The organism is Sphingomonas sp. YR710 (assembly GCF_900101455.1).
GTDB lineage: Bacteria > Pseudomonadota > Alphaproteobacteria > Sphingomonadales > Sphingomonadaceae > Rhizorhabdus.
Map to the genome: position 1 here is coordinate 1 of NZ_FMZJ01000011.1, position 57,127 is coordinate 57,127.

The 57,127-nt window shown below is 64.7% G+C and carries 54 protein-coding genes (1 of these 54 cut by a window edge); 20 read left to right on the forward strand and 34 right to left on the reverse strand.

Annotated elements, in window-relative coordinates:
- Positions 1-108 precede the first annotated feature (108 nt).
- From BLS13_RS13550 to BLS13_RS13565, 4 genes are all read left to right on the forward strand, one after another.
- Complete coding sequence (locus BLS13_RS13550; protein WP_093452860.1) at positions 109-1,332, forward strand: MFS transporter; 1,224 nt, start codon at positions 109-111, stop codon at positions 1,330-1,332.
- Positions 1,333-1,401: 69 nt separating this feature from the next.
- A complete protein-coding gene (locus tag BLS13_RS13555) occupies positions 1,402-2,022 on the forward strand; it encodes an RNA polymerase sigma factor (protein ID WP_143011953.1) in 621 nt (206 codons plus the stop codon).
- Complete coding sequence (locus BLS13_RS13560; protein WP_093452863.1) at positions 2,019-3,098, forward strand: FecR family protein; 1,080 nt, start codon at positions 2,019-2,021, stop codon at positions 3,096-3,098. The genes BLS13_RS13555 and BLS13_RS13560 overlap by 4 nt, the downstream gene beginning before the upstream one ends.
- Before the next feature lie 261 nt (positions 3,099-3,359).
- On the forward strand, positions 3,360-4,787 hold the full coding sequence (locus tag BLS13_RS13565) for an aldehyde dehydrogenase family protein (RefSeq protein ID WP_093452865.1): 1,428 nt from the start codon (positions 3,360-3,362) through the stop codon (positions 4,785-4,787).
- A gap of 29 nt (positions 4,788-4,816) precedes the next feature.
- On the opposite strand, the gene BLS13_RS13570 is transcribed toward BLS13_RS13565, so the two are convergent.
- Genes BLS13_RS13570 through BLS13_RS13595 form a run of 6 tightly spaced genes read right to left on the reverse strand, consistent with a single transcriptional unit; the run spans position 4,817 to position 9,513 of the window.
- Complete coding sequence (locus BLS13_RS13570) at positions 4,817-5,530, reverse strand: PepSY domain-containing protein (RefSeq protein WP_256325874.1); 714 nt, start codon at positions 5,528-5,530, stop codon at positions 4,817-4,819.
- Entirely contained in the window at positions 5,527-6,441 is a 915-nt protein-coding gene (locus BLS13_RS13575; protein ID WP_093452868.1) for a copper resistance protein B, read from the reverse strand. Before BLS13_RS13575 ends, BLS13_RS13570 begins: the two co-directional genes overlap by 4 nt.
- Positions 6,438-8,186, reverse strand: a complete 1,749-nt coding sequence (locus tag BLS13_RS13580; RefSeq protein WP_093452869.1) for a copper resistance system multicopper oxidase — start codon at positions 8,184-8,186, stop codon at positions 6,438-6,440. Before BLS13_RS13580 ends, BLS13_RS13575 begins: the two co-directional genes overlap by 4 nt.
- A gap of 51 nt (positions 8,187-8,237) precedes the next feature.
- The gene (locus BLS13_RS13585; protein WP_093452871.1) at positions 8,238-8,801 is read right to left on the reverse strand and encodes an RNA polymerase sigma factor; all 564 of its coding nucleotides are present in this window, start codon (positions 8,799-8,801) and stop codon (positions 8,238-8,240) included.
- The gene (locus tag BLS13_RS13590) at positions 8,798-9,235 is read right to left on the reverse strand and encodes a periplasmic heavy metal sensor (RefSeq protein WP_093452872.1); all 438 of its coding nucleotides are present in this window, start codon (positions 9,233-9,235) and stop codon (positions 8,798-8,800) included. The genes BLS13_RS13585 and BLS13_RS13590 overlap by 4 nt, the downstream gene beginning before the upstream one ends.
- A complete protein-coding gene (locus BLS13_RS13595; protein ID WP_143011954.1) occupies positions 9,232-9,513 on the reverse strand; it encodes a hypothetical protein in 282 nt (93 codons plus the stop codon). Before BLS13_RS13595 ends, BLS13_RS13590 begins: the two co-directional genes overlap by 4 nt.
- A 134-nt stretch (positions 9,514-9,647) precedes the next feature.
- Here BLS13_RS13595 and copC point away from each other — a divergent pair, with 134 nt between their 5' ends.
- Entirely contained in the window at positions 9,648-10,034 is a 387-nt protein-coding gene (copC, locus tag BLS13_RS13600; RefSeq protein ID WP_093452875.1) for a copper homeostasis periplasmic binding protein CopC, read from the forward strand.
- Between the two features lie 3 nt (positions 10,035-10,037).
- Positions 10,038-10,961, forward strand: coding sequence for a copper homeostasis membrane protein CopD (gene copD, locus BLS13_RS13605; RefSeq protein WP_093452877.1), 924 nt, complete (start codon positions 10,038-10,040; stop codon positions 10,959-10,961).
- On the opposite strand, the gene BLS13_RS13610 is transcribed toward copD, so the two are convergent.
- From BLS13_RS13610 to BLS13_RS20375, 8 genes are all read right to left on the reverse strand, one after another.
- Positions 10,958-11,896 carry a 2-hydroxyacid dehydrogenase gene (locus BLS13_RS13610; RefSeq protein ID WP_093452879.1) on the reverse strand — a complete coding sequence of 313 codons (939 nt, stop codon included), beginning with the start codon at positions 11,894-11,896 and terminating at the stop codon, positions 10,958-10,960. The two genes, copD and BLS13_RS13610, sit on opposite strands and share 4 nt — an antisense overlap.
- A gap of 111 nt (positions 11,897-12,007) precedes the next feature.
- Positions 12,008-14,167, reverse strand: a complete 2,160-nt coding sequence (locus tag BLS13_RS13615; RefSeq protein ID WP_093452881.1) for a TonB-dependent siderophore receptor — start codon at positions 14,165-14,167, stop codon at positions 12,008-12,010.
- 237 nt (positions 14,168-14,404) lie between these two features.
- Complete coding sequence (locus BLS13_RS13620) at positions 14,405-15,574, reverse strand: M20 aminoacylase family protein (protein WP_093452882.1); 1,170 nt, start codon at positions 15,572-15,574, stop codon at positions 14,405-14,407.
- A gap of 26 nt (positions 15,575-15,600) precedes the next feature.
- Positions 15,601-16,098 (reverse strand): Lrp/AsnC family transcriptional regulator, encoded by a 498-nt coding sequence (locus BLS13_RS13625; RefSeq protein WP_037527348.1) that lies wholly within the window; start codon positions 16,096-16,098, stop codon positions 15,601-15,603.
- A 27-nt stretch (positions 16,099-16,125) separates the two neighbouring features.
- Positions 16,126-17,505 (reverse strand): aminotransferase class III-fold pyridoxal phosphate-dependent enzyme, encoded by a 1,380-nt coding sequence (locus tag BLS13_RS13630; protein ID WP_093452884.1) that lies wholly within the window; start codon positions 17,503-17,505, stop codon positions 16,126-16,128.
- 169 nt (positions 17,506-17,674) lie between these two features.
- Complete coding sequence (locus tag BLS13_RS13635) at positions 17,675-18,742, reverse strand: tartrate dehydrogenase (RefSeq protein WP_093452887.1); 1,068 nt, start codon at positions 18,740-18,742, stop codon at positions 17,675-17,677.
- Positions 18,739-20,208, reverse strand: coding sequence for an NAD-dependent succinate-semialdehyde dehydrogenase (locus BLS13_RS13640; protein WP_093453065.1), 1,470 nt, complete (start codon positions 20,206-20,208; stop codon positions 18,739-18,741). Before BLS13_RS13640 ends, BLS13_RS13635 begins: the two co-directional genes overlap by 4 nt.
- An 8-nt stretch (positions 20,209-20,216) precedes the next feature.
- The gene (locus tag BLS13_RS20375) at positions 20,217-21,074 is read right to left on the reverse strand and encodes a GNAT family N-acetyltransferase (RefSeq protein WP_143011955.1); all 858 of its coding nucleotides are present in this window, start codon (positions 21,072-21,074) and stop codon (positions 20,217-20,219) included.
- Between the two features lie 186 nt (positions 21,075-21,260).
- Here BLS13_RS20375 and BLS13_RS13645 point away from each other — a divergent pair, with 186 nt between their 5' ends.
- The 11 genes from BLS13_RS13645 (at position 21,261) to BLS13_RS13690 (ending at position 33,050) form a co-directional block, all read left to right on the forward strand.
- Entirely contained in the window at positions 21,261-22,373 is a 1,113-nt protein-coding gene (locus tag BLS13_RS13645) for an NAD(P)/FAD-dependent oxidoreductase (RefSeq protein ID WP_256325875.1), read from the forward strand.
- Positions 22,373-22,519, forward strand: coding sequence for a hypothetical protein (locus BLS13_RS20720; protein WP_176943587.1), 147 nt, complete (start codon positions 22,373-22,375; stop codon positions 22,517-22,519). Before BLS13_RS13645 ends, BLS13_RS20720 begins: the two co-directional genes overlap by 1 nt.
- A gap of 2 nt (positions 22,520-22,521) precedes the next feature.
- A complete protein-coding gene (locus BLS13_RS13650; protein ID WP_093452891.1) occupies positions 22,522-23,796 on the forward strand; it encodes an NAD(P)/FAD-dependent oxidoreductase in 1,275 nt (424 codons plus the stop codon).
- Positions 23,793-25,331 (forward strand): ABC transporter substrate-binding protein, encoded by a 1,539-nt coding sequence (locus BLS13_RS13655; protein ID WP_256325876.1) that lies wholly within the window; start codon positions 23,793-23,795, stop codon positions 25,329-25,331. Before BLS13_RS13650 ends, BLS13_RS13655 begins: the two co-directional genes overlap by 4 nt.
- Complete coding sequence (locus BLS13_RS13660) at positions 25,328-26,287, forward strand: ABC transporter permease (protein ID WP_218123290.1); 960 nt, start codon at positions 25,328-25,330, stop codon at positions 26,285-26,287. The genes BLS13_RS13655 and BLS13_RS13660 overlap by 4 nt, the downstream gene beginning before the upstream one ends.
- Positions 26,284-27,123 (forward strand): ABC transporter permease, encoded by an 840-nt coding sequence (locus tag BLS13_RS13665; protein ID WP_093452894.1) that lies wholly within the window; start codon positions 26,284-26,286, stop codon positions 27,121-27,123. Before BLS13_RS13660 ends, BLS13_RS13665 begins: the two co-directional genes overlap by 4 nt.
- A complete protein-coding gene (locus BLS13_RS13670; protein ID WP_093452896.1) occupies positions 27,120-28,931 on the forward strand; it encodes an ABC transporter ATP-binding protein in 1,812 nt (603 codons plus the stop codon). The genes BLS13_RS13665 and BLS13_RS13670 overlap by 4 nt, the downstream gene beginning before the upstream one ends.
- 141 nt (positions 28,932-29,072) lie before the next feature.
- Positions 29,073-30,266 (forward strand): acetyltransferase domain-containing protein, encoded by a 1,194-nt coding sequence (locus tag BLS13_RS13675; protein WP_371128206.1) that lies wholly within the window; start codon positions 29,073-29,075, stop codon positions 30,264-30,266.
- A complete protein-coding gene (locus BLS13_RS13680; protein ID WP_256325877.1) occupies positions 30,248-30,577 on the forward strand; it encodes a (2Fe-2S)-binding protein in 330 nt (109 codons plus the stop codon). The genes BLS13_RS13675 and BLS13_RS13680 overlap by 19 nt, the downstream gene beginning before the upstream one ends.
- Positions 30,559-31,929 carry an FAD/NAD(P)-dependent oxidoreductase gene (locus BLS13_RS13685; RefSeq protein WP_093452898.1) on the forward strand — a complete coding sequence of 457 codons (1,371 nt, stop codon included), beginning with the start codon at positions 30,559-30,561 and terminating at the stop codon, positions 31,927-31,929. Before BLS13_RS13680 ends, BLS13_RS13685 begins: the two co-directional genes overlap by 19 nt.
- Positions 31,926-33,050: an NAD(P)/FAD-dependent oxidoreductase gene (locus BLS13_RS13690; protein WP_093452899.1), complete on the forward strand. Its 1,125-nt coding sequence runs from the start codon at positions 31,926-31,928 to the stop codon at positions 33,048-33,050. The genes BLS13_RS13685 and BLS13_RS13690 overlap by 4 nt, the downstream gene beginning before the upstream one ends.
- Positions 33,051-33,232: 182 nt before the next feature.
- On the opposite strand, the gene BLS13_RS13695 is transcribed toward BLS13_RS13690, so the two are convergent.
- The 11 genes from BLS13_RS13695 to BLS13_RS13745 all read right to left on the reverse strand — a co-directional run bounded on the left by BLS13_RS13695 (position 33,233) and on the right by BLS13_RS13745 (position 44,720).
- Positions 33,233-33,949 carry a cupin domain-containing protein gene (locus BLS13_RS13695; RefSeq protein WP_093452901.1) on the reverse strand — a complete coding sequence of 239 codons (717 nt, stop codon included), beginning with the start codon at positions 33,947-33,949 and terminating at the stop codon, positions 33,233-33,235.
- A complete protein-coding gene (locus tag BLS13_RS13700) occupies positions 33,946-34,614 on the reverse strand; it encodes a haloacid dehalogenase type II (RefSeq protein ID WP_093452903.1) in 669 nt (222 codons plus the stop codon). The genes BLS13_RS13695 and BLS13_RS13700 overlap by 4 nt, the downstream gene beginning before the upstream one ends.
- A gap of 46 nt (positions 34,615-34,660) precedes the next feature.
- Positions 34,661-35,257, reverse strand: a complete 597-nt coding sequence (locus BLS13_RS13705) for a hypothetical protein (RefSeq protein ID WP_093452904.1) — start codon at positions 35,255-35,257, stop codon at positions 34,661-34,663.
- Positions 35,254-35,964, reverse strand: a complete 711-nt coding sequence (locus tag BLS13_RS13710; protein WP_093452906.1) for a HupE/UreJ family protein — start codon at positions 35,962-35,964, stop codon at positions 35,254-35,256. Before BLS13_RS13710 ends, BLS13_RS13705 begins: the two co-directional genes overlap by 4 nt.
- Positions 35,965-35,990: 26 nt before the next feature.
- Positions 35,991-36,371, reverse strand: a complete 381-nt coding sequence (locus BLS13_RS13715) for a hypothetical protein (protein ID WP_093452908.1) — start codon at positions 36,369-36,371, stop codon at positions 35,991-35,993.
- A gap of 31 nt (positions 36,372-36,402) precedes the next feature.
- Positions 36,403-37,137, reverse strand: a complete 735-nt coding sequence (locus BLS13_RS13720; RefSeq protein WP_093452910.1) for a DUF4198 domain-containing protein — start codon at positions 37,135-37,137, stop codon at positions 36,403-36,405.
- A gap of 153 nt (positions 37,138-37,290) precedes the next feature.
- Positions 37,291-40,488 (reverse strand): efflux RND transporter permease subunit, encoded by a 3,198-nt coding sequence (locus tag BLS13_RS13725; RefSeq protein ID WP_093452912.1) that lies wholly within the window; start codon positions 40,486-40,488, stop codon positions 37,291-37,293.
- Entirely contained in the window at positions 40,485-41,633 is a 1,149-nt protein-coding gene (locus BLS13_RS13730) for an efflux RND transporter periplasmic adaptor subunit (RefSeq protein ID WP_093452914.1), read from the reverse strand. Before BLS13_RS13730 ends, BLS13_RS13725 begins: the two co-directional genes overlap by 4 nt.
- The gene (locus tag BLS13_RS13735) at positions 41,630-42,898 is read right to left on the reverse strand and encodes a TolC family protein (protein WP_093452916.1); all 1,269 of its coding nucleotides are present in this window, start codon (positions 42,896-42,898) and stop codon (positions 41,630-41,632) included. Before BLS13_RS13735 ends, BLS13_RS13730 begins: the two co-directional genes overlap by 4 nt.
- A gap of 51 nt (positions 42,899-42,949) precedes the next feature.
- Positions 42,950-43,321 (reverse strand): hypothetical protein, encoded by a 372-nt coding sequence (locus BLS13_RS13740; RefSeq protein WP_143011957.1) that lies wholly within the window; start codon positions 43,319-43,321, stop codon positions 42,950-42,952.
- Between the two features lie 61 nt (positions 43,322-43,382).
- Positions 43,383-44,720: an MFS transporter gene (locus tag BLS13_RS13745; RefSeq protein ID WP_093453072.1), complete on the reverse strand. Its 1,338-nt coding sequence runs from the start codon at positions 44,718-44,720 to the stop codon at positions 43,383-43,385.
- Between the two features lie 118 nt (positions 44,721-44,838).
- On the opposite strand from BLS13_RS13745, the gene BLS13_RS13750 reads away from it, so the two are divergent.
- Complete coding sequence (locus BLS13_RS13750) at positions 44,839-45,108, forward strand: metal-sensing transcriptional repressor (protein ID WP_093453074.1); 270 nt, start codon at positions 44,839-44,841, stop codon at positions 45,106-45,108.
- 20 nt (positions 45,109-45,128) lie between these two features.
- Here BLS13_RS13750 and BLS13_RS13755 read toward each other — a convergent pair whose 3' ends face one another.
- From BLS13_RS13755 to BLS13_RS20725, 3 genes are read right to left on the reverse strand one after another with little or no spacing between them, the layout of a single operon-like run.
- Entirely contained in the window at positions 45,129-45,998 is an 870-nt protein-coding gene (locus BLS13_RS13755; protein ID WP_093452920.1) for a sigma-70 family RNA polymerase sigma factor, read from the reverse strand.
- Entirely contained in the window at positions 45,995-46,540 is a 546-nt protein-coding gene (locus BLS13_RS13760; protein WP_093452922.1) for a carboxymuconolactone decarboxylase family protein, read from the reverse strand. Before BLS13_RS13760 ends, BLS13_RS13755 begins: the two co-directional genes overlap by 4 nt.
- On the reverse strand, positions 46,537-46,704 hold the full coding sequence (locus BLS13_RS20725) for a hypothetical protein (protein ID WP_176943588.1): 168 nt from the start codon (positions 46,702-46,704) through the stop codon (positions 46,537-46,539). Before BLS13_RS20725 ends, BLS13_RS13760 begins: the two co-directional genes overlap by 4 nt.
- Before the next feature lie 247 nt (positions 46,705-46,951).
- Here BLS13_RS20725 and BLS13_RS13765 point away from each other — a divergent pair, with 247 nt between their 5' ends.
- Entirely contained in the window at positions 46,952-47,836 is an 885-nt protein-coding gene (locus BLS13_RS13765; protein WP_093452924.1) for an OmpA family protein, read from the forward strand.
- 123 nt (positions 47,837-47,959) lie between these two features.
- Here BLS13_RS13765 and BLS13_RS13770 read toward each other — a convergent pair whose 3' ends face one another.
- The 3 genes from BLS13_RS13770 to BLS13_RS13780 form a co-directional block, all read right to left on the reverse strand.
- Positions 47,960-49,186 (reverse strand): cytochrome P450, encoded by a 1,227-nt coding sequence (locus tag BLS13_RS13770; RefSeq protein WP_093452926.1) that lies wholly within the window; start codon positions 49,184-49,186, stop codon positions 47,960-47,962.
- A gap of 48 nt (positions 49,187-49,234) precedes the next feature.
- Complete coding sequence (locus tag BLS13_RS13775; RefSeq protein WP_093453076.1) at positions 49,235-50,176, reverse strand: SDR family NAD(P)-dependent oxidoreductase; 942 nt, start codon at positions 50,174-50,176, stop codon at positions 49,235-49,237.
- 78 nt (positions 50,177-50,254) lie between these two features.
- Positions 50,255-50,836: a TetR family transcriptional regulator gene (locus BLS13_RS13780; protein ID WP_176943589.1), complete on the reverse strand. Its 582-nt coding sequence runs from the start codon at positions 50,834-50,836 to the stop codon at positions 50,255-50,257.
- Between the two features lie 157 nt (positions 50,837-50,993).
- On the opposite strand from BLS13_RS13780, the gene BLS13_RS13785 reads away from it, so the two are divergent.
- Positions 50,994-51,890 (forward strand): SMP-30/gluconolactonase/LRE family protein, encoded by an 897-nt coding sequence (locus BLS13_RS13785; RefSeq protein ID WP_093452929.1) that lies wholly within the window; start codon positions 50,994-50,996, stop codon positions 51,888-51,890.
- Between the two features lie 107 nt (positions 51,891-51,997).
- On the opposite strand, the gene BLS13_RS13790 is transcribed toward BLS13_RS13785, so the two are convergent.
- From BLS13_RS13790 to BLS13_RS21175, 3 genes are all read right to left on the reverse strand, one after another.
- On the reverse strand, positions 51,998-52,699 hold the full coding sequence (locus BLS13_RS13790; RefSeq protein WP_093453078.1) for a VIT1/CCC1 transporter family protein: 702 nt from the start codon (positions 52,697-52,699) through the stop codon (positions 51,998-52,000).
- A 155-nt stretch (positions 52,700-52,854) separates the two neighbouring features.
- Entirely contained in the window at positions 52,855-53,451 is a 597-nt protein-coding gene (locus BLS13_RS13795; RefSeq protein ID WP_256325878.1) for an EF-hand domain-containing protein, read from the reverse strand.
- 143 nt (positions 53,452-53,594) lie between these two features.
- Positions 53,595-57,127, reverse strand: the 3' portion of a protein-coding gene (locus tag BLS13_RS21175; RefSeq protein ID WP_093452931.1) for a VCBS domain-containing protein. Its footprint extends 3,013 nt past the window's final position; 3,533 of the gene's 6,546 nt are visible here — the last part of the coding sequence; its start codon lies off the right edge, out of view — the gene reads right to left on this strand; it ends in the stop codon at positions 53,595-53,597.

Below are 57,127 nucleotides of genomic sequence, written 5' to 3' on the forward strand. Positions count from 1 at the left end.
GGGACTGCCATTCACCGGCGACTTCATCCCAACGACGATCAAGCGCGCGCCGCTCGTCGGCGAGCATACACAGGAAGTATTGGGCGAGTTGTGAAACAGGGGGAGGGTATGGAAGCCGCTTCGATCCGGCGAGAGTGGGCGACGGGCTGGCCATTGCTGCTCGCCGCCTTCGCCGGCATGGCGGCGCCTCTCCTCGGGCGCTACACGATCGGCCAGTTCATGGGTCCCATGGAAGCGGACCTGGGCTGGACGCGAACCCAGATAACGATGGGCCTGACGCTCTCCGCATTGGTCTCGTTCACCTTGTCGCCGATCGTCGGGCGTTACAGTGATGTGTTGAACGTCCGGATTTTTGCCATTGTCGGTCTTATCCTGACAGGATTCATGTACGCCGCCTTTTCGCTCGCCACCACCAGCGTGACATTGTGGGTGGTGCTGTGGATCCTCCACGCCATCTGCGCGGTGTTGATCGAACCGGTGATCTGGCTGTCGGTCGTCCCTACGAAATTCGTTGCAAGCCGCAGCATTGCAATCGCCGTAGTGCTTTGCGGAAACAGCCTGACCGTGGCCATCACGCCGGCGCTGGCGCAGATTTTCATCGATGAATATAGCTGGCGGATGGCCTTCCGCCTGCTTGGGCTGCTGTGGTTCGGTTCGGCCCTTTTGCTGACCCTGTTCTTCTTTTACGACCGTCGCGATCACCATGCCGGCGCGCGATCGGAAACGGGGGCGAAGGCCAGGCGTCCATCGATCCTTCCGCTGCTGAAATCGCCGAGGTTCCTGAAGTTCGCTTTGGCGATCTTTGCGATCTTCATGGCAGAATCCGCATTCCTGGTGCATCTGGCGCCGGCGCTGATCGACAAGGGTTTCACTGCCCTGAGCGCAGCCAAGCTTGTCGGTGCCTCGGGCGTCACCGCGATCGCAGGCAAGCTGATCGCGGGGTGGCTGTTCGATCATATGCCGTTCAGCATCGTCACGACATCGGTGCTGGTGCTGCTTGCGGCCGCTTGCGCGCTGTTTCCGCCTTTCGGCGCCGCGACCTTCTGGGCCACCATCGTCTGCTGTGCTTTGGGATTGACGATCGGTGCGATGTACACCGTCTCAGCCTGTGTCACGCGCCAGTTGTTCGGAGAAGAACAGTTCGGGTTCGTGTTCGGAACACTTACGAGCGTGATGGTCCTGGCCTCGGCCTCGGGGCCGCTGCTCGGAAGCTATATCCACGATCGTTTCGGCACATATGACCTGATCTATTGGGCCGGTGTTGCTATCGCCCTGGCCTCCGCCGTGCTTCTAAAGACGCTTGGTGGAGGGCGGGACGTGTTGGCCGACTAGACGCGTTCGGCATCTATTCGGCGATGGCGGTACCGTCGTGTCTCGCCTGGCGACGTTTCCGATGATCCGGTGGCCAGCCCGAGACCTCTCATTGAGGCGGTTGCGGTTGCGGTCGATTTAACTCACACTTGGCTGTGCTCGAGGACCCGCACGATGCAGAAGAGCGCGATCAGTGAGGGCGATGAGGATCAGCGAGCGCTTGAACGGTTAAGCCGCGATTTTCGCTGGCCGCTGCTGCGCTATTTTCGCCGACGCACGACGAATACTGCCGATCTGGAGGATATGGTCCAGGAAGTGTTCGTGCGGCTGATACGGCGTGGCGGCACTTCGGCGCTCGCGCGCGAAAATCTGAGCGCATATGTTTTCGAAACGGCCAGTAGCGTCCTCAAGGATCGCCTGCGCAAAGGCGTGACCCACCATGTCGAAGCGCACGAGCCATTTGACAGTGATCGACATTCCGGTGTGGATTTTTCGCCGGAGCACGTTTTGCTGAATAGAGAGAGGCTGGTGCGGGCAACCGCCGTGCTGCTCGAACTGCCAGAACGAACGCGGGTGATCTTTGTGCTGAGACGGCTGGAAGGCATGCGCTTCAACGATATCGCTTCGCGGCTGGGCATTTCCGTCAGTGCTGTCGAGAAGCATATGCAGCGGGCTATCACGCATCTCATGCGGCGGGTCGAACAGGAATGATTGCGCCAGGGCAGCGACCGTCGGTGCGCGGGCTCGCACCGGACGAGGCGGCATCATATTGGTTTGTTCGCCTTGATGCCGGGCCGCTCAGCCCGCGCGAACAGGCCGAATTCGACGCCTGGCGTGCGGAATCGGCCGTCAATGCCGCTGCATTTGATCGGGCAGCGAAGGTCTGGGACCTGTTTTCGGAGGCAGACGGCGATTCGCATTCGAACGCCTTGCGAGAATCGGCGCTGGAGGTCGGGCCGGAATCGCGCAAGGGCATGTGGCTCGGCCTGGCCGCTGGCATTGCTGCATCCTTGCTGGCCGCCACCGCTTTCAATGTCGAACCGTTTCGATCTTCCTCCAGGCAGGCGACGAATGTCGTTGCCAGACCGGTACCGGCGGCGGAAATAGCGAAGCCCAGTTATGGTGAGTTCGCGACCCGCAAGGGCGAACGCCGGACCATAGACCTGGCGGACGGAACCGCTCTCACGCTCAACACCGATAGCGCTGTCCGCGTCGCTTATGCACCGGGACGACGGTTCGTTCGCCTCTTGCGCGGCCAGGTGCTTTTCGAGGTCGCCAAGGATCGCCGCCGCCCCTTTGTCGTCGAGGCGGCCGACCGTCAGGTTACCGCGCTCGGCACAGTCTTCGAGGTCATGCTGGATCGGGACCGGATGCACGTCACCCTGGTCGAGGGTAAGGTGGTGGTGGACGCCGTCAGCGATCACCCGGTGAATGCGGCCATCATCACGCCGATGGTATTGGCGCCGGGCCAGGAGTTTGTGGCCACGATTGGTTCCGCACCGCAGCTTGTTCAGGTCGATGTCGATCAGCAGCTGCGATGGCGCGAAGGCTTTGTGGAGTTCAATGATGTCCCGTTGACCGAAGCGGTTCAGGAGATGAACCGCTATTCTAGCCGCCGGCTCCTCATTCGGGATGATGCCACCGGACATCTTCGCATCAGCGGCGTTTTCCGCACCGACAATCCCGAACGGTTCGGGGCCATCGTCGGCGAACTTCTTCCCATTCGGTCTCGCCTGTTGCCGGACAGGGGCATCGAATTGAGCATGGCCGCCGAACCGCCGCGCTGACCCGCCTGCGGCAAAGCGCGCATCCGTGAAGGAACGGCTCGGCTGCCAGCTGAAGCGCATCCGGGCCTGACCGGCATCATATCCGGCAATGTCGGTGAAACTCGGCACTAAGCGAACGTCGAGGGCCCTGAATCAGCATCCATGTCCGGCGGGACGGAAGCAATCTTCGCATAAGTTGGAAAGAGCGATTTCGCCGGCGTGACGGCGATCGAACCGTTCGTCCGGTCCGGGAAGATATGCGTCTGAAGAGGGCTTGGGTTGATGAGTGCCGAACATGCGACCCGCTTCTACATCGACGGCCGATGGCTGGATCGCGCGGACCTGCCTTTGCTCCCGGTCGTCGATCCGGCTTCGGAAATGGTCGTCGGCCATATCGCCGCAGGCGGGCCCGCCGATGTCGATCTCGCGGTGGCGGCTGCGCGCCGGGCGTTCGAGACCTACTCGCGCACGTCGATCGACGATCGGCTGGCGCTGCTCGGGCGCATCCTCGATCTGATCGAGCAGCGGGCGGAGCAATTCGCCCAGGCGCTGGTGACGGAAATGGGCGCGGCGATCGGCTTCGCGCGCATGTCGCAGGTGCCGTTCGCGGCGGAGCATGTGCGCGTCCAAATCGAGGTGCTGCGGCGTTACACGTTTCTCACGCTCGACGGCACGATCGCCACGGCGAAGGAGCCGATCGGTGTCTGTGCGCTGATCACCCCCTGGAACTGGCCGCTCTATCAGATCACCGCGAAGGTCGCGCCCGCGATCGCCGCCGGGTGCACCGTCGTGCTGAAGCCGAGCGAGCTTTCGCCTTATAGCGCATTGCTGTTTGCGCAGCTCATGCACGATGCCGGGGTGCCGGCCGGCGTGTTCAATCTGGTCAACGGCACCGGCGAGTCGGTCGGCGCCGCGCTGGCGGCCCACCCCGATGTCGATATGATCTCGATCACCGGATCGACCCGCGCCGGGGTGCTGGTCGCGCAGGCGGCGGCGGTGACGGTGAAGCGGGTCGTGCAGGAGCTTGGCGGAAAATCGCCCAACCTGTTCCTCGACGATGCCGATTTCGCGCAGGGTGTCGCAAAAGGCGTGCTCGCAGGGATGCGCAATGTCGGCCAGTCGTGCAGCGCGCCGACGCGGATGCTGGTGCCGGCCGATCGGCTGGCCGAAGTCGAGGCGCTCGCGGCCGCGGCGGCTGCCGATATCCGCGTCGGTGATCCCCGGAATCCCGAAACCACGATGGGCCCGATCGCCAACGCCGCGCAATTCGCGCGCGTGCAGACGATGATACAGGCCGGCATCGATGATGGCGCCAGGCTGATCTGCGGTGGGCTCGGCCGGCCGGACGGGATCGAGCAGGGCTTTTTCGTGCGCCCGACGATCTTCTCGGAGGTGACCCCGAATATGCGGATCGCGCGCGAGGAGATTTTTGGCCCTGTCCTCTCCATCATGCCCTATCGCGATGAGGCGGAGGCGATCGCGATCGCCAACGACACCGTTTATGGCCTCGGATCGCATCTCCAGTCCGGGAACCCCGACCGCGCGCGGCGCGTCGCGTCGCAGATCCGTGCGGGGCAGGTGCTCATCAACTATCCGGCGTGGAACGGCCATGCGGCGTTCGGCGGCTATAAGCAGTCGGGCAATGGCCGCGAATTTGGCGTCCATGGCTTCGAGGAATATCTGGAAACCAAGGCGATCATCGGCTTTTGAGGCGATCTCACGCGCGGTCGGTACGCGTATCAGCTCTTCGCGCGGCGGCGCTTCCGGGGCCAGCGGAAGTAGAGAAGGATGGCGCCGGCGATACCCAGCGACAGGCCGCCCAGCGCGAAGGCGCGCAACCAGAGCGTGTGGAAATTCTCATGGCCTTTCCAGTCCATGATGTGGAGCGCCCACACCAGATCGTAGAACCGCCAGGTTCCGGTACGAACCGCCGCAATCCGGCCGGTGGCGGGATCGATATAGACGCGCGTCGCTTCCTTGTCGGTGAAGGCGACGCGCCACGCCGGCAGCGCGCCGTGATATTCGATCGATTGGGCGGTGGCGAGTTCGGCCCGGGTTGCGGTCGCCGATCCCTTATAGGCGGCGCGGGCGATCCGATCGGCCAGCGCGCGATCGACTTTCTGCTCCCGGCCACTGGCCATATCGATCAGCCTTCCGCCACCATCGACATAATGGACGACCGCCATCGGGCGATCGACCACCGTCTCGATGGTAATCGTCGAGATGGGGCGGGGGTCGGCGGAAAGCGAGGGAAGCTGGCGGAGCGCGGCCACATCGAGCGGTCTGGCCGGCGCCGTACCGACCAGCCTGTCCCCATGAACCAGATCGAGCGGCAGCAGGCTCATCAACAGGCCACTCGTGCACCAGATCAGCAATTGCGCGCCGATGATCAGCCCCAGCCACCGGTGCACCTTGCTGGCGCCGATATGGAGGCGCAGGCGGGTGATCTTCAAAACCAGCTCCGGAGGCCGATCACGAGGCTGGTCGATCCGACATGTTCGCCATCCTGTCGGGCATAAGATGTCGTATCGCCGACCTTCCGATCGTAGGAGACGCCGACATATGGCGCGAATTCGCGCTTGATCTCGTAGCGCAGCCGCAGGCCCAGTTCGGCGTTGGACAGGCCCGACCCGATCCGATCCTCGGGCACGTCCCGCGCCGCGAAGTTCAGTTCGATCCGTGGCTGAAGGATCAGGCGCTGGGTGATCCGCTGATCATAATAGCCTTCGGCGCGGGCGAGCAGATCGCCCTTGTCGGACAGGAACAACGCGCCCTCGACCTCGAGCAGATAGGGCATCAGCCCTTCCACGCCGATCGTCGCATAGGTGCGCGCCGGGCGTGGCCTGATGTCCTGGCGGACACCGGCCTGCAGGTTCCAATAGGGATCGATCGCCCGCGAATAGAGCGCTTGCACCTCGGCGCTGTCGACGCCGCCGCGAACGGAACCTTCGCCCTCGCTCTTGAGGGTCAGCCGATTGATATCGCCGCCGAACCACGCCTCACCGTCCCAGCGATAGCCATCGCCGCCCTTGCGCGCCTGATATTCCGCCAGATTGAACATGACCTGATAAAAGGTTCCGCGGCCATGCTCGCGGCTGAGCGCGTCGCGCACGCGCGCCATTTCCGCGGGCGGGAAAATCCGATCGGCATAATGATCGGTCGGTGGCGAAGGAGCCGCGGCATTGCCGGCCGGCAGCGCCGTTCCGCCGGTCGCCTGTTCGGGCGGCGCACCCATGTCCATGCCCGGCATCGCCGACATGTCATGCCCGGCGTGCGGATCGCTCGCCGGCGCTGCGGTCTGCGCTGCAAGCGGCGGCGAGACGGCGAGCAAGCAACTCGCGGCAAGCAGGTGCAGGCGGCTCATGCCACGTCTCCGCGCGGTCGAACCGAAACGATCCGCATCATCCCGGCGTGCATGTGATACATCATATGGCAATGGAAGGCCCAGTCGCCGACCGCATCGGTGGTGACGTCGAACGTCACCGTGCCGCCGGGCAGGACATTCACCGTATGCTTGCGCGGCGCATGATCGCCATGGCCGGTTACGAGTTCGAAGAAATGACCGTGGAGATGGATCGGGTGCGACATCATCGTGTCGTTGACCAGCGTGATCCGTACCCTTTCATCCTTCAGGAACGGGATCGGCGCCTTGATCTCGCTAAACGCCTGTCCGTCGAACGACCACATATAGCGTTCCATATTGCCGGTCAGGTGGATCTCCATCGCGCGATCGGGCGCGCGCACGTCCGGATTGCGCTCCAGCGCGATCAGGTCGCGATAGACGAGCACCTTGTGGCCGACATCTTCGAGCCCCTGGCCCGGCTCGCCGGTGCGATCGGCGGGCATCGGGCTGATCGTCTGCACGCCGGGCCCCAGATGCACCTGCGGCGCATTTTTCGGATCGCGCATCTTCATGCTCATCTCATGGCCGGCTGGCGGGGCGCTGGCCGGTGCGCTGAGATCGAGCGTGTTGCCCATCGCCATGCCGGACATGTCCATCCCCATGTCCTTCATCGTCGCGATCGGCCGCGTGCGCAGCGCCGGCACCTCGGCGACCATCCCCTCGCGGGGCGCGAGCGTCGCGCGGGCCATGCCCGATCGGTCGACGGCCTCGCCCACGATCGTATAGGCGCGATCATCGGCGGGCGTGACGATGACGTCGAACGTCTCGGCGACGCTGATCTGGAATTCGTCGACCGTGACCGGGCGGATATTCTGGCCATCGGCCTGGACGATCGTCAGCGCGAGCCCCGGAATGCGGACGTTGAAGATCGTCATCGCCGACGCGTTGACGAAGCGCAGCCGCAGCCGCTCGCCCGGCCGGAACAAGCCGGTCCAGTTGTCGCGCGGGCCATGGCCGTTGACCACATAGGTGTAGGTGGATCCCGTGACGTCCGAAATGTCGGTGGGGTCCATCCGCATCTTGCCCCAGTCGATCCGATCCTTGAGCTTCTGGTCGCGACCGTCGAACAGGCCGGCCAGCGTCTGTTTCTGATAGTTGAAATAGCCCGGTTGCTGCTTGAGCTTCCGGTAGATCACATGCGGATGAATCGGGCTGTGATCGGACAACACGATCACATGTTCGCGGTCCGACCCGATCGGATCGTCGCCGGCGGGATCGATCACGATCGGGCCGTAATGGCCCATCGCCTCCTGCAGGCCCGAGTGGCTGTGATACCAGTAGGTGCCCGACTGGATGACCGGAAATTCATAGACAAACGTCGATTTCGGCCGGATGCCGGGAAAACTGACGCCGGGAACGCCGTCGAACTGGAACGGCACGAGCAGGCCGTGCCAGTGGATCGAGCTGTCCTCGTCCAGGTCGTTGGTCACCGACAATCGGACCGTCGTGCCCTGTTTCAACCGCAGGAGTGGCGCGGGCACCGTGCCGTTGACCGCGATCGCATGGCTTTCGCGGCCGTCGACCATCATCATCTGATGCCCGATCCGCAGCGCGATGTCGGTGCCGCTGACGGTCGGCAACGGCCGGACGATCCCGCCCGATACCGGCTGCGCCCAGGCCGGAAACCAGCTTGCGAGCGAAAGACCGCCGCTCGCCAATGCGGCGCTGCGCAGCAGCGATCGGCGATCGAGTGTCGGTGACGGCATGGCTGGGATTCCCCGATGGACGTTCTTATCCGTTCATACGCGGGCCGCGCCTCAATCCCTCAAACTTTCCGCGAGCCGCGCGCGCGCGCGATAGACCCGGGTCTCGACGGCTTTTTCGCTGATTCCCAGCACCTGCGCGGTCTCCGCCTGTGACAGTCCCTCGATCGTGCGCAGGATCAGCGATTCCTTGAGCGAGGCCGGCAAGGTGGCAATCGCCGCCATGGTGCGCCGGAGCTCCTGGCGGTCGGACAGCGTCGCCTCTGGTGTCGCGGCCTCGTCGGCGGCCGCGCTCGCCGCCTCGATCGGCAGCGCGAAGGAGAGGATTCTGCGAACCGCCCGCCGCCGTGCCCAGTCATGGCATTTGTTGATCGCGATGCGGGCGATCCAGATCCGGAACGGGCGGGCGCCATCATAGCGGGCGAGCGCCGAAAAGGCGGCGACGAAGGTCTGCTGGGTCACGTCGAGCGCGGCATCGGCGTCGCCGATATGGCCGCGGATCAGCCGATAGGCCGGTTCGCGATGGCGCCGCATGAGTTCGCCATAGGCCGCCTGCCGGCCGGCGAGCGCAAGCGCAGCCAGTTCGCCGTCCGAACAGCCGGCGAGGTCGAGGCTCATTCCTCCTGGGCCGTCAGCGCCTTGACCACCGCCTGATCGAAGCGGGCCGCCTGATCGGGGCGCAGCACGCCGCGCATCGCGAAGATATGTTCGAGCGTTTCCTTCTGAAGCATGCCCATCGCGTGGTGCGATCGATCGACCGCCGCGCCGACCTGCGGGCCATAGCCATGCTCGGCCTCGATCGCATCGGCGAGCTGCGTATTGTCCGCGCGCAATTCGCGCTCGAGCGCCTGCTTGCGGACGGCAAAGCGCTGTTCGATCGCCTCGATCCGGGCGGCCTGGCCATCGTCCAGCTGGAGCTGCCGGTGCAGCAAGCTGTGCAGTTCGGTTTCGACCGGCGCCTGCCGCGCGATATACAGACGCCCGACGATGACGCCGGCAATCGCCGCGCCGAAGGCGATCAGCGCGATCAGCAGCAGCCGGCGATCGATCATTCGCCGCTGCCCAGCAGGGTGGATGGTGCGAGCGCGGGCGGGGTGCCGAACGGCGCGATCGATGCCGCCCGCGCCGGCGTGCCCGGCAATACCGAGCTGGCGAAGCCGATCGTCAGCGAAGTGATCGCCGCGAGGCCGAGGAGGGTGCCGGACAACGGGCGCGTGGCCGCGGCGCGGGCGGACATCGCCTCGAAAATGGCGGCGTCGATCGATGCCAGTCGGGGATGCACGGGCATATCGCGCAGGCGCGCCATGGCGGCGTCAATGTCGGTCATCATCATCATTCTCCACGCTCTCTGCCCGATGATACGCACCCGCCCGGATCATCCCTCAGGCAATATTTGCAAAGGCCCGATGAGGGATAAGCCTGCAAGCCGCGTATCCATCATATCGATCCCGAATGGAGAAAGTCATGCTTCGTTTCCGAAACGCCCTGATCACCGCCGCCGCCGCTTCGCTGGCCATCGCCGCACCGGCTTTCGCGCATCCGAAACTTGTGTCGGCGACGCCGGCCGCCGGTGCGACGGTGAGTGGCCCGACCCAGATCAGCCTGACCTTCAGCGAAACGCTGATGCCGCAAATGTCCGGGCTGGATCTCGCGATGACCGGGATGCCCGGCATGGCGCACCATGCGCCGATGAATGTGACCGGTTTCAAGACCAGCGTTTCCGGCGACGGCAAGACGCTGGTCGCGGCCTTGCCGAGGGCGCTGCCCGCCGGCACCTATGACGCCAATTGGCATGTCGTCTCGACCGACACACATCGTGTCGAAGGTCATCTCACCTTCACGGTCAAATAAAGCATGGGCGACGGGCCGATCATCGCCGCGCGTTTCGCGCTGTTTGGCGCGCTGACGCTGCTGTTCGGCCTGTCTTTATTCGGTCTCCATAGTCTGCGCGGCGAGGAATGGCAGGATCGCCGGCTGATCCCGTTCAGCCTCTGTCTGGGCGGGCTGGCGGCGATCGGCCTTGCGGCCTCCGCGTTCGGCTTCGTCGCCATGGCGGCGGCGATGGGCGGAACCAGCCTGTCCCAGGTCAATTCCGACACGCTGACCATGCTGCTCGGCCAGACCGCGGTCGGTGCCGCATTTGAGATCCGGATGGCGACGCTGGTGACCTGCGTTGCCGCAAGCATCCTGCTTGTTCGCCATCCCGCCCCCGCGCTGGGCACGATTGTCGTCGCGGCGGGAACGGCGCTTGCCACCCTGGCCTGGTCGGGTCATGGCGCGGCGAGCGATGGCGGGGCGCGGATGGTTCATCTCGGCGCGGACATCCTGCACCTGCTGGCCGCGGGCGCGTGGATCGGCGCGGTCGGCGCCTTGCTCTTCATCGCGGTCCGGACCTCGCATGATGGCAGGGCGCAGGTCCGGACGCTCCACCGCGCGCTCGACGGCTTCGCGGCGATCGGCACGGTCCTCGTGGCGCTGATCCTGATCACGGGCGGCATCAACGCGCTGTTTCTCGTCGGCGTCGATCAACTGCCACACCTCGCGGCGAGCCTGTGGGGACGGCTGATGCTGGCGAAGATCGCGTTGTTCATCGTCATGCTGGCGATGGCGGCCGCCAATCGCTTCCGCCTGACGCCCCGCCTCGAACGCGCGATCGGGCAGGGCGATCATGGTCGGGCGCTCGGCCTCCTGCGCCGTAGCCTCGGAGTGGAAATGGCCGCGGCGATGCTGATCCTTGGGCTTGTCGGCTGGCTCGGCACGCTAGAGCCTGTCGGCTAATAGCCCGCCGATCGATCGACGCGGCCGGGCAAGGGCAGGCCCGCGCGATCGCTGAAGATGGCTTCTGCGACAAAGCGGGCGGCCGATGCCGGATCGGTCCTGCTGGCCACATGCGGGGTCAGCAGGACTCGGCGATGGTGCCAGAAGGGATGGTCGGCAGGGAGTGGCTCCGGATCGGTGACATCGAGGATGGCCGCCGAAAGATGACCGCTGTCGAGCGCCGCCAGCAGATCGGACGCTATGAGGTGACCGCCCCGACCTGCGTTGATCAGCGCGGCTCCGGCCGGCAGCGTCCGGAAGACCGGTGCCGCGAGCAGCCCGCGCGTTTCCGGCGTCAGCGGCAGCAGGCAGATCAGGATGTCGAGACCGGCAAGGAAGGCGGGCAGGGCCGCCATGCCGGCATGGCAATGCACGCCCGGCATATCCTTCGGCGATCGGCTCCAGCCGGACAGGGCGAAGCCGAAGCCGGCGAGGCGCTCCAGCACCGCGCCGCCGAGCATGCCCATTCCCATCACGCCGACATGCCGATCGGCGGCAGCGACGTGGCGGCGCGGGCTCCAGAGGCCGGCTCGCTGCTCGGCCAGATAATGCGGCATATCGCGATGGAGCATCAGCACGGCCATCGTCACATATTCGACCATGCCGTCGACGAGCGTACCCTCGGTCATGCGCAGCAATGGCAGGTTGGGGGGTATCGTGGCGACATCGAGCTGATCGACCCCGGCGCCGATCGACATTGCGAAACGCAGCCCGGGCAGCGTATCGATAAGGCCCGGCGGCAAGGTCCAGGCCGCCAGATAGCGGATATCGGCGGGATCGCCGATGTCGGGCCATTGCCTTACGCTCAGGTCGGGCACGAGGGTGGGCAATTGTTCGGCCCACAGCTTGCCCCGCGCCGCATCGCCGACATGGAGGAGTGTTTCGACGCTGGACATGGCGGCGGATGATATCCTCAACGTCCGCCGCGGGCCACGGCGATGCGAGCGATGCTTCGAAATTCGAGGCGCGCGGCGCCGCCTTCTGTCAGGAAGACGGCGCCTTGCCGATCAGAAACTATACCCAACATGCACCATGAACTGCCGCGGGGCACCGGGCATTACCCAGAGCCGCGAATAAGAGCTCGGGAAATAATGGACATTGAACAGGTTGCTGACGTCCGCCGAAATATGGATGTGATCGGTTGGCGAGACCGAAGCCATCAGGCGGGTGAGTGTGTAGGACGGCAGATAGAAGAAGGATCCGTTGGCAAACTTGAAACCCGTTTCGCCGAGCCGTCGACCGACATAATTCACGCCGCCGCCGATGCTGGCCTTCGCGCCGCCAATCTCGAAATCCTTGAAGAGCAGTGCGCTGGCGCTGTTCTTGGGGATGTTGATCAGCGGATCGCCCTTCAGGATCGGGAAGGCGAAGTTTGGATCGAGCGCATCCTTCCCGACCGTGGCATCGGTATAGGCATAATTGAGATCGATCCGGAATCCGGCCGGCAACTTGCCGGAAATCTGGGCTTCGACGCCCTTGCTCCGCGCCTTGCCGAGCGCAAGCGAGAAGCCGGCATTGACCGGGTCCGCGGTCAGGACGTTGGTTTTCTCCATCGTGTAGAGTGCGACCGTGCCGGTCAGCCTGCCGCCGAACGTCGAAAGTTTGGCACCAACTTCGTACGATGTCGTCTTCTCGGGTGCGAACGCACGGTTCTGGAAATCGAAGCTCGTATTGGGACGGAAGCCCTTTCCAAAACTGGCATAGACGACAATTGGTTTCGCCACTTCGTAGGACAGTCCGACGGTCGGGCTGAAGGCGCTCTTGTTCTGCGCGATCTGCAGAACGGCAATCCTGTTGAAGATCCTCTGTTCGAACCGGTCGTAGCGCGCGCCGAGGCGCAACTTCAGGCGATCGGTCAGATCGATCTGATCCTGGAGGTAGGCGCCATAGCTGACGTCATCCTCGTTGCTGTTGAGGAATGGTCCGACAGTTGCGAGGAAACCATAAACGGGGTTGAAGATATTGATCTGGTTGCCGCGGGCTGCCGTTGTCTGCGAGGCAATTGACGGGGCCCGGAAGCGCATCTGGATCTGATCGAACCTGAACTCGTCCCAATCGGCGCCGATCTGGACATGGTTGGTGAGCCCGAACGTTTCGAATGTGCCGCTGAGTTCGCCGCGGAAGGTGAGATCGGTGGTGTTATAATCGCGGAACCGGCGCTGACGCGTCAACGTCTGGCCGTCGACGTAAATCTGCTGACGGCTGGCGCCCAGTTCGGCTTCGGTCGAATTGCCGCGCAACGACGATGTTCGATAACCCATACCGATCAGCAGCGACCATTTATCGCTGAAATCATGCTGCAGCTGCGCCTGATGGCCGAGCGCTTTGGTGGTGATCGGGCCGTCGCCGGGTTCGCCCAGGAAGCGGGAGCGGGGGATGGTCTTAAGGTTGCCGGTGGGGGCTACGACGCCGCGATCGAACGGCACCGTGAGATGCGTATATTCGAGTTCGTAGGTCAGGCTCGTCTTGTCGTCGATCCTGAAGAGGACGGATGGCGTGAAGGTATATTTCCGCGTGCTGATATAATCGCGAAACGTGTCGCCGCGCTCATAGGCACCGGTTACGCGAACTGCGAGCCGATCGGACAAGGGCATATTGATATCGCCTTCGCCGCGATAGGTATTGTAGCTTCCACCGGAAACGGTGAAGCGCGCACCGGTGGTGAAATAGGGCTTCTTGGTGACGATGTTGACGGCACCGCCGGGATCGCCCCGGCCGAACAGGGCGGAGGTCGGCCCCTTGATGACTTCGATACGCTCGATATTCGAAGCATCTCGCGCGCCGCCAAAGCCGCGCGATGTGTTGAAACCGTTCAGCAGATAATTGCTCGCCGTGTTCTCGTCGCCTGCGAAACCGCGGATGGCGTAGCTGTCGAACAGCCCGCCGAAATTGTTCTGGCGCGCCACGCCGCTCACAAAATCGAGTGCGGTCTGCAATTTGGTGAGACCCGCGGTGGTCAGTGCTACCGAGTCGAGGACCTGCACGCTTTGCGGCATCGTTCTGAGCGGCACATTGCCGAGATAAGGCTGGCGCTGCGCGACGACCCGGATCTCATCGCCCTGCGTCGTTTCGTCGGCGGAGGCTTCGGCGAAGGCCGGCGCGGCCATCGTCAGCGCCATGGCCGCGGAGCAAAAGAGCTGAAATCGGTTGAAGGTGACGGAAGGCATTCTGAATCCCCTTTAGATGAACTCCCTCGCCGTCCTCCCGCTGGATGATCTGCGACACGGTGTTTGACGCGCCCGGCGGCGCCTGATCCTGCCGCTTCCTCATCCGAACGTTTTCGGCAGGACCAGTATGGGCGCCCGCAATGGAATTAAATTGCGAACAGAGCTGCGGCATATGGCCCGTCGCATCAAAATTGGCGCCGCGGACGCATGAAATGCCGATGGCCGGAACAGGACCGATCAGGCGCCCGGCGCCAGCTCCTGATGTATAAGCGCCACGAAACAGCCGATGCCGAGCGTGAGGACATCGTCGTTGAAGTCATAGCGTGGATGGTGGAGCGCAGCGGCCTTGTCCGGCGTCTTCTGGCCGAGCCACAGATACGCGCCGGGCCGGGCCTGCAGCATGAAGGCAAAATCTTCGGAGGTGAAGGCGGGATCGGGGGCGATCGCGACATCATCGCAGACCGCCGCGCACGCCCGGAGCGCCGCCGCCGCCGCATCGGCGTCGTTGATCGTCGCGGGATAATAGCGATCATAAGCGACTGTGATCGTCGTTTCGCTCGAAAGCGCGACGCCGCTGGCCATCGCCCGGATCGACGCTTCGATGCGATCCTGCACCGCCGGATTGAAGGTACGGACCGTGCCCATGATCGTCACCGTGCCCGGGATGACATTGTGCGCGTGGCCGCCATGAATCTGCGTGACCGACAGAACGGCGGCCTCGGTCGCGGGGATGCGGCGCGCAACGATCGTGTTGAGTTGCTGCACCAGATCGCAGGCAGCGAGGATCGCATCGGGCGTCTGATGCGGCATGGCGGCATGCCCGCCTTGCCCGGATATGACGATTTCGAACCGGTCGGCGGATGCCATGATCGGCCCGGCGCGCGTGCGGATGCTGCCCGCGGGCAGATCGGGCCAGTTGTGCAGCGCGAACACGCGATCGCATGGGAAGCGATCGAACAGGCCGTCTTCGATCATCGCCCGCGCGCCGGCCTGCCCTTCCTCGGCGGGCTGGAAGATGAAGTTGACGGTGCCCCCGAAACTATCGTCATTCACCAGATGCTGCGCGGCACCGAGCAGCATCGCGACATGACCATCATGGCCGCAGCCATGAAAGGTGCCCGGCTGCGTGCTCGCATAAGGCAGCCCGGTCTCCTCATGGAAGGGAAGCGCGTCCATGTCGGCGCGCAGGCCGATCGACCGCGCCGATCCACCACGGCGCAGCACGCCGACGACGCCGGTGCCGCCGATCCCCGTCGTCACGTCCAGGCCGAGATTGCCGAGTGCCTGCGCAATCAGGCCGGCCGTGCGGTGTTCGGCAAAGCCCAGTTCGGGATGGGCGTGGATGTCGCGGCGCAAACGGGTCAGTTCGGGCACCAATGGCTGAAACGCGGTCAGGTCCAGGCGCATGGCTTCTTCCTTCCTGGCGGGGCGGCTCAGGAAAGCCGCTCTTCGAACAAGGTTTCGATCGGATCGTAGCGCTTGATGATCGGCGACTTGATCACGATGAAGCTGAAATATTTTTCGATGCCGAAATCGCGTTCGAGGATTTCCTCGATGATCTGCTGATAATGCGCGACGTCGCGGGCCATGAACTTCAGCAGATAGTCATAGCCGCCGCTGACCAGATGGCACTCGACGATCTCGTCGACGGTGCGCGCCTTCTGTTCGAACTTGGAAAAGTCGCTCGACCGGTGATCCTTGAGCGTGACCTGGGTGAACACCGTCAATGTCGAGCCCAGTTTGGCCAGCGCGATATGCGCGCCATAACCGGTGATATAGCCCGCCTTTTCGAGCCGCTTGACCCTTGCCAGGCAGGGGCTCGGCGAGAGCCCCACGGCGTCCGAAAGCTCGACGTTCGTGATCCTGCCGTTGCGCTGGAGCTGGGCAAGGATGCGGAAATCCAACCGGTCGAGTTTGGGGCCGAGGTTCATGACGGAATAATCTGCTGCATCGGATCGTTACGCAAGTGCCTGTCGCACATCCGCATCGTCGAGCACGTCGTCGAGCGTCTTGCGCAGCCGCGCGACGAGAATGTCCATCTCGTCCTCGCTGCAACTGAGCGCCGGGGCCAGGCCGATCGTGCCGTCGGCAAAGGCGCGGAAGATGATGCCGTTCGCATAGCCCGTGCGCGCCAGCCGATCGGCAATGCCGGTTGCGGGGTCGAAACGCTCCTTGGTCTGCTTGTCGCGAACGAGTTCGATGCCGGCCAGCATGCCCGCGGTGCGGACATTGCCGACGAGTGGATGATCGACGAGCGTCTGGAGCCCTGCCTGCATTTGCGGAATCCGCCGCTGGCCATTGGCCAAAATGCCGCCCTGCAGATAGAGGTTGAGAACTTCGAGCCCGACGGCGGCGCTCACGGGATGGCCCGAATAAGTGAAGCCATGGCCGATCGGTAGGTGATTGTCCGGCCCGTCGGCGATGCCCGCATAGATCTCCTCGCGCATCAGCACGGCCCCCATCGGCGCATAGCCGGCGGTCAGGCCCTTCGCGACCGTCATCAGGTCCGGCGAAACGCCCTCAGTCTCGCACGCGAACAACGGCCCGGTGCGGCCGAAGCCGGTGATCACCTCATCGACGACCAGCAAGATCCCGAGCTCGCGGCAGGTCGCCTCGATCGCCTTGAGCCAGCCGCGCGGCGGCACGATCACGCCGGCCGAACCCTGCACGGGTTCGGCAAAGAAGGCCGCGACATTATCGACGCCGAGTTCCTCGACCTTCGCGCGAAGCTGCGCGATCGAAAGATCGATGATCGCTTGCGGATCGTCGCCGACCGGGCTGCGATAGGGATAAGGCGCCGGGATATGATGCTGCCAGAAATAGGGCACGTCGAACTGGCGGTGGAAGACGGGCAGGCCGGTCATGCCGGCGCCGCTGCTCGATGATCCATGATAGCCCTTGTCGAGCGCGATCATGTGCTTCTTGGTCGGCCGCCCGGTGGCGTTGAAATAATGGGTGATGAAGCGGATCGCGGAATCGATCGCATCGGAACCGCCGAGCGTGAAATAGACGCGGTTCAGGCCCGGCGGCGACAGATCGGCGAGACGTTCGGCAAGGCGGATCGTCGGCTCGCTCGCATAAGAGAAATAGCCGGTCGCATAAGGTAGCCGCCGCATCTGCTCGGTCGCCGCGGCCACGACGCTCTCCTGGCCGTAGCCGATATTGACGCACCACAGCCCGGCAAAGGCATCGATCAGGCGATGCCCCTCGCTATCGGTGAGGTACATGCCCTGTCCGCCGGTCAGGATCGTCGCGCCGCGCGCCTCATGCGCGCGATAGGCGCTCACCGGATGGATGAGATGGTTGCGATCGCTTTCGATAAGAGAGTTGGACTGCATCGACCTGCCTTGAAATTGTGGGGCAAGTATATGCGCTTCGGGCCGGTCGGGCGCTCGATCACCGGGCTGATTGCGCGCGCCGATGCCGAAGTTGGGGTTGGCGCGGCATAATCTGCTGACAGTCGCCGGAGGAATGTCGGCGCATCCTCCGGCGACGGAACGTGCGCCCTTATCCGATCGTCGCGGCGATCGCTTTGCCGCAATCCTCGGTCGATGCGGTGCCGGCCAGATCGCGCGTCCGCCCGCTGGCGTCCACCAGCACCGTCTCGATGCCGCGCACGATCGTCGCCGCCGCGTCGGCCTCGCCGAGATGTTCGAGCATCAGCGCGGCCGACCAGATCTGGCCGACCGGATTGGCGATGCCCATTCCCGCGATGTCGGGCGCCGATCCGTGGACCGGTTCGAACAGCGACGGAACCGATCGGTCGGGGTTGATATTGCCGCACGGCGCGATGCCGATCGTGCCGGTGCAGGCCGGGCCGAGATCGGAGAGGATGTCGCCGAACAGGTTCGAGGCGACGACGACGTCGAACCGATCGGGGTTCATCACGAACTGCGCCGCGAGAATGTCGATATGATATTTGTCGGTGCGGACCTCGGGATAGGCCTTCGCCATCGCCTCCACCCGGCTGTCCCACCACGGCATGGTGATGGCGATGCCGTTGGATTTGGTGGCCGATGTCAGGTGGCGCTTGGGCCGGCGCTGGGCGAGTTCGAAGGCGTAGCGCAGGATGCGATCGGTGCCATGGCGGGTCATCACCGTTTCCTGCAGAACGACCTCGCGATCGGTGCCGGGGAAGGCGGTGCCGCCAATCGCCGAATATTCGCCCTCGGTATTTTCGCGCACGACCATGAAGTCGATATCGCCGGGCTTGCGGCCGACCAGCGGGCAGGGGACGCCGGGCATCAGCCGGACCGGGCGAAGGTTCACATATTGATCATATTCGCGCCGGAACTGGATCAACGATCCCCATAAGGAGATATGATCGGGCACCGTATCGGGCCACCCGACCGCGCCGAAGAAGATCGCGTCGACGTCGCCGATCACCGATTTCCAGTCCTCGGGCATCATCACGCCATGCTGGGCATAATAATCGCAGCACGCGAAGTCGTGCCATTGCTGTTCGATCGCGAAGCCACCGGCTGCGGCCGCGGCCTCCAGCGCGCGAAGTCCCTCGGGCATCACTTCCTTGCCGATCCCGTCGCCCGGGATAACGGCGATACGATATGTCTTCATGTTGAGAACCCTTTGAGGCCAGCCCAGTGGAAGGCCTTGCTTTCGAGATATTCTTCTATGCCTTCACGACCGCCTTCACGCCCGAGCCCCGATGCCTTGATACCGCCGAACGGCGCCATCTCCATCGCGATCGAACCTGTGTTGAGGCCGACCATACCGAATTCCAGCGCCTCGCCAACCCGCCAGGCGCGGTGCAGGTCGTTCGTATAGAAATAGCTGGCGAGCCCGAACGGCGTGGCATTGGCGAGGGCGACCGCCTCCGCCTCGTCGCGAAAGCGGAAGACGGGCGCCACCGGGCCGAAGGTTTCCTCGCTCGCGAGCCGCATATCCGGCGTGGCTTCGGTCAGCAGGACGGGGCGAACGAAGTTTCCGTGCGGATCCCCGCCGGGCGCCGATGCCATGACCAGCGCGCCTCGCGCCAGGGCATCCTCGACATGCGCCGTGGCCTTGGCGGCGGCGGCGGCGTTGATCAGGGGCCCGATGGTAACGCCCGCGCCGCGGCCATCGCCCATCCTCAGCGCCCGAACCGCTTCGCCCAGGCGCGCGACGAAGCGATCGTGGATGCCGTCCTGCACCAGCAGCCGGTTGGCACACACGCAGGTCTGCCCGGCATTGCGGAACTTGCTCGCCATCGCGCCGGCGACCGCCGCCTCGATGTCGGCATCATCGAATATGATGAAAGGCGCGTTGCCGCCGAGTTCCAGGCTCAGCCGTTTCAACGTGTCCGCGCTCTGGCGCATCAGCAGCGAGCCAACCCGCGTTGACCCCGTGAAAGACAGTTTGCGGACGACCGGGCTGGCGGTGAGTGCGCCGCCGATCGCCTCGGGCAGGCCGGAGACGATGTTGACGACCCCGGCGGGGACGCCGGCGCGTTCGGCGAGGACGACCAGCGCAAGCGCCGAAAAGGGTGTGAGGTCCGATGGCTTGATCACCACCGTGCAGCCGGCCGCCAGCGCGGGCGCGATCTTGCGCGTGATCATCGCGGCCGGGAAGTTCCAGGGTGTGATGATCGCGCAGACGCCGACCGGTTCCTTGCTCACGAGCACGCGGCGATCGCTGGTGGGCGCCGGAATGTCATGGCCCGAAACCCGGCGCCCTTCATTGGCGAACCATTTCACGAACGACGCAGCATAACGGATCTCGGCCTCGGCCTCGGCCAGCGGCTTGCCCTGCTCGGTGGTCATGATCCGGGCGAGATCGGCGGTCGATGCGAGCATCAGATCGTGCCAGCGTTCGAGGATGACGGCGCGTTCGTCGGCGGTGCGCTTCTTCCAGGCGGGTAGCGCAGCATTGGCTGCAGCAATCGCCGCCTCGGTGTCGGCGGCGTCGCAGTCCGGCACCGTGCCGATCACCCTGCCGGTTGCCGGGTCATGGACGTCTATCGTGCGATTCGAAGCTGCATTTCGCCATTCGCCGTCGATGAAGGCGGCCTGGACGAACAGGGCGCTGTCCTGAAGATCGGGCATGCCGGACATCAGCACAAAGCCTGGCTGACGATGGCGAAGGCGCGCGCCGGACCGATGGGATGGGGCGCCTTCCCGCGGACCATCGTGATGGCACGATCGACCTTGACGATGCCCAGATTTTCGAGCCAGTCGCCCAGCCCGCTGTCACCGGTTATGTCGAGCCGGGTGAATTCGCCGCTGCGCATGCCGAGCCATTGCGCGATCAGCGCCTTGGCGCGTTCCCGGTCCGGCGCGACAACCGGGCCGATGACATAGCCCCGGCCGAAACGGCGAAACAATGCAAAGCCGGTCAACACGCCATCCCGATCGAGCACCAGGCCATGCCCCTTTTCGAGCAAGGCCGTCATCAATGCGGGCCGATGCAGCCCGGTTGCGGCTTCGACGAGGGCCGCGACCGGCGCGGCATCGCTGGCCCCGATCGGGCGAATGCGTTCACCCTCTGCCAGCGGCACCAGCGGTGCCGCAAAGGAGGCGCCCTGATGCTGGTGAATCTCCGAAACGCCGTTGAAGCCGAGCTTGCGATAGAGCGGCAGCCCGCTCTCGGTGGCGTTCAGGATGACCGCGCGATCGCCGATCTGGTCGAGCGCGGTCTCCATGATGATGCGGCCCAGGCCGGAGCCGCGATGCGTGCGGGCGACGATCACGATGCCGAGCGAAGCGATGTCGTCGCCGCACGGCCACCACATGGTGGACGCGACGATGGCGCCCCCCATTTCGGCAACGAGGCCGGAGCCGATGGCGAGCATGGCGGACAGATCCTGGCTGCGATGCGGCCATTTCTCGGCTTTGGACAGGGCATGCACCGCGGCGATATCGCCGGACGACATTGGTCGCAAGCTGAGCCGGTTGTCCGGCAAGGTGGCCATCTCGATTCTCCTCATGATCTGCCATGGCGCCGCGCGAACGGCACATCACTGCTCTACACGCCGCCATCAAGCATTCGCTGCCGCCCGTCGGAGAACAAGCGTGGACTTGCGCCGGAAATGACACGCGATCCGGAACTTCATGCCGGATGTTCCTCCTTACTGTATATCCAGCAGCAACATGGCAGCATGGGATGGATTCAGTTGGCACGGATCATCGTCATAGGCGCAGGCATCGTCGGTTTGTCCACAGCCCGTGCCGCGGCGCGACGCGGTCATTCGGTGACGCTCATCGAACGTGGCCCGATTCCCAATCCATTCCAGGCATCCTGGGATTCGCATCGGATGATTCGATACCATTATGGTGCCGCCGCCGGCTATACGCGGATGGTGAGCGATGCATTCGCGGCGTGGGAGCTACTCTGGCCTGAGATCGGGGAACGGCATTTCGTCGATACCGGCGCGATCGCGATTGCCGAGACGGACGGCGATTATGCGCATCGCACCTTGGCCTGCTTTCGGGCGACCGGGGTGCAGCATCGCGTGCTGAACCGCGCGGAGACCGAGGCGCTATGTCCCCAATATAAGCTCAGGCCCGCTTCGTTCGGTGTGCTCGCGGACCCCGGCGGCCCGCTGTTTGCCGACCGGATCGTGAGGGATCTGGCCCGGCTGGCCGAGGCGTTGGGCGTGACGATGATGCCGCACGCTTCGGTGATCGCGATCGACCCGCGCGCCGCGACGGCTACGCTGGCGGATGGGCAAGTCATTGCGGGCGATGCGATGGTGGTGGCCGCCGGTGCCTGGTGCGGCGCGCTATGGCCATCGTTCGCCGATCTGCCGGTCATGCGGCAGGCGCTATGTTATGTCGAGCCGGCCGAGGCTTATGCTGATGCGTGGCGCGGCCCCGCGCTCGTCGCCTTTGGCGACAATGGGGGTTACACATTGCCCGGCGTGGCGGGCACCCAGCTCAAATTCGGCTATGGCGCGCATCGTCGCCCGGGGAATCCGGATGAAGAGGGGTGGCAGAGCCCGCCCGGTGAGGACCGGCAGATTATGGCCGGCTTCGGCCGCTTCGTTCATGATATCGATGCTTATACCCCGCTCCGCGTCCAGGTCGGCTATTATACGATGGACGCGACCCGCGAATTCCGGGTCGAGACCGAGGGGCGGACGATCGCGATCGGCAATTGTGACGGCCAGATGTTCAAGTTCGGTCCGTTGATGGGCGAACGAGTCATCGCGTCGATCGAAGGCGAAATCGGCGCTGACGATCTCAAACGCTGGGCCGCAGGACGGGCCTGATGATGTGCCGCCCCGATCCCGGCAATAACTGCGGTCTGGCGGGCGAGATCGGCACATCGAACGTCCGCAGCGCCGCCGGATGCGGGGACAATGCCGTCATTTCGATCGAAAACATCGTCATGATGGTGGAGCCCGCAATTCTGTGACCATGCTCGAATCCTATTGGCGCGAGACGGCCCCGCGCTTCGCCGGCGGCGCGGCCGATGAACTGCCTGAGCGTGCGGGCTGTGTCGTTGTCGGGGGCGGGTTCACCGGGTTGTCCGCGGCGCGATCGCTGGCGTTGGCCGGCGCCGATGTCGTGCTGCTGGAGGCCGGAGAGATTTGCGGCGAGGCATCGGGCCGGAACGGCGGCCAATGCAACAACGGCCTTGCCGGCGATCTCGGTGCACTGGCCGGCAGGCTGGGCATCGAGCGGGCGAGATCGCTGTATCGCGCGTTCGATGATGGCGTCGACCTCGTCGAGACGATCGTCGCCGAAGAGGGCATAAACTGCGATTTTCTGCGCAACGGCAAGCTCAAGCTTGCGGACAAGCCCGAACATGGTGCGAAGCTCGCCCGGACCGCCGAATATCTGGCGCGCGAGGTTGAGCCGGATCTGCGGCTGCTGTCGCGCGCCGAGCTCGCGGATGAGATCGGTTCGGATCAGTTTCACGGCGGCATATTGTTTCCCCGCAGCGCTTCGATGCACATGGGGCGTTTTGGCGCCGGCCTTGCCGATGCGGCCGTCCGCCATGGCGCGCGGCTCTATGAGCATGCCGGTGTCACGGCGCTCGTGCCGCTCGGCGGCGGGCGCTTCCGCGTGACCACCGCGCGGGGAACGATCGTGGCCGATCAGGTGCTGCTCGCAACCGGCGCCTCGATGCGGGGGCCGTTTGGCTGGCTCCGCCGGCGCATCGTTCCGATCGGAAGCTTCATCATCATGACCGCGCCGCTGGATCGCAATGTCGCGGCGCAAATTATGCCCGGCCGGCGCAACTGCACGACGACGCGCAATATCGGCAACTATTTCCGGCTCGCCGCCGACAACCGGCTGATCTTTGGCGGGCGTGCGCGCTTCGCTTTGTCGAGCCCGAAGAGCGACATGAAGAGCGGGGCGGTTCTGCACGCCGATCTCGCCCGGATCTTCCCGGCTATCCGCAACATGCCAATCGAATTCACCTGGGGCGGCATTGTCGACATGACGGCCGATCGGCTGCCGCGCGCGGGCGAGCGCAACGGGTTGTTTTTCGCAACCGGATTCAGTGGACACGGCACGCAGATGTCGGTGCTGATGGGCGATCGCATGGCGCGGGTGATGGGTGGGGAGACCGGGGCAAACCCGCTGGCGGGGCTCGACTGGCCGACTGTCCCGGGCCATTTCGGCACGCCCTGGTTCCTGCCGATTGTCGGTGCTTATTATCGCTATCAGGACTGGCGGCATTGATCGGCGTCGACCGCCTTTCCGCCACCCGACGGCAATTCCTGGGTGTTGCCGCGGCCGGAGCCTTGGTCGGCGCGTGCAGCTTTCCCAAGGCGCGACCGCCGGTGAAGGGCGGGCGGCTGCGGGTGGCGACGGCAGCGAGTTCGACCGCGGACACCATCGATCCCGCCAAACAGTCGATGGTGATGGACTATTGCCGCTGCAACATGTTCTACGATGGCCTGACCCGGCTCGACGAGCATCAGCGCGCGCAGCCGGCGCTGGCCGAGGCGATCGACAGCAGGGACGCCAGGATCTGGATGGTGAAGCTGCGCAAGGGCGTTCGCTTCCATGATGGCAGGCCGCTGACGTCCGCCGACGTGGTCTATTCGCTGCGGCGGCACCATGATCCCGCGGTTGGATCGAAAGCGCGCGTCTTTGCCGAGCAGATCGCGGAGGTGAGCGCGCTCGGGCCGGATACGGTGCGGATCACGCTGACCGGGCCCAATGCGGATCTGCCGGTGATCCTCGGCATTTCGCAATTCCAGATCGTGCGGGCGGGCACCACGGATTTTCGCACGGCCAACGGCACGGGCGCTTTCCGCTGCGCCGAATTCACGCCGGGCGTGCGGTCGGTTTCGGTTCGCAACGAGGATTATTGGCGCGGCCCCGTCCATCTGGGGGAGGTCGAGCTGTTTTCGATCGCCGACGACAGCGCGCGCATCAACGCGCTGTTGTCCGGCGACGTCGATCTTGTCAACGAAACCAACCCCCGCATTGCCGGGCGCCTCAAGGCGCAGGGATTCCATGTCCTCGAAAGCCGGTCGGGCGGTTATACCGATCTGATCATCCGGCTCGATCAGGACCCCGGCCGCAATCCCGAGTTCGTCGCCGGCATGAAGGCGCTGATGGATCGTGAGACGATGCGCAACGCGATATTCCGCGGTTATGCGACGGTCGCCAACGATCAGCCCATTCCGCCGACCAATCCCTATTACGCCGCCGACCTGCCGCAGCGTGCCTTCGACCCCGATCGTGCGCGCTTCCACTTCCAGCGGGCGGGGCTCGCCGGATCGACGATACCGATCGTAACATCGACGGCGGCGATGAAATCGGACGATATGGGCGTCCTGATGCAGGAGGCCGCCCGCAAGGCCGGGATCATGCTGGATATCCGTCGCGCGCCGGCGGACGGCTATTGGAGCCAGAGCTGGATGAAGGTGCCGGTCGGCTTCGGCAATATAAATCCCCGGCCGACGGCGGATATCATCTTCACTCAATTCTATTCGTCGACCGCGCCGTGGAACGAGTCTGGCTGGCGCAATGCGCGGTTCGACAAATTGCTGCTCGAAGCGCGCGGCGACACGGATGAAGCGCGGCGACACGCCATCTATGGCGAGATGCAGCATATGGTGAGCGATCTCTCCGGCGTCGGCATCCCGCTCTTCATCAACCTGCTCGATGCCTATAGCCCCCGGCTCAAGGGGCTGAAGCCGATGCCGCAGGGCGGGATGATGGGCTATGACTTCGCTGCCCATGTCTGGCTGGACGAGGCATGATGCGCAGTCGCCTGCCCGGGCTGATCGCATGGCGCCTCGCCTCGGCATTGGGCACGATGCTGCTGGTGTCGATCGTGATCTTCGGCATGTCGCTGCTGATGGGCGGCGATGCGGCCGAGGCGATCCTCGGGCAGAGCGCGACCCCGGAGGCGCTGGCGGGTCTGCGCGCGGCGATGCACCTCGATCGGCCGGCTTATTGGCGCTATCTGTCCTGGCTCGGCGGATTGCTGAGCGGGCATCCCGGAACCTCGCTGGTGACGGGGCTTCCGGTGGCCACCATGATCGGCCCGCGGCTCGCCAGTTCGCTGCTGCTCGCCGGGCTCACGGCCCTCGTCTCGGTGCCGATCGCGTTGACCTTCGGCATTCTCGCCGCGGTGAAACGGGGTTCGATCTTCGATCGCACTGTCAGCGTGGTTTCGATCGCGATCGTCTCGGTGCCCGAATTCCTGATCGCGACGCTCGCGGTGATGCTGTTCGCGGTGACGTTGCACTGGCTTCCGGCCTTGTCATCGATGCGCGACGTGGAATCGCTCGGCGGCATGGCGCGGGTCTTCGCGATGCCGGTGATCAGCCTTGCCTGTGTGGTCATCGCCCAGATGATACGCATGACGCGCGCGGCCGTGATCGACGCGCTCGACAGCAGCTATGCCGAAGCGGCGGTGCTGAAGGGCGTTTCGCCCGCACGGATCGTGTTGCGCCATGCGCTGCCCAACGCGATGGGGGCGATCGCGAATGCGGTGGCGCTCAGCCTGTCGGTGCTGCTCGGCGGGGTCATCGTCGTCGAGATCATCTTCAACTATCCCGGCGTGGCGCGCCTGATGGTGGACGCTGTCGCCACGCGGGACATGCCGCTGGTCCAGACGATCGCGATGATCTTTTGCGGATCCTATCTGATCCTCGTGACTTCGGCGGATATCGTCGCGATCCTTTCCAATCCAAGGCTGCGCTATCGATGAGCGACGCTGCGGCCATGACGGCGCGGCCCCGCCGTCGCTTCACCACCAGCGGCGCGATCGGCATGGCGATCGTCGGCTTCTGGTTGCTGATCGCGCTGTTCGGGCCGATGCTGGCGCCGCACGACGTGGGCCAGGTGATCGATCTCGACGTCTTCAGCCCGGCCAGCATGCGCTTCCCGCTCGGCAGCGACTATCTGGGCCGCGATATGCTGAGCCGAATCCTGACCGCCGGGCGCTACACGGTCGCCATCTCCTTCATTGCCACGCTGGTCGCGGCCGGAGTCGGCGTGGCGGCGGGGCTGGCGGCGGCCAGCGGCGGATGGCTCGATACGCTCCTCAGCCGCGTGTTCGATACGGTGATCGCGATTCCGAGCATGATGTTCGGGCTGGTGGTGATCACATCGCTGGGGCCGTCGGTGCCGGTGCTGATCGGCACCTTGGCGGTGATCTACATGCCGGGCGCCTTCCGTACCGCGCGGGCGCTGGCGCTGAACGTGGCAATGCTCGACTTTGTGACGGTCGCCCGTGCGCGCGGCGAACGCCTTCCCCACATCGTCTTCCGCGAGATCCTGCCGAATGTGACCGGGCCGCTCGCCGCCGATTTCGGCGTCCGTTTCGTCTATGTCGTGTTGCTGCTGAGCGGCCTGAGCTTTCTCGGCGTCGGCCTCCAGCCACCTTATGCCGATCTGGGGGCGCTGGTCCGGGAAAATATCGCGGGGCTCGGCTTCGGCGCGCCGGCGGTGCTGTTTCCGGCGGTCGCAATCGCGTCGCTCACCATCGGGGTCAACATGCTGATCGATGCCCTTCCCGATCATCGCGGACGGGGAAAGCAATGATCCGGCCGCTTGCCCGCATCGAGGGTCTCAATATCGTCGCCCGCGCCGACGACGGGAGCGACCTGCCGATCGTGCGCGACGTCAGCCTGTCGGTCGCGCCGGGCGAGGTGCTGGCGCTGATCGGCGAATCGGGCTCGGGCAAGACCACCATCGCGCTGGCGCTGCTGGGCTATGCCCGCAGGGGCTGCCGGATTGTGGGTGGCGAGATCGAGGTGGCCGGCCATCGGCTTGACCGGCTCGACGAGCATGCGCTGCGATCACTGCGCGGCCGTACCGTCGCTTATGTCGCGCAAAGCGCGGCGGCCGCGTTCAACCCGATGCTCCCGATCATGCAGCAGGTGATCGAGCCGGCGGTCATCCATGGGTGCATGGATCGGGCCGCGGCCGAGCAGAAAGCGCGCGACCTCTTTCGCCGGCTGGCACTGCCCGATCCGGATGGCGTCGGCGCGCGCTATCCGCATCAGGTGTCGGGCGGACAGTTGCAGCGGCTAATGGCGGCGATGGCGCTGATTACCGATCCGGCGCTCGTCATATTCGATGAACCGACAACCGCGCTCGATGTCACCACGCAGATCGAGGTGCTCAAAGCGTTCAAGACCGCGGTGCGCGATCTCGGCACGACTGCGGTCTATGTCAGCCATGATCTGGCCGTGGTCGCCCAGATTGCCGATCGGATCATCGTGCTGCGCGATGGCGCGATACAGGAAATGGGAACCACCGGCACGATCCTGCACGCGCCCGAACATCCCTATAGCCGGCAACTTGTCGCCGCGGCGGCGCCGCGCGCCGAAGGGCAGGCGGTTGATCTGCCGCCGGGCGCCCCGGGCGAGCCGCCGCTCCTCGAATTGCGGGACGTGATCGCCGGCTATGGCGGGGTCGATCGCGAAGGGCAGCCCCGCACGCGCATATTGAACGGGATCAGCCTGACCATCCGGCGCGGGCAGGTGCTCGGCGTGATCGGGGAATCGGGCAGCGGGAAGAGCACGCTGGCGCGCGTCGTGTCCGGCCTGCACGCCAGAAGCTCGGGCCATGTGAACCTGAGCGGCGCGACGCTGGCGGCGGGTATCGCGCATCGGCAGCGCGAAGATCTGCGGCGGATCCAGCTCGTCTTCCAGAATGCCGATACCGCGCTCAATCCGGCGGTGCCGGTCGCGCAGGCGCTGGGCCGCCCGCTCACCTTCTACCATGGGTTGCGCGGCGCTCCGTTGAAGGCGGAGGTGGCACGGCTGCTCGATCTCGTGCGCCTGCCCGGCCATATCGGCGATCGCCTGCCGCGCGAGCTGTCGGGTGGGCAGAAGCAGCGGATCAACCTTGCCCGCGCGCTTGCCGCCCGGCCGGATCTGCTGCTGTGCGACGAGGTGACCTCGGCGCTCGATCCGGTGGTGGCGGAAGCGGTGCTCGATCTGCTGATCGAGTTGCGGCGCGAGCTTGGGCTGGCCTATATGTTCATCACCCATGATCTGGAGACGGTGCGCGCGATCGCCGACGAGACCTTGATCCTCTATGGTGGCTCGACGATGGAGACGGCGCAGCGCGATAGCCTGTCGTCGGCGCCGCACCATCCTTATTCGCGCCTGCTGATGGCGTCGGTGCCGGTGCTCCGGCAGGGCTGGCTCGAGGAGGTCGGCGATCTCGGGAGCACAACCGGCCGTTCGAATCCGGGAGCGCAAGGCTGCCGATTCTTCGTCAGGTGCGATCTTGCGCAGGCCGGCCGCTGTGACGTCGAAGCGCCGCCGGCGCGTGCGCATGCGGGGCGGATCATCCATTGCCATCGCAGCATAAAAGAGCTGATCGACGCGACCGGTTGAGGACAGCAGTTTATTCTGCGCGCGCCGTCGCTTTCGCAACGATCGCATGCCGCAGACCTGTAAAACGACCGCCGAAACATGGCCGAAGCGCATCTAATTGGTAATGTGAACGACGCGCAGCGCAGCAGGGAGAGCGTGAGCATGGCAAGCATAGCCCAAACCGACCAGATGAAGGCGATCCCGGCCGGTGCGACGCCCGCCGCGGCGACGGCGCGGCTGATGAGCATCGATGCGTTGCGCGGCCTCGTGATGGTGATCATGCTGCTCGACCATGTTCGCGAGACATGGTTTCTCCACCTTCAGGTCAGCGACCCGATGGATGCCCGCACGATCGTGCCGGCCCTGTTTTTCACGCGGCTGACCAGCACGATCTGCGCGCCGGTCTTCGTGGCGCTGACCGGCCTCTCGGCTTATCTGTTCGGCCAGAAGCACAGCAAGGCCGAAACGTCGGCCTTCCTGCTGAAGCGCGGCCTGTTCCTGATGTTTCTGGAACTGACCTTCGTCGCTTTCGCCTGGTCCGCCAAATTCCCGCCGCAGACGCTCTGGCTGCAGGTGATCTGGGCGATCGGCGTGAGCATGGTCGTGCTGGCGGCCTTGCTGCACCTGTCGCGCGGTGCGCTTGTCGCGGTCGGGCTTGTGATTGTGTGCGGACATGATCTGCTCGACGGCATCGTGCTGGCGCCCGGCGACAGCTTCTACATCCCCTGGGCGATGCTGCATCAGCGGGGCGTGTTCGAACTGGCCGGTATCACCATCAAGACGACCTATCCGGTCCTGCCCTGGATCGGCGTCATCGCGCTCGGCTATGCGCTGGGCCCATGGTTTTCCGGGCTGGCGGCCGACGATCGGCGGCGGCGCCTGCTGACCCTCGGCCTTGGCATGATCGCCGCCTTCATCGTGCTGCGCGCGTTGAACATCTATGGCGACAAGCCCTGGTTCGTCGTCCCCGGTGAGCCGCTGCGAACGGTCATGAGCTTCCTGGCGCTCACCAAATATCCCCCGTCGCTCTTGTTCCTGCTGTCGACGCTGGGCGTGGGTACGGTGCTGCTCGGGCAGTTCGAAAAGCTCGAAGGCGGCAATCTTTCGCGCTGGCTGTCGATCCTCGGTGGCGCTCCGATGTTCTTCTATATGTTCCACCTCTATGTGCTGAAGATCTTCTATCTGATCGCGCTGGCGATCTGGGGGCCGAACAAGGGCACGGTGTTCGGCGTCGACCATCTCTATGTCGTGTGGCTCTGGTATGTCGGGCTGATCGTGCCACTCTATTTCCCGACGCGGTGGTTTTCGAACCTGAAGAAGCGGCGCAAGGATATCTGGTGGCTGAAATATCTGTGAGTATCGGCCGTTTTCACCGCATTGCCGAGACGAAGCGCGCCGCGATCACGATCGAGGTTGACGGTGCTCCGGTGTCCGCGCTGGAGGGCGACAGCCTGCTCGTGGCCGTCCTCACCAATCGGTCGACCTTGCGCTCGTCCGAGTTTGGCGATGGCGAACGCGCGGGTTTCTGCCTGATGGGCGCCTGCCAGGATTGCTGGATGTGGACGGCGGACGGGCAGCGGTTGCGCGCCTGCACCACCCGCGCCGTGCAGGGCATGCAGGTTCTCACCGGCGCTGCAGGAGAGTCGCTGTGGCCGATCCCCGCCTGATCGTCGTCGGGGCAGGGCCCGCGGGCATGCGTGCCGCCGAGACGCTGGTGGCGGCGGGCCTGCGTCCCGTCGTGATCGACGAAGGCACCGCATCCGGGGGACAGATCTATCGCCGACAGCCGGCCGGTTTCACGCGAACCCCGGAGATGCTCTATGGCCCCGATGCCGCCAAGGCGCGGGCGCTGCACAGCGGCTTCGACGCGCTCGGCGACCGGATCGATTATCGGCCGGACAGCCTCGCCTGGAATCTGCGCGATAGCGTGCTTCACGTCGTGCAGGCCGGGGTCTCCACCGCTTTGCCGTTCGATGCGCTGATCCTGGCGACCGGCGCCACCGATCGGCTGTTGCCGATCAGGGGCTGGAGCCTCCCCGGCTGCTACAGCCTTGGTGGCGCCCAGATTTCGCTCAAGGCGCAGGCGTGCAGCATCGGTGCCCGGCCGGTCTTCCTCGGCACCGGGCCGTTGCTGTATCTGGTCGCATCGCAATATGTGAAGGCCGGCATCAAGGTCGCCGGGGTGCTCGATACAGCGGCAGCGACGGCGCAATTCAGGGCCGTCGGCGATCTTCTCGTGCGTCCGGGCCTGCTGGCGCGTGGGATGGCGATGCGCGTCGCGCTCAAGGCGGCGGGCGTGCGGGTCGAACAGGGGATTGTGCCGATCGCGATCGAAGGGCCGGATCAGGTCGGTGCCGTGCTGTACCGCACCGCGTCCGGCGAACAGCGCAGAACTGCATGCGATGCCGTGGGCATGGGCTTTCACCTGCGCTCCGAGACCCAGCTTGCCGATCTTGCCGGCTGTACCTTCCTGTTCGATGGCGCGACCGGCCAGTGGCGCCCCGAAACCGACGAGGACGGCCGCACATCCTGTGCCGGCATCTACACCGCCGGCGATGGCGCCCGAATATTGGGCGCCGATGCGGCGGAGGCGGCGGGCCGGCTGGCCGCGCTGGCCGTGCTGGCCGATCTGGGCCGATCCGTCGATGATGTGGCGGTGAAAAAGCTGAAACGACGCCTCGGGCGGCTCGATCGCTTCAGACGGGGTCTGGCGACGGCCTTCCCATGGCCCGCGGAACTGGCGCGCGCGATCAGCGACGATATCATCGTCTGCCGCTGCGAGGCGGTGACGGCCGGCCAGATTCGTGACGCGAGCGGGGCCAAGGGCGCACCCGAGCTGAACCGGGCGAAGGCGCTGTCGCGTGTCGGCATGGGGCGATGCCAGGGCCGCTATTGCGGCTCGGCGGCGGCCGAGATCCTCGCCGCCGCGCGCGGGATCGATCTTCCCGAGGTAGGCAGGTTGCGGGGCCAAGCGCCGGTCAAGCCGCTGTCGATGGCCACCGTCAGGAGTGACAAATGAGGCGGAGCGCGGACGTCATCATCGTCGGCGGCGGCATCATGGGCGCTTCGGCGGCCTTCTTCCTGCGCCAGCGCGGCAAGAGCGTCATCCTGCTCGAACGCGATCTCGTCGGCCAGGCGGCCAGCGGCACCAATTTCGGCAATGTCCGTCGGCAGGGGCGCTATCTGCACCAGCTTCCGCTGTCGAACCGCGCGCTGGATATATGGATGCGGCTGCCCGAGCTGATCGGGGAGGATTGCGAATTCGTCCAGCGCGGGCATCTGCGCGTCTGCTATACGCGCGAACAGGCCGACAAGCTCGAAGCCTACGCCCGCGATGCACGTGATTACGGCCTCGATCTCGAAATGATGTCGGCCAATGCATTGCGCGCCGGCTTTCCCTATCTCGGGCGCGAGATCGTGGCGGGCTGCTTCGATCCGACGGGCGGCCACGCCAATCCGCGCCTTACCGCCCCGGCGATCGCGCGCGGGGCGGCGCGCGCGGGCGCGATTGTCGAGGAAGGCGCCGAGGTTGTCGGCATCACCAGGGCGGCCGAGGATTTCATCATCGAGGTCCGCGGACGCGGATCCTTTACCGCGCCGACCCTGCTGGTGACGGCGGGGGCCTGGGGCGGCAAGCTCTCGGCTCTGTTCGGCGAGCCGGTTCCGCTTGAGACGCATGGACCGCAAATGGCCGTGACCGAGCCGCTGCCCTATCGGATTGCCCCGACGATCGGGGTTTCGACGCCTCATGTCTATGAGACCGTTTATTTTCGTCAGGTCGAGCGCGGAAATATCGTGCTGGGCGGCAGCACGCGGGGGCCGGCCTCCAACGAGACCAACCGCGCCAATGTGCTGCCGGAAAATATATTGGGGCAGATGGAGCAGATCCGGCGGGTGATGCCGGGCTTTGCGGCGACCAGCATCATCCGCGTCTGGAGCGGGGTGGAGAGCTATTTTCCGGATGACATTCCGGTGATGGGCCCCAGCGCTAGCGTGGCCGGTCTCTATTATGCGTTCGGCTTTTGCGGCGCCGGTTTCCAGATCGGGCCGGGTGTGGGCGATGTCATGGCTGAACTGATCGCGACGGGCGCCACGACCACTCCGATCGCGCCTTATTCGATCGCCCGTTTCGCGGGTTGATCGGCGTCATCATCGGCTCGTCATTCCCGCGAAGGCGGGAACCTATAATCTCCGAACCACAAGAGGTTCGAGCTTCAGAGGATATGGGTTCCCGCCTTCGCGGGAATGACGGCTGAGGATGTTACATCATATTGAAAAATAACGTAATTCATTATTTCTGCGCCTATGGTAGCGCTGCGATGTCAGGCAGGGCGGTAGATCGCGTAGGCCTTCTTCACATGGGTCTTGCTCGACCAGGAGCAGAACGCGCCGAGTTCGACCACGAAGGTGTCGCCCTGGCCGAACGTCCCCGTTCGGCCGGTTTCATCCTCGACGGTCACCTCACCAGCCAGCAGATGCATCAGTTCATAATGGCCGTAGGACATGGCGCGGCGATGATAAGGCGTGGAATCCCAGGTGCCGCAGATGAAGACGTCATCTTCGGATTGATAGTCGCGGTGATTGCGGCAGGATGGCGTCGGACCGATCAGCAGCGCGTCCTGCGGCGACCCGGATGGGGTCAACGGGGCGGTGTCGTCGATCGGCACGATGTCGGTCGCGCCGGGGATGACCGCGCACCGCATCACGATCGCCCGCAGGTTCGGACCGGCGGACCAGGAGAAAGAGAGGTTCGCTGGCAGCACCGCGCTCTCGCCGGGCTTGAGGCGGACGTTCGTGGTGCCCGAATCGAGGCTCAATTCCCCTTCGAGCACGATCAGAAACTCGTCCGCATCGAGGCGTTCGATGCTGCCATTGCCCGTCGCAGTCAGGGCCGCGATCGCCACCGGGCCATCCGGCAGCGCGAGCGGGGTACGCGCGGACAGATAATCACCGCCAGAAACAGCCGCTGTCGCGGCGAAGCTGCGCAGATCGATGAAGGTGCGAACCCGCTCGGATGCGGTGAAAACGTCCTGTTTCACAGCCCGAGCAATCCCGGCAGGCCGCCAATATCCGGAATTTCATGGACCTCGTAATAAGCGTTCATGGGTTCGTGCCCGCGATTGACGAAAGCCTTCATCCGGATACCCATATCATAGGCTGTCATGAGGTCGTAGCGATAGCTTGACGAGCAATGGAGCACGTCCTCCGGCCCGCAGCCCAGCATGTCGAACATATATTCGAATGCCTGCATGCGCGGCTTATAGGCCTGTGCCGCCTCTGCGGTGTAGGCCGCGTGAAACGGCGCCTGAAGGCGCGCGACGCTGTGCGGGATCAGGTCGATCATCGAGTTGGACAGGATGACGAGCGGGAATTCCGCGGCAACGCGCTTGAGCGGTTCGATCACGTCGGGATGGGGATCCCAGGTCGGAACCGCCGCGTAGATCGTATCGGTATCGCTGTCGCGATATTCGATGCCCCATTTCTTGCAGGTGCGGCGGAGCGATCCTTCGACGACATCCTTATAGGGCTTCCACGCACCCAGCACCTCATCGAGGCGATAGGCCGAGAAATCCTTGCAGAATGAATCCATCGCCTCGGGCGCGATCCTGTCCTCGAACAGGACCCGGGCAGCCGGCGCCATCTGAAAAAAGATCAGCGTGCCATAGCAATCGAACGTTATATATTTTGGCTTCAGCATTGCCATTCACCACCTGCTTTTCGGGCGTTGATATTCGATCCGGTCATTTTGCTCATTCGGTCGGCTGGATCAGCTTGCGGTAGAAGCCGCTGGTCACGAGCGTCACGGTTACGGGCTTCTCGCTTTGGTTGCGCCAGTACCAGCCATGGATGCCGGGAAAGGGCGCCATGAAGCTGCCCTGCGCCTCGGTCAGCCCCTTCTGCTTCCAGTAGCTGGAGAAATCGGTGGCGGTCAGCGATCGCTCGCCATGCATGTCCATCTTCACCGGTCCGGTCGCCTTCCAGGAGAAGACGAACTGATCGCCGGTCTGCATTTCCGCCTTGATCTCGACGCCGGCATGCGGCGCGAGCGTCAATATGCGCGTGTCGGATCGGTACGGCGTCGTGCGGATGATCGTATCGCGGGTCTGCGCAGGAACGACGATCGGCGCGATACCGGCCGGCGCCGGCGCCGCCGCCACGTCGACATCCTCAGCTTCCCCGTGAAGCTTCGTCAGGCCGAGCACGCGGCCGACGCCTGTCGGATCGATGCCATATTCGGCCGGAAGCACGAACAAAGTCAGGATGGCGGCGGCCACCGCGAGCGCCGCGATCGACGCGCCTGCCAGGCTTTTGCCGCTGGCCTGATAGGCAAGTGCGGTGGTCGTCATGCTCCATGCTCCATGGCAAATCCGGTGAGCTGATAGCCGACTAGCACGAAGCCGGCGGTCATCAGCAACGCGTTGGCGACGAGCACGCTGCGATCGAAGCTGCGGCTGCGGCGCCAGAGGGTCATCAGGATGAGGATGATGCTCAGCGCGATGAACTGCCCGATCTCGACGCCGATGTTGAAGCTGACGAGATTGGCGAACAGGCCGTCGCGCGACAGCGCCAGTTCCTGCAGCTTGGTGGCCAGGCCGAAGCCGTGGAAGAAGCCGAAGATGAGCACCGCCGCCTTCTGGTTCGGCTCGAAACCGAACACCGTCCTAAACGCGCCGAGATTGTCGAGCGCCTTATAGGCGACGGAAAATCCGATGATCGCGTCGACCACGAACGGATCGGCGCGGATGTTCGCGAGCACGCCGATCAGCAGGGTCGTGCTATGTCCGATCGCAAACAGGGTGACATATTTGCCGACGTCTTTCAGCCGATACAGGAAGAAGATCACGCCGAACAGGAACAGCAGATGATCATATCCGGTCACCATATGTTTGGCGCCGAGATAGATATAGGGAATGATATTGGTACCCGGATGGCTCTGAATATAGGCCTTGTCGCTCGCGGCAACGCCATGGGCCAAAGCGGCATCGGCCAAGAGCAGGACGACGGCGGCTATTCCCGCTTGCAGCGGTCGCACCCGCACCAAGATCCGCTTCATATCCACGCGAAATTCCTGTCTCGCTGTTACTTGATGATGAAGGTCGTCCCGAGATGGGCCTGACTGGTCTTGTCGATCACGAGCACGCCAAGCTTCGCGCCCGGCTTAAGCTTGAGCACCGGCCCATCGAAGCGGTTCCCGGCCGCCGGCTTCAGCATGATATTCTGAGTCTTGCCGCCGGCATCGAGCGAAAGCTTGGCGGTCATGGCCGTGGCGACGACGGGTTCGTCATCGTCGACCACGAACAGCTGGATGCCGGTCGGCGCATTGACGAGTTCGAACAAGGTTTCGCCGCTCATCGATACGATGCCGCCGTGCTTGGGCTGGGTCGCGCCATGGGCAAAGGCCGGCTGGCTGGCGCCGGCCGTGGCGATGGCGAGCAGGATCGCGGGCAGGATTTTCTTCATCTCTCTGTCTCCTCTGGGGTCGCGCGTCCGATTACTCCGGCGCATGCTGGAGCGTGAAGGCCAAGGTCGCCGTATTCTCGATATGGTCGTACCGCTTGGGATTGTCGGTCGGGCCGTTGAACACCGCCTGGATCACATTGAGCCCCTGGTTGCGCACCACCAGCGTGACGGTGCCATCGGCGGCGGTCTCGACCGGCTTGGCATCCGGATCATTGATGAGATCGTTGATCATCCTGGCGCCCGCGGCGGGCTTGCCGTTGTAGAGCACCTTGTAGGTCAGCTTCTCGCCGAGCAGCTTCGGGATCGGCCCGACCGGCACGATCTGTAGCGCCTGATCGGGCAGCGCCGGGATCGGCTTGTCGATCGGCCCCATGATCGCCACCGAATATTTGATGTTCTTTTCCGAAAGGGTCGCTTCCGGCATCTCGTCGCGGCCCTTCTTCTCGAACTCGCCATTGCCGACGCGCGACCAGATGCCGTTCTGGAAAACCACCGACAAAAGGGTGGGCTGCTGGTCGGTATCGACCAGCACGATCGGGCCGGCGATCCGGGGTTTAGCCGCGATCGCCTGATAATTTGCGTCGTAGCCGGTCATCTTCTCGATCAACGAGAAGCGTTTGACAGCGTCGAGATCGTCGGCGCCGACGCCGTAGATGAGAGCGGTCTGCTTGGCGCGCTGTGCGAACCAGACCGCATGCGCGTCGACCGGTGCGGTAAGGATGCCGGCGAGAATCGCGGCAGCAACAATGGGCTTCAGACTAGGCATGAATGATCATCCTATGGTTTGGCGCCCCACGGCGCTGTTGGATCAAGTTTATAGAGCATCGACGGGATGGACGGTTTTTCTACACCCCGGCGCTGGCAGGATCGCTGCCCGCAGGCGGAGCACGCAGCATAATTCACTGCGTGCTCCGGATCCTCATCTGCGGCCGGTCAGCCTGAACATCAGCGCCGATATCGCCGGAAGCACGAGGAGGGTGAGGGCGGTCGACGTGATCAGCCCGCCGATCACCACGGTCGCCAGCGGACGTTGCACCTCGCTGCCGGTTCCGGTCGCCAGCGCCATCGGCACGAAGCCGAGGCTGGCGACCAGCGCGGTCATCAGCACCGGCCGCACGCGCTCCATCGCGCCGGCCGCGATCGACGCATCGATCGCTTCGCCATCATCGATCCGCTTGCGGATCGCGCCCATCATGACCAGCCCGTTGAGCACGGCCACCCCCGACAAGGCGATGAACCCGACGGCGGCCGTGATCGAGAACGGGATACCGCGCAGCAAAAGCGCGAACACACCACCGGCGAGCGCCATCGGCACCGCGCTGAACACGATTAGCGCCGGAATCGCCCCGCCCAATGCCATGTAGAGCAAGGCGAAGATCAGCACGAAGCAGATCGGCACGACGATCAGCAGGCGCATGCGGGCGGACCGCAGGCTTTCGAACGTGCCGCCCCATTCGGCGTACATCCCCGTCGGCAGCGTCATCCTGCCGATCTTTGCCTGCGCCTCATTGACGAAGCCGCCGAGATCGCGATCGCGCACATTCGCCTGGACGACCACCATCCGCTTGCCATTCTCGCGACTGATCTGGTTGAGGCCTTCGGTATAATGGAACCGCGCCACTGCGCGCAGCGGGATCGAGCGCGATGGCTCGCCCCCGGCGGCGGGCAGCATCACCGGGATCGCGCCCAGCGTCTCGATATCGTCGCGCTGGACGTCGGGCAGGCGAACGACCACGTCGAAGCGGCGATCCCCTTCATACAGCATGCCGGCGTCGCGCCCGCTGAGTGCGGCTGCAACCGTGTTCGCGATCTCCTCGACCGACAGGCCGTACCGGCCCGCAGCCTGCCGATCGATCTGGATATCGAATGTCGGCGCGCCCGAAGTCTGTTCGGTCTGCACATCGGCGGCACCGGGCACCGTCCGCAGTGCGGCGGCGATCCGTCCCGCGGTTTCGCTCATGTTGTCGAGATCGTCGCCATAGAGCTTCACCGCCACGTCCGAACGCACGCCCGCGATCAGCTCGTTGAAGCGCATCTGGATCGGTTGCTGGATTTCGGTGCGGTTGCCGATCAGCGGCTTCATCTTCGCTTCGATGCGGCGCAATATATCCGCCTTGCTGCGAACCTCCTTCGGCCATTCGCTTTCGGGCTTGGGGATGACATAGGTGTCCGACGCATTTGGCGGCATCGGATCGGTGCCAAGATCGGCATTGCCGTTCTTCGAAAACACCATGGCGACTTCGGGGAGCGATTTCAGGGCGTCCTCGATGCGGAGCTGCATCTGGGTTGACTGATCGATCGAGGCCGATGGGATGCGGAAATTGGTGACCGTGATGTCCTTCTCGTCGAGCTGGGGCATGAACTCCTCGCCCAGCGCGCCGAAGAGAAGCGCGGCCGCCAGGAACACGCCGGCGCCGGCCGCCACGAACGGCAGCGGCCGGCGGATCGCCTTCGCCAGCAGCGGGGCATATCGCTGCTTGAACCAGCGGATCGGCCTGACCTCGGTTTCGCTGACCTTCCCGGTGATGAAGAGCGCCGTCATTGCCGGCACGAAGGTCAGCGACAGGATGAAGGCACTGGCAAGCGCGATCATCAATGTGATGGCCATCGGCGCGAAAGTCTTGCCTTCGACACCCTGGAAAGTGAGCAGCGGCACGAACACCAGGAAGATGATCGCCTGGCCATAGACCGTGGGCTTCACCATTTCCTGCGCGGCGTGGGTGGTTTCCTCCATGCGCTCGGCGTGGGTTAGCAACCGGCCCTCATGTTCCTGCCGTTCGGCCAGCCGCCGAAGCGCATTTTCGACGATGATGACCGCACCATCGACGATCAGGCCGAAGTCGAGCGCGCCGAGGCTCATCAGATTGCCCGATACGCGCAGCCCGTTCATCCCTGCCGCAGTCATCAGCATCGTGATCGGGATCACCGCCGCCGTGATCAGCGCGGCCCGGATATTGCCGAGCAGCAGAAACAAGATGACGATGACGAGCAGCGCGCCTTCAGTCAGGTTCTTCTCGACCGTGGCGATGGTGGCGTTGACCAGCTTCGAACGGTTGTACACCGGCTCGGCAACCACATCCGGCGGCAGCGTCCGATTGACCTCGACGAGCTTGTCGGCCACCCGATTGGCGACGACCCGGCTGTTTTCGCCCGTGAGCATCAGAATCGTCGAGATGACGGCTTCGGCGCCGCCGCGGCTGCCCGATCCGGTGCGGACGGCGCCGCCGATCACGACCTGCCCGACATCGCGGACGCGTACCGGCGCACCGGCGCGAGTGGCGACCACCGCATCCTCGATATCGGCGATCGACTTCAGCCGGGCATCGGCGCGGACGAGAAAACTCTCGCCCGCCCGGCGGATATAGTTGGATCCGGCCGACAGGTTCGCCCGTTCCAGCGCATCGGCGAGTTCGGTGATCGAAAGCCCATAAGCGGCAAGCGCGCCAAGGTTCGGCTCGATCACATATTGCTTCACATAGCCGCCGTTGGAATCGACGCCGGCAACGCCGGGCACCGAACGCATCTGCGGCCGGATGACCCAATCCTGCACGGTCCGCAGATAGGCGGCCTTGGCAAGTTCGGTGGTCAGCCGTTCGCCTTCGGGGGTGAGGTAGCTGCCGTCGGTCTGCCAGCCAGGCTGGCCCTGGCGTGGCTGCGCGCCCTTGCCGTCCGGGTGCCGGAAGGCGACCGAATACATGAAGATCTCGCCCAGCCCCGTGGCCAGCGGCCCGAGCCGTGGCTGGACCCCGGCGGGCAGGGTGTCGCTCGCCTGCGCCAGTCGTTCGGCGACCTGCTGCCGCGCGAAATAGATGTTGGTCGAGTCCTTGAAGACCGCCGTCACCTGGCTGAAGCCGTTGCGAGTGATCGAGCGGGTCATTTCGAGCCCTGATATGCCGGCAAGAGCGGTTTCGACCGGAAAGGTGACCTGCTTTTCCATGTCGACCGGGCCGAGGGTCGGCACGAACGCGCTGATCTGGACCTGGCGATTGGTCACGTCCGGAACCGCGTCGATCGGCAATTTTGTGGCCTGCCACCCGCCAAAGGCGATGATGAGGAGTGTCAGGAAGGCGATCAGCCAGCGACCGCGCACCGACAGCCCAAGGATGCGCGCGATCATTCCGCCGCCTCCTTACCGAGTTCGGCCTTGAGCAGGAAGGCATTGCCTGTCGCGATCGGCGTTCCCGCCGTCAGCCCGGAGCTTATCGCGACGAGCCCGCCGCCGCGGCTGCCGGTCTGGACCGGTTGCGCCTTGAAGCCCGTTCGCGTGCGGACGAACACGACGACCCGGTCGCCGAGCGTCTGCACCGCGTCCTGCGGGACCATCACACCGTCGGCGATCGCGCCGCCGCTCGCGAAGATGCGCGCCTGAACGAGTTGGCCGGGCGCGATCAGGTCGCTCCCAACCGGCATGATGAGGATGGTCGCCTGCCGCGTCTGCGGATCGACGACGCCGGTGGCCGAGCGAACGCGGCCTTCGATCTGCCGCCCGTCGACCGCGATCAGCTCCACCCGGTCGCTCGGCCGCACGCGTGTGGCGTCGTTCGAAGGTACGCTGGCCTCGATCTGAATGCGGCGCGGATCGGCGACACGGAACAGCTCGGTTTCCGCCTGTACGAAGGCACCAAGGCTGGCGGAGGCCGACGTGATCCGTCCGGAAACGGGGCTGACGACGGCGACAGATCGCCCGTCGCGCGCGACGCGGGCGGCGCTGGCCGCAGCATTCGCCCTGCGCGCTTCCGCCTGCGCTACCGCGAGATTGGCCTCGGCGCTATCGTAGTCGGCACGCGGCGACACGCCCTGTGCCAATAATTGCCGCTCGCGGGCAAGCTGTCGGCTCGCCAGCGTCACCCGCGCCGAGGCGGCACCGCGATCGGCGGCGATTGCCGAGGCGTCGCGGCTCTCGACGAAAGCGATCGTCTCACCGGCGCGAACCGTGTCGCCGATCCGTTTGAAGATGCGCGTGACCGTGCCCGGCGCGCGCGCGGTCAGCACCGCCAGCGCGTCCGGGGTCGCCTCGGCGGTGGCGCTGGCAACGATGATGGCGTCAACGGCGCCGGATCCCGCGGGCGCGACAGTGATGTCGGATGTCCTGATGCCATCGTTCGAAATTGCGATCGCATCGGTGGAGACTGGCGTCTCCTGTGTGGCTTCGGCGGCTGGTGCGGATGGCGCTGTCATACGGGCGGTGGTGAAGCCGGCAAATGCCGCCAGAATGAGCGCCAGTGCGGCGCCGGCAAATAGCTTCTGCTTGTCGGGAGTCATTGGATCGGATCTCCGAAAATGGTGCGCCCCTGAAGGCGGGCGAGCCGGGCCTGGGCTTCGAAGCGGGCGGTGCGGGCATCGAGAACCGTGCCGCGTGCGAGCCCGAGGCCGTGGCGGGCGGCAAGCAACTCGATCAACGGCGCCTTGCCGGCCTCATAGGCTATGCGCGCCAGGCGATAGGTTTCTTCGGCCGTTGCCTGGGCCGTATCAGCGGCCGCGACCCGCTTGTCGACCGCAGCGAGTTCGGCCTTGATGGCCTGCGATTCGGCGCGCGCATCGTTCTTCGCCATTGCAGCCCGTGCGTCTGCCGCCTGCACTTCGGCACGGGAGGCGGCGATATTGCCGCGATTGCGATCGAAGATATTCAGCGGGATCGATATGCCGCCCACCACCGCATTCGCCTTTTCAAATTCGAGGCGGCGCATGCCGATGCTGGCGGTAACATTGGGGATCGCGTGTTTGCGTTCGACGACGAGGCGCCGTTCGGCCGCATCCCGATCCGCGAGCGCCGCGAGATAGGCGGTGCTGGTCGCGGGATCGACGGGGCCGATCGTTGGCGCACGGGCAGGGCGGTCGAGCAGCGATTCGGAAAGCCCGCTATACGGCTCTTCGACCCCGGCCAGTGCCGATAGCCGTGCGAGCGCGGCGATTCGCGCGGCATTGGCAGTCTCGAGATCGGCGCTCGCCGCGTTCAGCGACGATTCGGCCTGCAGCGCGCGCAGCCGTGCCTCCTTGCCCGCATCGACCAGCGCCCGGGCGGCACCCAGATCGTTCTGGCCTTCCTCGACCTCGTCCTCGGCCAGTGCCACCCGCCGGTCGGCTATTTCGGCGGCGGCGTAAGCGCGGGCGAGATCATAAGCGAAGCCGATCCGGGAATCCCGATCGCGAACACGCGCGGCGGTGACGCCGGCCTCGCCCGCGGCGATCCGCGCCGAACGCTTGCCGCCGATCTCGATCGGCTGGCTATATTGCCATGTCGTCTCGGCGCGATCGAACCCGCGATAGGGCTGGGAGCCGGCGACATTCTCGGTCTGCACGCTGACCGTCGGGTTGGGCCGTGCGCGCGCCTGTTCGGAAAGGCCCTCGGCCCGTCTTATCTCGGCTTCGCTCACCGCGAGCCGCGGCGCATTGGCGGCCTGCCGCAGCAGCGCGGCGAAAGGCGGCGCGACACCCGCATGCGCGGTTGCGCACAGGCTCACGACGCACGTCGCGGCCATCATGCCGGACAGCGCGCGACGCGGCAGCCGGCCCGTTGAGGCTATCATAGTTTTTTCCCCTGAAAGGCTGAAATGAGGGCGCGCGGAGGCGCGCGGCATTCAGCCCCGAGGGGGGCGCAGGATCGAAGGCGGCGCGAGCGACCCGTGGAATTGGGTTTGCGCGGGCATCCAGCCCGATGTCACCGGCGCGATCGCCATGACAATGACCGGCGACGTCGGAGGGATGACGGTATGGAGAACCGCATGCGCCGCCACATGCATCAGATCGGCGAGATCCGGCTGATGATCGGGCGTAGGCGCATGATGGACATCGACGCTGGCGGGATGATCGGCATCATGAACGTGCGGCGCCGCATCGTGCCAGGTCGCCAGCGCCAGCATTCCGAACAATGCCAGAATCGCCAGCAGCGCCGAAAAGCGCATGCGCGCGCTTTCCCGTGGGGGGCGCGAACCGGTCGACAATGTCGTCATGCCCTCAAGCCTATAGCGGACAGGCCGGGATCACAAGGACTGTCGGATCGCACAGCCGCGATCATTGCCGCGGCCAATGATGATGGAGGTCGTCGATCACGAACGGATGAGCGGCGGATGCGCCATGATCTTCGCGCAAATGGGGGTGATCGGACGCAAGATCCGCATGATCATGCGCAACCGTATCGGGATCATGAGCAGGCCAGACGCAAAGCGCTGTCGTCGTGCCGATCAATGCGATCACCGCCATCGCGCCAAACGCTGCGGCCTGCCCCGCGCCTGAACCCAATTGCCCGACAAGCGGGTAGCAGATCAGCCAGCAGCCATGGCTGAGCGCGAACTGGGCGGCGAACAGGGCCGGGCGATCGTCGGCATTGGCAGAGCGCCTGAGCAGCCGGCCGGACGGCGTCACGCTCATCGAATACGCGATGCCGAGGATGAACCAGCCCGCCAGCAGGGTGTGCCAATAGCCGGCCCCCTGTTCAACAAAGGCCGTCAGGATGGCGAGCAGCGCCAGGCTGATCGTCATCGCCACGGCCGCGCCGATCATGATCGTGCGGTCGGCGAGGCGGTCGAGGATATGCGGCAGGTTGAGCGCGGCCAGAATCGATCCGGCCCCGAACGCCGCGAGGGTGAACGCGACGTCGCGCTGCGACAGACCCAGATTGCCGCGCACGATCACGACGGTGTTGACGATCACCATCGAACTCGCCGCCGCCGACGCGAGGGTTAGCGCGAGCAGGCCGCGCAGCCGCGGCGTCTTGAGATAGATTCGTGTGCCGCGCGTCGTCCTGGCGTAGATCCCGTCCTGGCGCGGCGCCGACGCTGCGGCGCGCGGCAGGACGGTCGAAATGACCAGCAGGGCCGAGCCGAGGAAGCCGATCGCGGTGCCCGAGAACAGCCAGTGGAAATTGATGACGGTCAGCAGCCCCGCCGCGAGGATCGGGCTGGTGAGGCTTTCCATGTCATAAGCGAGTCGCGAGAGCGAGAGCGCGCGCGTATAATCGCGTTCTTCGGGCAGCACGTCGGGAATGGTCGCCTGGAAGGTGGGGGTGAAGGCAGCCGACGCCGATTGCAGGACGAAGATCAGCACGTAGATCTGCCAGATCTGGTCGACGATCGGCAGGCAGATCGCGACAGCCATGCGGACAAGATCCATGCAGACCAGGAAGGCGCGCCGCGGCAGCCGGTCGGCAAAGGCGCCGACGATCGGCGCTACGCCGATATAGGCAACCATCTTGATCGCCAAAGCCGTCCCCAGCACCGCGCCCGCACTGCCGCCGGCGATATCAAACGCCAGCAGGCCGAGCGCGACCGTTGCCAGCCCGGTGCCGATCAGGGCGATGACCTGGGCCAGAAACAGATGGCGATAGGTCCGGTTGGCGAGAACGGAAAGCACGGAGGGCGGTGTCCTGTCAGGCTCGACGATATCCCCCATGGAGGATATGCCGCAGCTTGAAATATCCCCCCTGGGAGGATATGTAAACCCCATCGAAGAACGGACGGGATGGTGGTGGATGACCGAGCACAGGCATGAAAGCCATCCCGCGATCGTCAAGCGGCTGAACCGTGCCGGCGGGCATCTGCGCAGCATCGTCGACATGATCGAGGCCGGCCGGCCCTGCCTCGACGTTGTGCAGCAGCTCCAGGCCGTCGAAAAGGCGGTGGTCAACGCCAAAAAGGCGCTAATCAACGATCATATCGACCATTGCCTGGTGCATGCCAAAGACGATGGCGGGGTCGAACTGGCTGTCGAGGAGTTTCGCGCGATTTCCAAATATCTCTAACGACGGGTTCCTCTTGGGATTCAACCTCGCAGATGGGCCAATTTGTGCGGATTGCGCACGATGTAGATCGCGGCGATCCGGTCTCCCTCGATGTGAAGCGACAGCACCTGGTCCAACACGTCTCCGAGATAGCTCACCACGCCGAGCGCGCCGTTGATCATGCGCGGCTGATGCCGCAGCACCGGCCCGCGTCCGGCGAACTTGCGCATTGATCCGACAAAATAGCGGGCGATCCGATCGGCGCCGAGGATCGGGTTCAGCGCTGTCAGCTTGAACCCGCCACCGTCGGACAACAATATCGCATCCTCGCGCAGCACCGCCATCAGCGCCGCGACATCGCCATTTGATACCGCCGACGCGAACGACGCCAGCAGCGCGCCTTGTTGCTCGATGGGGACAGGCGTCGCGGGGCGGTGCGCCTTTACGGCCCGCCGCGCGCGTGACGCAAGCTGCCGGCACGAAGGCTCGCTCCTGTCCAGGACCGCCGCGATCTCGGCAAAGCCGACATCGAAGATGTCGTGCAGCAGGAATGCCGCACGCTCGGGCGGAGACAATCGCTCCAGCACCAGCATCAAGGCGAAGGACAGGTCCTCCGCCAGCTCCAGCGCTGTGTGGGGTGACATCGCCTCGGCATCGAGAATGGGTTCGGGCAGCCACGGCCCGATATAGGTCTCGCGGCGGACTTGTGCGCTCTTCAGCCGGTCGATGCACAGTCGGGTGACCGTTGTGACCAGATAGGCCTCGGGGTTGGCGATGCCCGCCGCGTCGCGGATCCTGAGATAGGCATCCTGCAGCACATCGTCCGCATCGGCGCGGCTGCCGAGCATGCGATAAGCGAGCCCCAGCAGCCGGCCGCGAAACGGGGCGATCGGGTCTTGCCCTGCATTCATGTGGTCGGTCCGGTCGGTGCAAGCTGTTCCGCACCCACGCGGACCCGGTGGCACGTCTCCGCAAAGCCCAGGCCCAGTTTGAGCATGGGATACAGGCGGCTGCCCTGGGTCGCCATCGTCAGGTCCACTACACCCCCGTCCCCCCAGCAGTCCCGCACCGCCTCGCGCAGTTCGCCGAGATTGGCCGATCGGGTCAGGATAGATCGGGCGAAGCGGTAGGCAAGCACCACGTCTTCCGGCATCGGCGCCGTGTCGGCGGCAAGGATCGCCCGAATGATGGCATCCGTCATACCCGCAGCCCGGGCCTGATCGACCGCGATCTGAACGCAGGGCCCGCAATCTTCGAAGGCAAGGCTGGTCAGGCGCGCGGCGTGGCTGGCGGCGATGGGAACGACCTCGCGATGCCGCGACAGCGCGGTGGCCTTGAGGAATTTGTGAAAGCCGCGCGGCGAAGCGGCCTGGAGCGCCCGCAGATAGCGCATATCGCTGTTGAGATGGCGCTCCATCGCGTCGATCATCCGGCGGGCGAGAAAGCCGATCATGCGGTCGCCTCCCCGCGCGGCCACGCCAGCGCGAGACCGAGGAAGGCCGGGATGGCAACGGCGATGGCCACCGGCGCCTCGGCGGTTGCCCCCATCGCCAGATGCGAAAGGTGGAACAGCGCATGGAACCGCCCCAGCCCGCCGCGCAACAATCGAAACACCATCCGCAATCCTCCCATCTTGGCATCAGCATGCAAGACGAGACGAGGGCATGAAATGTGACGGCGTTTTTGTGCTGACCGGCCATTCGCTGCTCGCCGGAGAGCCGCCTGTCAGCAGCACCTATATCGGTTCGCCGCACGGTGGGCTCGAATTACCGGCTTCGATAACGGTCTTGGCGAGGGTGTTCATGTGCCAGACAGGTCAATCTGAACAGGCTGGCGCCGTAGGGGCAGTTCAGAGGAGACGCATATGCATGTCATTTCTAAGAGGGTTGGAGTCAGCTTCCTGCTTGCCACGCTTGCCATACCTGCAGGGAGTTTGTCTGCTCAGCCGCAGAACCCGTCCGACAGCGGTATCATCGTAAATGGCGTGCCCGCGGAGGCGCCGGTGATGACCGCGGGGCCTGAGATCAAAGGCGTCATCTCCGCGCGCAATGGCGACAAGATGAAAGTCACGACTGCCGACGGCACCAGCAGTATCATTGCGATCAACGACGCTACGCGGATCAAGGCCGGAGGGGGCTTGTTCGGCGGCAATCGCGGCAAGCTTGGCGCAGACTCGCTGCTCAACGGATTGCCGGTTGCCGTCAAAACATTGCAACCGGCCGACGGACAATCGGGCGGTGGCCTGGTGGCGAGCCAGATCACGTTTCGGAACAACGATCTCAAGACCGCGGCCATGATCCGTAACGGGACTGCCCAGCGCTTTGATGAGCAGACCGCGGCAACGGAGGCGCTGCGCGGCCGCATGGGCGATATCGACAAATATAATATCAAGGGCACGACGAACGTGCACTTCGATACCGGCAAGGCGGACCTCTCCGCCGAGGACAAGGCCAATCTCTGCACCACGGCAACCTCAGCCGAGGGGATGGGGAACGCGCTGATCCTGGTTGTCGGCTATACGGATTCGACTGGAAGCGACGATTTCAATCAACAGCTCAGCGAAAAGCGAGCCAGTCACGTCATCAATTATCTTCAGCAGGCCTGCGGCTGGAAACCCTATCGCATGCTTACCCCGACCGGGATGGCCAAAGCGGACCCGTTGGCGAGCAATGACACGCCCGAAGGCAAGGCCCAGAATCGCCGCGTTGCGGTGAACGTCCTGGTCAGCAAGAGCGTGGACGGCCTGTAAGTTGCACGAGGGTGCGTGCTTCGCACTCCCGATATGGCTCCAAGCGGAGATCTCAAGGAATCTCCGCATTCGGGCCGGGAGCGGACAGTCCACTCCCGGCCTGACGTCCTATGCGCTGTCGCTTCAGACCCGGTCGCACGTCACCACGGCCTCGCGCAGTTCATAGCCCTGCGTCGACAGGCTCCAGCCGACTTTCGGGGGCGTCACAAGCTTGAATCCGGGCACGCGCAACAAGCGGTCGAGAAAGAAGCGCGTTTCGTGAAGCGCGACCTGCGAACCCGGGCAGCGATGTGGCCCGTCGCCGAAGCTCATCCAGGAGCCCGCAATCTTTTGCCGCTTCGCCCTGTCGGGATCGAGTTGATACGGGCATTCGCCGACGATCGAAGGATCGGCATTGACGCCCCTGATGTCGATGGCGACGAGCTGGCCTTCCTTGATCGTCCCTTCCGCCGTTTCGGGAACGTCGGCGACGGGGCGGCGATAGAGATAACCGGCAATCGGTTCGATCCGAAGGATTTCCTCTATGATCGCGAACTGCTCTTCCTCACTGCCGTTGAGGAAGCGTTCCATGAGCTCGGGGTGGTCCCAGAGCTGCCAGACTGCCATGACCATGAATTCGCGGGTGGTGGAAACTCCCGCGCCGGCATAGGTCATGATCTCGATCAGCATGCCCTTTTTCGAATAATTATTCTGGATCATGTAGGACATGACATCGTCGCGCGGATTGTCCTTCCGTGCCGCGATGGCAGGGGCGATGTCCTTCTTGAAGAGTTCCATCACGCGCCACGCCTTGATCGCGGTATGATACCAGCCGAACAGCTTGTCGTGGGTGAAGCGATACCAGCGGCGCTTGTCGAAGCTGTTGTGGCTGCCCATGATCGTCTTGATGCGCTGGGTCAGCGCCTTGTTATCGCTGTTGGTAAGCCCGACGATCTCCATCGTTACGTCGGATGCCAATTCCAGGCTCATCTCGTCGACGACGGCGGAGCCCTTCGCCTGGAATTCCGCAACGAGGCGATCCATCGTCGCCTTCATCAGCGGATGATAACGGCTGACGATGGCTTTCGGCGCGAAATAGCCCGCGACCGACGCGCGCCGGCGTTTGTGCAGTTCGCCGTCGAGAAAGAAGAAGGAAATTTCCGCCGGGTTATCGAACACGATCGAATCGGCGTCGCCGGCTGCCTGGCGCATCTCGGGCGAGCGCATGACATCACGCGCGAAGCGGAAGTTCTCGGTCACCCGGGAGTTCGGAAAAACGGGCAGCCCCGCTTTGACCGTGTCGGCGGTCTTTCGGTCATCGCGCCCGGCATGAACCGGGCAGACGGCACTCGCAGCAGCATTATTGCTCATGATGTCATTTCCTTTGTGAAGCTCAGGCTTAGCGGCGCACCGCCAATACTACATTTGTCTCAAATCGACCCCACGCTGCTGACAAACCGTGATCGTCTCGTCTGCCGATGATTCCGGGACGAAAAAGCCATCGGTCGTTTCCAGCCGGGCGATCCGCTCCGCCAGATCTTCGGGGCTCGGCGTGCTGCCCTGTTCCGAAAGCCAGCCTTCGGCGTAGCCAGTGAACACCCTGGAATAACGCCCCGCGCACGCGGCGACCGCGCGATGCGTCAGCGTACATTCGCGGCTTCCGAGATAGATTACGAGCGGGGTGACCAGTTCCGGCCGGATCGCATCGTAGAACGCCTGCCGGCCGGGTGGAATGGGGCCTCCCGTCTCCTGGTCGGTCACCATGCGCGAGAAGCCGCTCGGTAGCACCGCGTTCGATCGGATGCCGTAATTGGCGCCCTCCAGCGCCACGACGTTGGACAGGCCGAGAAGCCCGGCCTTGGCCGCGGCATAGCTCGATACGCCTGGAGATCCGAACGCGCCGAATATCGAGGATGCAAACACGAACCGTCCGTAACCTTGCCGCTTCATGATGCGGAACGCAGGCTGGCTGACATAGAAGCCGCCGTCCAGATGGACGTTGAGCGTCTTGCGCCAGGCCTCCGGGGTAACATCTTCGAAGGGCGTGAACTGGATGATGCCGGCATTGTTGACGACCACATCGACCCGGCCGAAATTGTCCATTGCCGCGTCGATGATGGCCTGTCCGCCCTCGGGCGTCGCGACGCTGTCGCAGGACGCGACCGCCTTGCCGCCGGCGGCTCTGATCTCCGCCACGACCTCATCGGCAACCGAGGCATCGGCGCCGTCGCCGCGGCTCGATGTGCCAAGATCATTGACGACGACACTGGCGCCTCGACGCGCGAACTCCAACGCATAGAGGCGACCCAGGCCTCTGCCGCTCCCGGTCACGACGACGACCTGATCTTCGAAACGTATCACCGCATGCTTCCCCGGAACTGGTGCTGATATTGTCTTCGTCGCCATCATGGCCGGCTCAGCTGGGGTCATCGTGCGGGCTCAGCATTTGCACATCCGTTCGATCAGCTTGAAACCCTTGTCGATCAGGACGCTGAAGTCTTCCGGCGCATCGCACGCGATCCACCGGGCGATCGCATTGCCGAACACGCCCAGCGCGGTACGGGCGACGAGCAGGCATTCCTCCGCGGAATCAGGATCGGTGGAAGCGCCGCGCCGTTCGAGGAGCGTCGCTCCGACCGCGTCCACCCACCCAACGCCAACACCATAAGCAAGACCGCGCAGAAAGGCAGATCGGCCCACAGCCTGTGCCGTTCGGATCGTGCGTTCGAGATCGATCTGCGGCACCCATTCCGCCTGGAGCGCCAGGCGTACTGCCTCGAGATCAACAACATCGGCGGGCAAGGCGCGAATTGCGGCGCACAGGCTGGGCAACTGCGAATCCTGATCGTTCAGGATGATATCTGCCTTGCTCCCAAAATAGCGGAAGAAGGTTGAGGCGGAAACGTCCGCCACGAAAGCGATCTGCTCGACGGTCGTTTCCTCATAGCCCTGGTTGGCAAAGAGGTTCAGCGCCACGTCCTGAATCGCCAAACGGGTGCGCGCTTTCTTGCGGGAGCGCATGTCGGAATTTTCATCCGCTGGGGGCGGATGGAAGGTGACTTGCAATGACATCATGGTTTCACTAGGAACCACACCATCACTTGGCAGTCAACTGCCAAAATTATTGCGCGCAGGGCATGTGATCGGGCACGTCGAATCGTGATCGAAAGGGAGAGGAATGGCAGAGTTCGAAATCCGGCATGTGCTCGATATCAAGGCTGAGCTTGGAGAGTCGCCGTCATGGTCTGTCGAGCAGCAGGCGCTGTTTTGGGTCGATATCGAGCGCAAGACCTTCAACCGCTTTGATCCGGCGACGGGCCGAAACGAAGACTGGCCGGTTCCGGCGATCCCCGGTTGTTTCAATTTCCGCGAGGGCGGGGGCGCCGTGCTGGCCTGCAGCGACGGATTTTATGATTTCGACTTCGCCGCGCGCAAATGCGAGAAGATCTGCGATGCGCCCTTCGATCCCGCCGAGTTCCGGTTCAATGATGGCAAGGCGGACCGCCAGGGGCGTCTGTGGGCCGGCAGCATCCGCTTCGCCTTCAAGATCGACGGGCCACCGGAAGGCGGGTTCTACCGCTATGAGGCGGGAACGGTGACGCGGGTGATACCGGACGTGATGGTGCCCAATGGCACCGCGTTCAGCCCGGACGGAAAGACCATGTACCGCTCCGATTGGCGGCCTGAAGGGCGGATCGTGCTGAAATATGATTATGATGCGATCACCGGTACGCCGACGAATGAACGGCTGTTCGCCGCCATGCCGGAAGGCTTCGGTATTCCCGATGGAGCGACGGTGGATAGCGATGGCTTCTACTGGGCTGCGGTTCCTTATGGCGACAAGGGAAGGGTGGCGCGGTTCACGCCCGATGGAAAGCTCGACCTTCATTTCGAAATGCCTGTTCTGGGGCCGACCATGGTCGCCTTCGGGGGCAAGGATATGTCCACGCTCTTCATCACCTCCTGCCGGCTGGAATCGCATATGGGCCTCCCCGTGTCTCCGTTGGGCGGCGATATCTTCGCTGTCGAAACCGGTTCGCGGGGTATCCCGGAAACCTTGTCAGCCAGGGCCTGATCGCTCGCGGCCGGACCCTGGACTAAGAGTCAATTACTGACCAAAACACTACAATTGACCCGATTGCGCGCCGCTCTGGCGACACGACCGGGCATGGCGCGGCGGCGTCACACTGCGGTGCCGACCAGCAGCCCGATGCCGGCGGTGAGCGCCATCGCCAGCGCGCCCCAGAACGTGACGCGCAGCGTTGCGGCCCACACCGGAGCTCCGCCTGCACGTGCCCCGACGCCGCCAAGCAGCGCAAGAAACAGGAGCGACGCAACCGCTTCGACCAGTACCAGCCGCGTCGCGGGCGCGAAGATCACGATCGCCAGCGGGAGGGCCGCGCCAGTCGTGAAAGTTGCGGCGGAGGTGAGTGCGGCCTGGATCGGCCGTGCGGTCGTTATCTCGGAAATGCCGAGTTCGTCATGGGCGTGGGCGGCGAGCGCATCCTTCGCCATCAACTGGCGTGCCACGGCGTCGGCAGTTACCCGATCGACGCCGCGCTTTATGTAGATGCCCGCCAGTTCGTTCACCTCGGCATCGATGTTGCCCGCCAGTTCAGCCCGCTCGCGCGCGAGATCGGCCTGTTCGGTATCCGATTGCGAGCTGACCGAGACATATTCGCCGGCCGCCATCGACATGGCTCCGGCGACCAGCCCGGCAGCCCCCGCCACCAGTATGTCTCCCGGTTTCGCGGCCGCCGCCGCGACGCCGATGATCAGGCTGGCGGTCGAGACGATCCCGTCATTCGCGCCGAGCACGGCCGCGCGAAGCCAGCCGATCCGCGAGACGAGATGGTGTTCGGGATTGCGGTGAAGCCTAGTCATCGTGCTCTTCGCCCTTCGGGGCCTCGCCGCCGCCTCGTTCGCCGCCTCGACATGCGCTGCGGGGATGAAGGCTACGGGACCGACCACCTTCGCTCCATAGGTAGTTCCCCCATCGCGATCGCGAGCGAGCGGACAGATGTGCCCCGCCAAGGCGCTCATTCGCTTGGTTGCGGCGCTTCTTCCGTCTTGTGAGGTGCTATTTTCGGTGGCCGCGCGGGCAGGTCCGCCAGGGTGAGCTGCCCGTGATGTTCGAAATCGAGGGCACGGAAGCGAAAGGTCGCGGCGCGCTGGAATTCGACACGGCTCACCCCGCGATTGAAATCGGCATCTGCTGAAGCGACCGGTTCGGGGAGATCGAGCATGCCATAATGGGCCGCGCCCACGGCGCCGCTAAAGGCAGAGGGGCCGCCGAAGCCGTTACCTGCGCCAATTTCGGGTGCGATCTTGTTTTCGTAGCGGTCCAGCTCATCGGGATCGATCTCGCCGTCATGATTTGTGTCGAGCGTGTTGAAGAAGCGATCGGCGTCGGCCCGGAACTCGGCCAGGCTCAGCTTGCCGTCGTGATCAGTGTCCGCGCCGTTGAACCATGCCGCGATCAGGGCTGCGCGGCCGGCGTCGCCGCGAAACGGTTCGCCCATAGGGCTGATGAACAAATGCTCGGCGGCATGGCTGACGCCAGGCTCGCGGGCTGCGGCCGCGGAAAAAGCCGTCACCGAAAGCAGGATGACAAGTGGAAGATTATTGGGCTTCATGAGCATCGATTCCATCAGCGCGATAGCGATGGTGTAGGCCGCCCTCCGATGATGCACCAGACCGTGATGTGGGTGACCATGAGATGCGCCAGCTGGCAGGCTGCCAATGCGCGCGAATGGCGAGCCACCCTGAGACACGTGCCCTACAGAATGAAATCGTGATCCGTCAGGTGGATATCGCCCGCCATTTTCACCATGAAGTCGGCCACGCCATCGCCGTTCGTGTCGCCATAGACGGTGGTGATCAGTCCGGTGCTGTCGAAGCGCAATTCGCCGGCATGATGATCGAAGGCGGCCGAGCCGATGAAGCTGTACGCCTGATGATCGACCGCGAGCGGATCGGCGTCGAATGCCGAAAAGTCGAGATGGTCGCCTGCGGTTGACGAAAAATCGGTGATCGTGTCGGTCTTGCCGGCGATGGCGCTGAGATCCCCGGTCAGCAGGAAGCGGAAGATGTCGGCCCCGTCGCCGCCGGTCAGCGTGTCGGCCCCCGCGCCGCCGATCAGAACATCGTTGCCCGCCCCGCCGATCAGCTTGTCGTTGCCGCCAAGCCCGTTGAGGATGTCGTCGCCGCTGCCGCCGGTGATGATGTTGGCCAGGCTGTTGCCGGTGCCTTCGAACGACCCGAGCATCGTGCTCACCAGATTCTCGATATTGCCGTCCAGTGTGAAGCTGGCGAGGCTGGTCTTGATCGTGTCGGTGCCGCCATTGGCATCTTCGATCACGACATCACCGATATTGTCGACGATGAAGGTGTCGTTGCCCGCACCGCCGATCATCGTGTCCGCGCCCGCGCCGCCATCGAGCGTGTCGTTGCCGGTGCCACCGTCGAGCGTATCGTTGCCGAGGCCGCCCAGCAATTTGTCGTTGCCATCGAGGCCGTAGAAATGGTCGTCGCCCGCGCCGCCGGTGATCGTATTGCCAAGCGCATTGCCCGTTCCGGTGAATGCGGCGACGCCGGTTGCGACGAGATTCTCGATATTGTCGCCGAGAATATAGTCGGCGAGGCCGGTCTTGACGGTGTCCGTACCATCGCCGGCATTTTCCACGACGATATCGCCCGTATTATCGACGACGAACGTATCGTTGCCCGCGCCGCCGATCATCCGGTCGGCGCCGATGCCGCCATCCAGCGTGTCGTTGCCGACGCCGCCGTCCAGCACATCGTTGCCCGTGCCGCCGGTCAACCTGTCGTTGCCGTCCAGCCCCTGGAGCGTGTCATCGCCAGCGCTGCCGGTCATGTTGTTGCCGAGCGCATTGCCGGTGAAGGTGCCGCTGACGGTCGCGACGAGATTTTCGACATTGTCGGTCAGCGTGTAGCTGGCGATGCCGGCCTTCACCGTGTCGGTGCCGGCATTGGCGAGTTCGATCACCTGGTCGCCCGCATTGTCGACGATATAGGTGTCGTTCTCGGTGCCCCCCTCCATCCGGTCGGCGCCCGCGCCGCCGTCCAGCATATCGCCGCCGCCGCTGCCGATCAGCACGTCGTTGCCCGCACCGCCCACCAGCTTGTCATTGCCCAGACTGCCGACGAGATGATCGTCGCCACCGGTGCCGGTCAACGTGTCGTTGCCGCCCTGGCCCTGAAGGTCGGCCGCGGTATATTTGACGTTGGCGATGATCTTGTCGGCGAGGTCGGACGTCGTCACCGACGCGGTCGTGACATGGCCGGTCGCGGTCGCTCCAGACGCCGCGGTGGCGGTATAGTCGAAGCTGGCGGCACCCGTGCCCGCGGCGATGACGAGATTGCCGTCGACGAGGTCGACCGTCGCGCCCACGGCATTCGATACCGCGGTCACCGTCAGCGCCTCGCCGCCGGTTGCGCTGTCATTGGCCAGCAGCACCGATGCCGCGAGCGCGGACGGCTGGCCGGCTGTGACCAGCAAGCTGTCGGCCGCCGTGGAGACGGTGACGAGTACCGTATCGGTCGTCCCTTCGATCGCGAACGACAACTGGGCGGCCGAGGTCGCGCCATGCACGTCGGCGACATGATAGGTGAACAGCTCCTGCACCTGCTGGCCGTCGCTCAGCGCCTGCGTCGCCGCGCGGCTGTTGTCGAGCGCATAGCTGTAGCCGCCGTCGCTGTTGATGGTCAGCGTGCCATATTGGCCGTCGATTGTCGTCGCGCCGTTCACCGTGCTGAACGTGCCCGTGTCGGCTGGCGCGCCGGCGCGGGCGTCGGCCACGCGGATCGTCTCGCCGAGGCCGGCGGTTGCCAGATTGGCGTCGCTGTCGTTGGCCAGCACATTGCCCGATGCGGACGCGACACCCGTTACGCCGGCAGCGGCCTCGATCAGCGCCGAGCCCACATCGTCGGCCGCGACCGGGCCGACATTGACGATGTCCGCGATCGCAAAGGTGCCGTTGGCGAAGGTGACCTGCTCGATCGTGTCGAGCGTATCGGTGCCGTCGCCGCTTGGGCCATGATCGGTGATCGTCGTGATGTCGGCGGTGGTGCTCACGTCATAATTGGCCCACGCGCCGCCGAAGACCGCCGTATCGGTGCCGTCGCCGCCGTGCAGCACGTCATTGCCGGTGCCGCCTTCGAGCGTATCGTTGCCCAGGCCGCCGCTCAACACGTCGTTGCCGGCATTGCCCCACAGATGGTTGTTCTCGAACCCGCCCGTCAGCGTGTCGTTGCCGGCACCACCGGCCGCATCCTGGATATGGGTGGTGGTCGCCGCCGTCAGGCCGGTCGAGATCGCCGCGACGACATTGCTGCTGTCCGGCGTCAGGGTGACGACCGCGCCGCGGCCCAGCGTATCGACCAAGCCCTGATAGACCGCATTATACCCGTTCGCGATCGCGAAGATCGGGATGATGTTCGCGGCCGTCAGCGCCGACTGGAGCTGTGCGACCGTCGGATAGTCTTCCAGCGCGCCGTTGCCCGGGGTGAAGGCGTCGCCATTGTTCGGCGTGGTGATGCCGCCCAGGATGCCGTCGCCGGCCTGGTGGAAGGGGGCATCGGTGAACAGCACGACGAACTTGGCCGCGTCGGCGCGGAAGCCGATCTCGCTGGTGTGCAGCGCGACCTGCATCAGCGATTCGATCTGCGCCTCCGGCTCGTCATTGCCGAAGCGGATGGTGAGCGCGTTATAGGTGGCGGAAAGCGTGCTCACGCTGGCCGACAACGGCTGGGCCATCTGATAAACCCACTCGCCCGGCGCGCCGAACGGCGAGACCGGCTTGTCGACGAAGGTGGAGACGCCGAACATGCTGTCGGCCTGCACCGTCTGCAGCGCGGTCGTGATCGCAGGCACCAGCGCGCGCACGGTGGCGATATCGTCGCCGAACGATCCGGTCAGATCCTGCAGGAACTGGACGTCGAGCGGGGAGGCTACGGTGCCGCCGACCCCCAGGTCGCAGCTCTGGCCGCCGATCGTGCTGCCGCTGGCGCCCGAGAGATCGATCACGCTGTCGCCGCTGGCGTCGCTGGCATCGATCGTGTTGTGGCCGAGAAAGTCCTCGATATGCACCGATCCGCCCGAAATGACGTAGCGATCGTCGCCCGCGCCGCCGGACAGCGTATCTGTGCCGGCGTGCGAGATTAGGGTGTCGTTGCCGTCGCCGCCGATTTCGACATCGTCGCCGGCCCCGCCATCGATCACGTCGTTGCCGCTGCCGCCGGATATATGGTTCGCCCCGTCATTGCCGGTCGCATTGTGTGCGGTGCCGG

Bases quoted from the DNA above. Each gene is read 5' to 3' on its own strand.
- BLS13_RS13550 (WP_093452860.1), top strand. From the start codon at position 109: ATGGAAGCCGCTTCGATCCGGCGAGAGTGGGCGACGGGCTGGCCATTG.
- BLS13_RS13560 (WP_093452863.1), top strand. From the start codon at position 2,019: ATGATTGCGCCAGGGCAGCGACCGTCGGTGCGCGGGCTCGCACCGGAC.
- BLS13_RS13565 (WP_093452865.1), top strand. From the start codon at position 3,360: ATGAGTGCCGAACATGCGACCCGCTTCTACATCGACGGCCGATGGCTG.
- BLS13_RS13575 (WP_093452868.1), bottom strand. From the start codon at position 6,441: ATGAGCCGCCTGCACCTGCTTGCCGCGAGTTGCTTGCTCGCCGTCTCG.
- BLS13_RS13580 (WP_093452869.1), bottom strand. From the start codon at position 8,186: ATGCCGTCACCGACACTCGATCGCCGATCGCTGCTGCGCAGCGCCGCA.
- BLS13_RS13585 (WP_093452871.1), bottom strand. From the start codon at position 8,801: ATGAGCCTCGACCTCGCCGGCTGTTCGGACGGCGAACTGGCTGCGCTT.
- BLS13_RS13590 (WP_093452872.1), bottom strand. From the start codon at position 9,235: ATGATCGATCGCCGGCTGCTGCTGATCGCGCTGATCGCCTTCGGCGCG.
- BLS13_RS13595 (WP_143011954.1), bottom strand. From the start codon at position 9,513: ATGATGACCGACATTGACGCCGCCATGGCGCGCCTGCGCGATATGCCC.
- copC (WP_093452875.1), top strand. From the start codon at position 9,648: ATGCTTCGTTTCCGAAACGCCCTGATCACCGCCGCCGCCGCTTCGCTG.
- copD (WP_093452877.1), top strand. From the start codon at position 10,038: ATGGGCGACGGGCCGATCATCGCCGCGCGTTTCGCGCTGTTTGGCGCG.
- BLS13_RS13610 (WP_093452879.1), bottom strand. From the start codon at position 11,896: ATGTCCAGCGTCGAAACACTCCTCCATGTCGGCGATGCGGCGCGGGGC.
- BLS13_RS13615 (WP_093452881.1), bottom strand. From the start codon at position 14,167: ATGCCTTCCGTCACCTTCAACCGATTTCAGCTCTTTTGCTCCGCGGCC.
- BLS13_RS13620 (WP_093452882.1), bottom strand. From the start codon at position 15,574: ATGCGCCTGGACCTGACCGCGTTTCAGCCATTGGTGCCCGAACTGACC.
- BLS13_RS13625 (WP_037527348.1), bottom strand. From the start codon at position 16,098: ATGAACCTCGGCCCCAAACTCGACCGGTTGGATTTCCGCATCCTTGCC.
- BLS13_RS13630 (WP_093452884.1), bottom strand. From the start codon at position 17,505: ATGCAGTCCAACTCTCTTATCGAAAGCGATCGCAACCATCTCATCCAT.
- BLS13_RS13635 (WP_093452887.1), bottom strand. From the start codon at position 18,742: ATGAAGACATATCGTATCGCCGTTATCCCGGGCGACGGGATCGGCAAG.
- BLS13_RS13640 (WP_093453065.1), bottom strand. From the start codon at position 20,208: ATGCCCGATCTTCAGGACAGCGCCCTGTTCGTCCAGGCCGCCTTCATC.
- BLS13_RS20375 (WP_143011955.1), bottom strand. From the start codon at position 21,074: ATGGCCACCTTGCCGGACAACCGGCTCAGCTTGCGACCAATGTCGTCC.
- BLS13_RS13645 (WP_256325875.1), top strand. From the start codon at position 21,261: ATGGGATGGATTCAGTTGGCACGGATCATCGTCATAGGCGCAGGCATC.
- BLS13_RS20720 (WP_176943587.1), top strand. From the start codon at position 22,373: ATGATGTGCCGCCCCGATCCCGGCAATAACTGCGGTCTGGCGGGCGAG.
- BLS13_RS13650 (WP_093452891.1), top strand. From the start codon at position 22,522: ATGCTCGAATCCTATTGGCGCGAGACGGCCCCGCGCTTCGCCGGCGGC.
- BLS13_RS13660 (WP_218123290.1), top strand. From the start codon at position 25,328: ATGATGCGCAGTCGCCTGCCCGGGCTGATCGCATGGCGCCTCGCCTCG.
- BLS13_RS13665 (WP_093452894.1), top strand. From the start codon at position 26,284: ATGAGCGACGCTGCGGCCATGACGGCGCGGCCCCGCCGTCGCTTCACC.
- BLS13_RS13670 (WP_093452896.1), top strand. From the start codon at position 27,120: ATGATCCGGCCGCTTGCCCGCATCGAGGGTCTCAATATCGTCGCCCGC.
- BLS13_RS13675 (WP_371128206.1), top strand. From the start codon at position 29,073: ATGGCAAGCATAGCCCAAACCGACCAGATGAAGGCGATCCCGGCCGGT.
- BLS13_RS13690 (WP_093452899.1), top strand. From the start codon at position 31,926: ATGAGGCGGAGCGCGGACGTCATCATCGTCGGCGGCGGCATCATGGGC.
- BLS13_RS13700 (WP_093452903.1), bottom strand. From the start codon at position 34,614: ATGGCAATGCTGAAGCCAAAATATATAACGTTCGATTGCTATGGCACG.
- BLS13_RS13705 (WP_093452904.1), bottom strand. From the start codon at position 35,257: ATGACGACCACCGCACTTGCCTATCAGGCCAGCGGCAAAAGCCTGGCA.
- BLS13_RS13710 (WP_093452906.1), bottom strand. From the start codon at position 35,964: ATGAAGCGGATCTTGGTGCGGGTGCGACCGCTGCAAGCGGGAATAGCC.
- BLS13_RS13715 (WP_093452908.1), bottom strand. From the start codon at position 36,371: ATGAAGAAAATCCTGCCCGCGATCCTGCTCGCCATCGCCACGGCCGGC.
- BLS13_RS13720 (WP_093452910.1), bottom strand. From the start codon at position 37,137: ATGCCTAGTCTGAAGCCCATTGTTGCTGCCGCGATTCTCGCCGGCATC.
- BLS13_RS13725 (WP_093452912.1), bottom strand. From the start codon at position 40,488: ATGATCGCGCGCATCCTTGGGCTGTCGGTGCGCGGTCGCTGGCTGATC.
- BLS13_RS13730 (WP_093452914.1), bottom strand. From the start codon at position 41,633: ATGACTCCCGACAAGCAGAAGCTATTTGCCGGCGCCGCACTGGCGCTC.
- BLS13_RS13735 (WP_093452916.1), bottom strand. From the start codon at position 42,898: ATGATAGCCTCAACGGGCCGGCTGCCGCGTCGCGCGCTGTCCGGCATG.
- BLS13_RS13740 (WP_143011957.1), bottom strand. From the start codon at position 43,321: ATGACGACATTGTCGACCGGTTCGCGCCCCCCACGGGAAAGCGCGCGC.
- BLS13_RS13750 (WP_093453074.1), top strand. From the start codon at position 44,839: ATGACCGAGCACAGGCATGAAAGCCATCCCGCGATCGTCAAGCGGCTG.
- BLS13_RS13755 (WP_093452920.1), bottom strand. From the start codon at position 45,998: ATGAATGCAGGGCAAGACCCGATCGCCCCGTTTCGCGGCCGGCTGCTG.
- BLS13_RS13760 (WP_093452922.1), bottom strand. From the start codon at position 46,540: ATGATCGGCTTTCTCGCCCGCCGGATGATCGACGCGATGGAGCGCCAT.
- BLS13_RS20725 (WP_176943588.1), bottom strand. From the start codon at position 46,704: ATGGTGTTTCGATTGTTGCGCGGCGGGCTGGGGCGGTTCCATGCGCTG.
- BLS13_RS13765 (WP_093452924.1), top strand. From the start codon at position 46,952: ATGCATGTCATTTCTAAGAGGGTTGGAGTCAGCTTCCTGCTTGCCACG.
- BLS13_RS13770 (WP_093452926.1), bottom strand. From the start codon at position 49,186: ATGAGCAATAATGCTGCTGCGAGTGCCGTCTGCCCGGTTCATGCCGGG.
- BLS13_RS13780 (WP_176943589.1), bottom strand. From the start codon at position 50,836: ATGCGCTCCCGCAAGAAAGCGCGCACCCGTTTGGCGATTCAGGACGTG.
- BLS13_RS13785 (WP_093452929.1), top strand. From the start codon at position 50,994: ATGGCAGAGTTCGAAATCCGGCATGTGCTCGATATCAAGGCTGAGCTT.
- BLS13_RS13790 (WP_093453078.1), bottom strand. From the start codon at position 52,699: ATGACTAGGCTTCACCGCAATCCCGAACACCATCTCGTCTCGCGGATC.
- BLS13_RS13795 (WP_256325878.1), bottom strand. From the start codon at position 53,451: ATGAAGCCCAATAATCTTCCACTTGTCATCCTGCTTTCGGTGACGGCT.